The following is a 57,041-nucleotide window of genomic DNA, read 5'->3' as shown; positions in this document are numbered from 1 at the left end:
GGCGGCTCAACTGCTGCTGCGCTCCTGCGAGTTGCCCGGCCGTACGCGCCGTCGCACGCGCGGTCGTGCGGCCGAAGGTTACCTGGGCTGCAGCAGGTCCCAGCGGTTGCCGTAGAGGTCCTCGAAGACCGCGACCGATCCGTACGGCTCGTGCCGCGGCTCCTCCAGGAACCGGACGCCCGCCGCGGTCATCCTGGCGTGGTCGGCCGCGAAGTCCGCGGTGTGCAGGAAGAAGCCGACCCGGCCGCCGGTCTGGGTGCCCACGCTCGCGCGCTGGGCCTCGTCGCCGGCGCGGGCAAGCAGCAGCGCGGTGCCGTGGCCCGAGCCGCGTGGCCGGACCACGACCCAGCGGCTGCCGTCCCCGCGGTCGGTGTCCTCGGCCACTTCGAAGCCGAGCGCGTCGGTGTAGAAGGCGATGGCCTCGTCGTAGTCACGGACGACGAGGGTGACCAGGGCGATGTACGACATGAGCCATAGGTTATACGTATGACGGTGACGGGTTCAACGCAATGGAAGAATGCCCGCCATGCACGCGCCGCCCCCGCCCCCGCAGTACCCACCGCACGTCCTGTACCGCGCCCGCGCCCTCGCAGCCTCCGGCCGCCGCGTCGTCCTGGGCATCGCCGGAGCCCCGGGTGCCGGCAAGTCGACCCTCGCCGCCCACATCGTCGACGCCCTCGGCGGCCTCGCCGTCCTCGTCCCCATGGACGGCTTCCACTTCGCGCAGGCCGAGCTCGAACGCCTCGGCCGGGCCCGCCGCAAGGGTGCGCCCGACACCTTCGACGCCGCCGGGTACGCCGCCCTGCTCGCGCGGCTGCGCGCACCCGTCCCGGCCATCACGGTCTACGCCCCCGCCTTCGACCGCGCCCTGGAGGAGCCGGTGGCCGGAAGCATCGCGGTCGGGCCCGACGTCCCCCTTGTCGTCACCGAGGGCAACTACCTGCTCCATGACGAGGGCCCCTGGGCCGAGGTCCGCCCCCTCCTCGACGAGGTCTGGTACCTGGAGCTCGACGACGCCGTCCGCGTCAGCCGGCTCGTAGACCGGCATGTGCGGTTCGGCAAGCAGCGGGCGTTCGCCGAACGCTGGGTCCACGACTCCGACGAGCCCAACGCCCGGCTGGTCGCCCGCGGCCGCAACCGCGCCGACTTCGTGGTCACGCAGTCGCCGTAGCCGCCGCGGCGCGCGCCGCCAGCGCGCGTGGGCGACATCGGAGGACGGGGCCCTCGCCGTGCCGCTCACCGAGCCCCGGCTCGTCCACCGGACCGGGTTGTTGCACACGGGCGTGCTGCGGGGCTCCGCCGAGGGGTTGGCCGAGCGCGTGCGGAGCAGTCTCTAGTGGTGCAGGTCGCGGTCTGTACGCTCGGGGTTCTGGCATGCCGACGGAAGGCGGGTTGACGTGGGGCTGTTCCGGCGAGGGCCGAAGCGCGACGGACGCGATGCACCCCGGGACCCCGAGTTCTCCTTCTTCTCGGCCGAGGAAGGCACCCACTTCCGCGCCCAGGTGCGCGAAGCCTTCGCCGAACAGCGCCTGGAGGTGACCGTCTACGCGGACGTCGTGTCCGACAGTTCGGGCCGCCAGTTCGGGCTCGCCAATCTCGCCGCCGTACTCCACAACGACGAGCGCGGTCCCCGCGCCTGGCCCGAAGTGGTCCGCCAGCACGTCGGGATGGTCCTGCGCACCATGGACGCACCCTCGGCGCTGGACACCCTGCCGACCGAGCAGATTCGCGCGCAGCTCTACCCCCGCGTCGTCGGCCGCGACGGCTTCAACCCAGAGAACTTCGGCTACGCCCGCCCCCTCGCCCCCGGCCTGTACGAGATCATCGCGCTCGACCTCCCCGAGAGCGTCATGATGCTCACCGACGAGGCCCTGGAACCCCTCGGCGACCTCCAGTACCTGCGGGACCAGGCGCTGTACAACCTCCGGGGACTGCCCGTCGAAGGCCACGAGACCGTCGAGGACGCCGACGGCATGCGCTTCGAGGTGGTCCTCGGCGACTCCTTCTACACCGCGAGCCGGGTCCTGGCGCTGGACAGCGTCGTACGGCAGGTCACCGGGGAGCAGCTGTCCGCCGACGGCGCGCTGGTCGCCATGCCCTTCCGGCACCAGCTGGCCTTCCACGCCATCCACGACACCGGCATGATCCCCGCGCTCAACGCCATGGCCTCCTTCGCGGCCTCCGGCTACGCCGACACCCCCGGCGCCATCAGCCCCTACGTCTACTGGTGGCGCGACGGCACGCTCACCCAGCTCAGCGACCGTGACGAGGACGGCGAGGGCCTGCGGATCGTGGTCGGCGAGGAATTCCAGGAGCTGCTGGAACGGCTGGTGGCCAAGGGCGAGGAATGAGCTCGCGGGCCCCATGTCCGGCGGGCAGGATGGCCCCATGCCGACCACACCCGCGCCCTTCACCGCTGACGACTACCGGGCCAGGATGGCCCGCGCCGCCGAGTCCGCCGCCCTCGCCGGGCTCGCGGGGCTCCTCGTCGCCCCCGGCCCCGACCTGGTCCACCTCACCGGCTACCGGCCCGCGGAAACCGAACGGCTCACCCTCCTCGTCCTCGCGGCCGGCCAGGACCCCGTCCTCGTCGTCCCGACCCTGGAGGCCCCGGACGCCGCAGAGGCCCCGGGCGCGTCCGCGCTCACCCTGCGGGACTGGACCGACGGCAAGGACCCCTACGCCGTCACGGCGCCGCTCCTCGACGTGGCTGGGCGGTTCGGCGTCAGCGACAACGCCTGGGCGATGCATCTGCTCGGCCTGCAGAACGCGCTGCCGGAGACCTCGTACGTATCGCTGACCGAGGCGCTGCCCATGCTGCGGGCGGTGAAGGACGCGCACGAGCTGGAACGGCTGGCGGCCGCGGGCGCGGCGGCGGACGCGACGTACCAGGAGATCCTGAAGGTCCGCTTCTCGGGGCGCAGGGAACTGGACGTCGCGGCCGACCTCGCCGCGCTGCTCAAGCATTTCGGCCACTCCCAGGTGGACTTCACGGTCGTCGGCTCCGGCCCGAACGGCGCGAATCCCCACCACGAGGCGGGGATGCGGACCATCGAGCAGGGCGACATGGTCGTCCTCGACTTCGGCGGCCTCAAGCACGGCTACGGCTCGGACACCTCCCGCACGGTCCACGTCGGCGAGCCGTCCCCCGCCGAGCAGCACATCCACGACGTGGTGCAGGAGGCCCAGCGGGCCGGGGTCGACGCGGTGAAGCCGGGCGTGGCCTGCCAGGAGATCGACCGGGCGGCACGCGAGATCATCGAGGAGGCGGGGTACGGGGACCTGTTCATCCACCGCACGGGCCACGGGATCGGCGTCACGACGCACGAGCCGCCGTACATGATCGAGGGGGAGGGGCGGGAGCTGGTGCCGGGGATGTGCTTCTCGGTGGAGCCGGGGATTTATCTGCCGGGGCGGTTCGGGGTGCGGATCGAGGACATCGTGACGGTCACCGGGGACGGTGGGCGCCGGCTCAATGTGACGTCGCGCGAGATGGCGATCGTGGAGTAGGGGGCGGGTGCGCCTGTGGCGGGCTTGTTCCCCACCGCGCCCTCCCGAACTGGGGCTCCGCCCCAGACCCCGCTCCTCAAACTCCCCCAGACTTCGTCCGGGGGGACCCCCAAGGGGCTGAATTTCAGCCCGTCCGGCGTTTGAGGACATGCGGCCGAAGGTCGCATACGGGGGTCCAGGGGGCGGAGCCCCGAGTTCGCGCCGCGAAGCGGGCGCAGGGGCCTGGGGGCTTGCCCACAGTTACGGGATGGGGGTACCTCCCACGGCCGCCAGGCCGTAGGGGGAGGGCGGGGAGGGGAAACCTCAGCCCTCCGCCAGGACCACGCACGACTCCGGCGGGAGACGCAACACCCCGTCCGCCCCCGGCGGTTCGCCCCGGTCCCAGGACGCCAGCACCCGCCCCCCGGCCCCCAGCGGAATACCCGCCGCCTCCTTCGCGAGGTTGATCGCCACCAGCGTGTCACCCCGGCGGTAGGCCAGCCAGCGGGCCGATTCGTCGTACGCCACGTTCACCGCCTCCAGGTCCGGATCGGTCAGGTCGGGCTGGGTGCGGCGCAGGGCGATGAGTTCGCGGTGCCAGGCCAGCAGACGGGCGTGCGGCTCGCGGGAGCGTTCGGTGCGGTCCAGGCAGGAGCGGGCCCGGGTCGCGGGGTCCTGCGGGTCGGGGATCTGGTCCGCCGCCCAGCCGTGCGTCGCGAACTCCCGCCGCCGGCCGTTGCGTACCGCCTCGGCGAGTTCCGGGTCGGTGTGGTCGGTGAAGAACTGCCAGGGCGTACGGGCGCCCCACTCCTCGCCCATGAACAGCAACGGGACGAAGGGCCCGGTCAGCACCAGCGCGGCCGCGCAGGCCAGCAGCCCGGGGGAGAGGGTGGCGGAGAGCCGGTCGCCCTGTGCCCGGTTGCCGATCTGGTCGTGGGTCTGGGCGTAGCCGAGGAAGCGGTGCGCGGGGGTGATGGTCACATCGAGCGGGCGGCCGTGCGTACGCCCGCGGAAGCTCGAATACGTTCCGTCGTGGAAGAAGGCGTGCGTGAGGGTCTTGGCGACGGCCGCGAGCGGTGCTGCCGCGAAGTCGGCGTAGTAGCCCTGGGATTCGCCGGTCAGCGTGGTGTGCAGGGCGTGGTGGTGGTCGTCGTTCCACTGCGCGTGCAGGCCCAGACCGCCGGCCTCGCGCGGTGTCGTCGTGCGCGGGTCGCCGAGGTCCGACTCGGCGATCAGGAACAGGGGCCGTCCGAGGTCGCCGGCCAGTGCGTCGACGGCCGCGGACAGCTCCTCCAGGAAGGTGAGCGCGCGGGTGTCGGCGAGGGCGTGCACCGCGTCGAGGCGCAGCCCGTCGAGGCGGTGGTCGCGCAGCCAGGCCAGCGCGCTGCCCAGCAGATACGCGCGCACTTCGTCGGAGCCCGGGGCGTCGAGGTTGACGGCGGCGCCCCAGGGCGTGTGGTGGGTGTCGGTGAAGTACGGGCCGAAGGCGGGCAGGTGGTTCCCGGACGGGCCGAGGTGGTTGTGGACCACGTCCAGGACCACCCCGAGGCCATGACCGTGCGCCGTGTCGACAAAGCGTTTGAGCGCCGCGGGCCCGCCGTACGGCTCGTGGACCGCCCACAGCGACACGCCCTCGTACCCCCAGCCGTGCACCCCGGGGAAGGGGCACAGCGGCATCAGCTCGACATGGGTGATCCCCAACTCGGCCAGTTCGCCGAGGTGTTCGGCCGCCGCGTCGAGCGTGCCCTCGCGGGTGTACGTGCCGATGTGGAGCTCGTACAGCACCGCACCGCCGAGCCCCCGCCCCACCCACGCGTGCCGCCACTCGTAGGCGTCCTGGTCGACGATCGCGCTCGTCCCGTCGGGTCCCTCCGGCTGGCGGCGCGAGCGCGGATCGGGCAGCACGTGCCCGCCGTCCAGCGCGAAGCCGTACCGCGCGCCGTCGCCCGCGTCCGCCTCCGTGATCCACCAGCCCGGTCGCCCTTCGGCGCGCTCCATGGGGCGCTCGGCGCCCTCCAGCCACAGCGAGACCCGGTCCTCGGCCTGCGGTGCCCACACCTCGAACAGCACTGGCGTCCCCTCAATCGTCGATGCCCGTCGTCGATGCCGATCCCATCCTGGCAAGATCGGGGTCTAGAAGCGGTGTCCTTGGGGCCATTAAGGTCACGGCCATGTCGACGCCGCTGCCGCCGCTGCCCGCCTTCCCGCCCGGCTTCCTCTGGGGCGCGTCCGCCTCCGCCTTCCAGACCGAGGGAGCCGCCGACACCGACGGCAAGGGGCCGTCCGGCTGGGACGCCTTCGCCGCCCAGGGCCGTATCAAGGACGGAGCCGACGCCTCGCGCGCCACCGGCTTCCACGCCCGCTACCGCGAGGACGTCGCCCTGCTCGCCGGGCTCGGCGCGGACGCCTTCCGCTTCTCCGTCAGCTGGCCGCGTGTCGTCCCCGGCGGCAGCGGCCCGGTCAACACCGCGGGGCTCGACTTCTACGACCGGCTCGTCGACGAGCTGTGCGCCCATGGCATCACGCCCGCGCCCACCCTCTACCACTGGGACACCCCGCTGCCGCTGGACGAGGCGGGCGGCTGGCTGAACCGGGACACGGCGGCGCGTTTCGCCGAGTACGCCTCGGCCGTCGCCGAGCGGCTCGCCGACCGCGTACCGATGTGGATCACCATCAACGAACCGGCCGAGGTCACCCTGCTGGGCTACGCACTGGGCGAGCACGCGCCCGGCAAGCAGCTGCTCTTCGACGCGCTGCCCGCCGCCCACCATCAGCTGCTCGCCCACGGCCTCGCCGTCCAGGCCCTGCGCGCGGCGGGCGCCGCGAACATCGGGATCGCCGTCTCCCACTCACCCGTGCGGGCCGCCGGGACGAGCGAGGAGGACCGGTTCGGCGCCGAGCTGTACGACACGATCACCAACTGGATGTTCGCCGACCCGATTCTCACCGGCCGCTACCCGGACGAGAACTTCGCCGCCCTGATGCCGGGACCGGTCGCCGACGACCTGGACGTCATCTCCGCCCCGCTCGACTGGTACGGCGTGAACTACTACCAGCCGATGCTCGTCGGCGCGCCGTCGAACGACGCACTCGGCGACTTCGCCGGCGTCGGCCTGCCCGCCGAACTGCCTTTCGGGGTGCGGGAGATCGAGAGCGAACAGCGCACCGACTTCGGCTGGGCGGTCGTGCCCGACGGGCTGCGAGAGCAGCTCGTCCTGCTGAAGAACCGGTTCGGCGACCGGCTGCCGCCGGTGTACATAACCGAGAACGGCTGCTCGTACGACGGGCTCGACGACGGCCGCCGAATCGACTTCCTCGACGGCCATCTGCGCTCGCTGCACCAGGCGATCGACGCGGGTGTCGACGTACGCGGCTACTTCACCTGGTCGCTCACCGACAACATCGAGTGGGTCGAGGGCGCGGCACAGCGCTTCGGCCTCGTCCACATCGACTACGAGACCCTGGAGCGCACGCCGAAGGCCTCGTACGCCTGGTACCGGGACGCCATCGCCGCCCAGAAGTCGGGCCACTGAACCTCACGGCACTGAACCTCATGGCTCTGAACCTCACGGCACCGAGCGGATCTTCCACACCAGCACGCCACCGAGGGCCGTCACCACGGCGGCGGTCAGATACAGCCCTGCGTACCCGCCCGCGTACGTCACGAGAGGTGCGGCCAGCGCCGGGCCGAGAACCTGTGGGGCCGAGTTGGCGATATTGATGACACCCAGATCCTTGGCACGGTCGCCGGCCTGCGGCAGCACCTGGGTGATCAGCGCCTGGTCGACCGCGATGTACATCCCGAAGCCGAGCCCCAGCAGCGCGGCCGCGCCCATCGCCATCGGCCACGTGTGCCAGAACGTCAGCAGCAGCGAGGCCACCGCCATCACCGCCGAACTGGCCGCCACCAGCGCCTTGCGCCGCCCCAGCCGGTCCGAGACCACCCCACCGGCCACCGCAGTCACCACCACGCCCGCCGTGTACAGCAGCGTCAGGATCAGCACACCCTCGTCCGGATCCGGGTAGTGCACCGCGTCCTTGAGGAAATACAGCAGAAAGAGCGTGCCCAGCGCATTGCCGAGCATGACCAGGAAGCGGGTGAGCCAGGCCCAGCCGAAGTCCGGATACGCCCGCGGACTCACCCAGAAGTCCTTCAGCCGCACCGGCTCCCGTGCGGACACCGGTACGTGAGGGTCCGGCATGAACAGGACGAACGGCAGCGCGCAGAGCACCGTCAGCACGGCCAGCAGCAGATAGCCCGTCGCGATCCCCGTCACCACCATGGTCACCAGAAGCGCGCCGACCACCAGACCCAGCGTCATCGGTATCCCGAGGAATCCGGAGACCGCGGCCCGCTGACGCACCGGCACCTGGTCGGGCACGACGGCGTTCGTCCCGGCGAGCATGGTGTTCAGGCCGAGCTGGGCCAGACACCAGCCGAGCGCGACCCCGACGACGGTCGTCTGCGCGGCGGTGACGGTCAGTCCCACGGCGCCCAGTACCGCCCCGCCGAGGATCCATGGCCGGCGGCGGCCGAAGCGCCCCCTTGTACGGTCCGAGAGCGCGCCCGCCAGCGGATTGGCCACGACGGCGACCAGCGCCCCGACACCCGTCGCCCAGCCCAGCGCGGCCTCCTTGCCCGACGGGGACAGCTCGTCCATCTGCTCGGCGAGCAGCACCTGTATCGGCGTGAGAAAGGCCATGAACAGGCCCAGGTTGGCCAGCACAAGAGCCGATATCCAGCCGCCGCCGACCCGGACCCGTGGCTCGGAGTGCAGCTCTTGCGTCGTCATGGGCGGCTCGCCATCAGCTCGGGGGTGTCCGGAGCTTACGGACACCCCCGAGCCCGATCAATGCTGGGAGTTGGGCAGGAAGTGGATGCGCTCCTGCACGACGGGATGTCCGGCCTTCGCGAAGTTCGCCGCCATGGGGAAGTTGCCCTGATCGGTGGCGCCCGCGATGAACTCAGCGCCCCGCTCGGCCAGGAAGTGCGTGCACTCCACCAGCAGGTCGTACGCGTAGCCGTGGCCGCGCTGCTCCGGCACGACCCCGATGAAGCCGACGCACGGTCCCGACGGGTTGTGCGCCGGGATGTGCACACCGACCAGCTCACCCTGCGGCGTGTAGGCCAGCTGCCACCACTCGCGCGGCGACGGGCACCAGTGGAAGAAGTCCAGTTCCTCCTGTGCCGCCCGGTCCACGCCCGATGCGGCGGTGGCGCGCAGTGCGTGCGCGTCGAGCGTCACGGAGTGGACGAGGCGCAGTACGTCGAGAAAGACGGCGTCGTCGGGTTCCGTCCGGAACTCCAGCCGCCCCGGCCGCTCCGGCAGCGCGCACTCGGGCGTCCAGCGGTACTGGTAGCGCTCCACCAGGACCTTCATCCCGGCCGCCTCCGCGGCCCGGATCCTGGCCTCACCGGCCGCCAGGGTCGCCGGGTCCTCGCGCCAGCCGGCGGGCAGGATCAGTTCGAACTCGACCTGGAACGGAGAGGTGCGCAGCAGGTCGGCGCCCGCTTCCTCCTCGCCCTCGGCGAAGTCGAACCAGTTGATGTTGACGGGGGTTTCGTCATCGGGGCCGCCCCACCAGGCGGCTCGCGCGACGACCTTGCCGTCGCGCAGTGCGACCCGCTTCCAGTCCGGCCGGTGCGTGGCCCGGGCCAGTGCGCGGCCCACACCGAGAGGGTCGGGCAGGGTGTCGAAGAGATGCGCGTCGCTCTCGCTGAGCGCGCGAATGACCAGATCGGTCATGAGAGTTGTCCTCCGGGAAGAGTTGTGCGGTGTGCGCTCCCGGTCAGACTGCGAACGCGCGGTGGACGGGGCGGGAGCGCGGGAATCGAGTGGTCTGCACTGCTCTCGCCTCCTTCCGTCGGTCCGTGGCGTCGCGATCACGCTAGAGGGCCTCGCGGGGATCCGTCCAGCGCTTTTGTTTCGGCGGCCTTTGTTTCAACTGCGCTCCAGAAACGCGGCCGAAGCGGCGGAGGAAGTGCTTCCGTGCAGGTCAGCAGCTGCTCGGGCGCGGATGGGAAGGACGGTTCTTCTGGACACTTGTAGCCCTTCGGCCCGACAATCTCGTATGTGACGTCGTCCTTCGAGTTCCACACGTATCCCGCTCGGCCCTCCGATGCCGAGCGCGACCGTGTCCTCGGTGTGCTCAGAGAGGGCGCGGCCCAGGGCAAGCTGTCGCACGACACCTTCATCCGGCGTATGGAACTCGCCCTGGCCGCCCGTCGGCCCGACGAACTGCGGGCGCTCACCGCCGACCTCAACACCGAGAGCCGCTGGTCGCGGCGGCTGTACAGCGCGGTCGGCCGCGTCTCCGCCTTCTCCGTACGGCTGCGCAGGGCCTGGCAGGCCGAGAAGCTGCCGCCGCTGCTGCTGCCCGAACCGGGGCCGTACCCCCTGCGGATCGGCCGTGACCCGGGCAACGGCCTGCGGCTGAGCCATGACACGGTCTCGCGCCTGCACGCCGAGTTGAGCCGGCAGGGCAGCCTGTGGATCCTGCGTGACCTCGGCTCGACCAACGGCACCACCGTGAACGGACGGCGGGTGACCGGCTCGGTCGTCGTGCACGACGGGGACATGGTGGGCTTCGGCCGGATGAGTTTCCGCCTCACCGCGCGCTGACGTCTTCGTCACCCGTACGGGCGCACGCGGACTGCGCGCAGGACGACACGGTGGTCGCCTGATACAGACGCGCGCGAGCAGGCGCGGCTGCGACAGGGGAACGAGACGACATGAACAACGCGGTACCGCGCGGCACGGCGCGAAGCCCTGCGCCTGCGGGAGGCGGTCCGGTGGGTGCCGCGACGTCCGAGGCGGGGCCCCGGAGCGACCACGTACCCCTCCTCCTCATCCACGCGAGCGAGCAGGACCCGTACCACCACTACCGGCTCCTGCGCGACGCGTATCCCCTCGTCCACGACCACTCCATCGGTGCCTGGCTGCTGAGCCGCCACGCCGATGTCGCCGCCGCGCTCACCGACCCCCGGTTCACCCACGGCCACCGGCCCGGTGACCCGCCGTGCGAGGCCCACCGCGGAAGCCTGCCGCAGGCCGTGCGGGATGTCGTCGAGCGGACCGCGTACGTCCTGGCCCGGCGCATCGCGCGGCGGCAACAGGCCGACCTTGTCGAGGAGTTCTGCCGCTGGCTGCCCACCGGCACCGTCGGCGTGCGGGGCCGGGGCGCGCGCGGGCTCGTCGTCGCGGGGGTATGTGTCGCACAGCTGTCCCTGCGTGAGAGGGCCCTCGCCTCCTTCCTCGCCAACGTCCTGGACCACCCCGACCAGCTCGCCACCCTGCGCGAGCATCCCGAGCTCATCGGGCGCGCCTGGGCCGAGTCGCTGCGGCGCGATCCGCCCGTCCTCGTCGTGCTGCGCCGGGCCTCCGCCGAGGTCGTGGTGAGCGGCGGCACGATTCCGGCGGGCGCGGACGTCGCCTGTCTCATCGGGGCCGCCGGGCGCGACCCCGAGCGGTTCCGGGACCCGGACCGGTTCGATGTGCTGCGGCAGGACCCCGGTCAACTGACCTTCGGGCCCGGCGACTGCCCCGCCGTACAGCTCGCGGCCCTGGAGGCGCAGTACGGACTGCGCGCGCTGCTCGACGCCATGCCGGGCCTCCGCCGTGCGGACGGACTGCGGCCTGCCGCGACCGGGCTGCTCACCCGTGCCCCGGGGACTCTTCTCGTGCGGCCCTGCGGCTGAGCAGCGCCACCGGACGCTCGGCGAACAGCTTCGCCAGCGGCACGGACCCGCCCGTGAACTCCCGTTCCGGAGCGAGCAGATCCTCCCAGCGCCCCTGCGGAAGAGTGAGCTCCGTCTCCGCCCAGCCACCCGCCTCCGCCAGGCGCAGCGAAAGACGGGTGACGGCCGTGACCACCTCGCCGGTGCGGCAGAAGGCCACACAGTGCTCCGCCGCGGGTCCGATCGCGCTCAGCGGTGCGTACGTCCCCGACTCGCCGAAGACCTCGGGCTTCTCCCGCCGCAGCCGCAGCGCCGCCTTCGTCACCGCCGTCTTCTCGTCCGCCGGGCCCGCACGGAACGGCTGACGGTTGTCCGGGTCCACCAGCGCCAGATACTCGTGCTCCGTGCCCTGATACAGGTCCGGCACCCCCGGCATCGTGAGCTGGAGCAGCGCCGCGCCGAGCGCGTTGGCCCGGACATAGGGATCCAGCCCCCTGGCGAAGAGCGCGACCGAGTACATCGGCGGCCCGGCCGGACCGGCGTCGACGAAGGCGGCGACAGCCTGCTCGTACGCCGGGTCCTGCTCCGTCCAGCTCGTGTGCAGCGCGGCCTCCCGTACGGCCTTCAGCAGCGCGGTCTGCAGCCTCTCCTCGTACGGGAACCCGAAGCCGACCGCCGTCTGCCAGGCCACCCACGCCAGATGGGGATCGGGCGCCCGTCCGCCCTCCAGACGGCCCGCCTGCTCGGTGATCCGCGCGAGGAACTCCGCCCATGTGGCGGGGCACTCGGACAGCACGGCGATCCTGGCCCGTACATCCGCGCTGCGCTTGGTGTCGTGCGTGGTCAGGACAGTCCCGGTGGCCGGCCAGTCGCGCGCGAGCCGTTCGCAGTAGGCGTGGAACCGCTCCGGGCTCACCGCCGGGCTCCCCGGGTCCCCGCCCACCTCGTTCGCCGAGATCAGCGGCACATAGCGATAGAAAGCCGTGTCCTCGACGGATTTGGCGCGCAGCGCGGACGAGGTCTGTGCGAAGCGGGCACGGAACGCGTCATGGTCGGACCCCTCGCCGAGCCGGCCGAGCGCGAGGTCACGCACGACGTCGACGGCCCCGGCCTCCTCGGCCACAGGGAAGGCGGCCTTCGCCCCCTCAGCCGCCTCCTCGGTCAGCACATCCTCGCCGCCGATGCGGTACGGGCGGTAGACGGGCACGCGCACCAGCAGCTCGCGCAGTGCCGCCCGCAGCGCCCACGGGGCGTGGTCGCGCAGCGCGGGCTCCGCCGCGCACACTCGCCCGGCCAGACTGGTCAGCGCCGCGGTCTCGGCGGCCAGCTCGTGCGTGACCACCTTGTACGCGGCGCGGCGCACGGTGGCCTCCCAGTGGCCGCCGCGGTCACCGGCGGGAGCGGCGAACTCCCGGTACTGGCCCACCAGTTCGGCCTCTCCCGCCGGATCGGTGAACAGGCCGTCGATTCGCCGCAGCGCGTCGTACCCCGTCGTCCCCGCCACCGGCCAGTCGGCCGGCAGCCGCTCGTCACCGGTGAGGATCTTCTCGACGACCGTCCAGCACGCCCGGCCCGCCGCCTCGTCCAGCCGCCGCAGATAGGCCTCGGGATCGGCGAGCCCGTCCGGGTGGTCGATCCGCAGACCGTCGACGACCCCGTCCCGTACCAGCTCGAGGATCTTGGCGTGGGTGGCGTCGAAGACCTCCGGGTCCTCCACCCGCACCCCGATCAGCTCCGAAATGGTGAAGAAGCGCCGGTAGTTGAGCTCGGTACGGGCCAGCCGCCACCAGCCGAGCCGGTACCACTGCGCGTCGAGCAGCTCGGGCAGCGGCAGCTTCGCGGTGGACTCGCGCAGCGGGAAGCGCTGCTCCCCGTAATGCAGGACGCCGCCCTTGACACGCATCGCACCCAGCTCCTCCCCGATCCGGCCCGCGAGCACCGGCAGCAGCACCTTCCCGCCGCCCGCCTCCCAGTCGATGTCGAACCAGGGGGCGTACGGCGACAGGGGGCCCTCGCGCAGCACCTCCCACAGGGCGCGGTTGTGTCCCGGCACGGCGGCCATATGGTTCGGCACGATGTCCAGGACGAGCCCGAGCCCGTGCGCCCGTGCCGTACGCGACAGCTCGCGCAGCCCCGCCTCGCCGCCGAGCTCCTGGCGCACCCGTGTGGGGTCGACGACGTCATAGCCGTGCGTGGACCCGGGCACCGCCTCCAGCACGGGCGACAGATGCAGATGCGAGACGCCGAGCTCGGCGAGATAGGGCACGGCTCGGGCGGCCGCCGAGAACGGGAACTCCGGCTGGAGCTGAAGCCGGTAGGTGGCGATGGGCGTCATGCGAACATACGTACCCACGAGGGCTTCTCTGTCACCCGCTCATGCGTCCGCGTCGGCCGTTCGGGCTACGCCCGCCGGAGAGCGTGCCCAGGGCCTGTCCGGCCGATCTTGCCGGGCTCGCTTGCCCTGGCACGCTCCCCCACAGCCTTCGGCGTGGGAGGGGCCCCCACCCCCGTAGCCCTTCGGGCACGGGAGGTGCCCCCACGCTGCGTTGTCGTCAGTCGCCTACGCTCCGCGTGGGCTCTCCCCCTGCCTTCGGCGGGGGGACCCCCATCCTCCGGCCTGCGATGCTCCCCCGTAGCCCTTCGGGCACGGGAGCATCGCCAGACCCGCTCCCTGATCCGGCCTGATCGACCGGACAGGCCCTGGGTCCTGTCCTGGTCACGCCGGGCGCCGCAGCACCGTGAGGCTCCGCCCCACCAGCCGCACCCGCTCGCCCGCCGCCACCTTCGGGCCCTCGCCCGGCGGGACGCCCTCCTTGCGTCCCGTGTCCACGACGACCTGCCACTGGCGTCCGTGGTTCACCGGCACCGCGAAATCCAGGTCGTCCCCGCTCGCGTTGAACATCAGCAGGAAGGAGTCGTCGCCGATGCGCTCGCCCCGCGGGCCCGGCTCCGAGATCGCGTGGCCGTTCAGGAACACCGACAGCGCCTTCGCGTGCGCCGCCTGCCAGTCCCGCTGGACCATCTCCTCGCCCTCCGGGGTGAACCACGCGATGTCGGTCAGCTCGTCGTGCGTCCCCTCCACCGGCCGCCCGTGGAAGAACCGCCGCCGCCGGAAGACCGGATGGTCGCGCCGCAGCCACACCATGGCCCGGGTGAAGGCGAGCAGCGTGTCCTCCTTGTCCTCGCCCGGCTCCGGCCAGCGCACCCAGGACACCTCGTTGTCCTGGCAGTAGGCGTTGTTGTTGCCGCCCTGCGTACGCGCGAACTCGTCGCCGTGGCTGAGCATCGGCACACCCTGCGACAGCATCAGCGTCGCGATGAAGTTGCGCATCTGCCGCTCGCGCAGCTCCAGCACCTCGGGGTCGTCGCTCTCGCCCTCGACCCCGCAGTTCCAGGACCGGTTGTGGCTCTCGCCGTCGCGGTTGCCCTCGCCGTTGGCCTCGTTGTGCTTGTCGTTGTACGAGACCAGATCGTGCAGCGTGAAACCGTCGTGGCAGGTGGTGAAATTGATCGAGGCCAGAGGCCGCCGGCCGTCGTCCTGGTAGAGATCGGACGAGCCGGTCAGCCGCGAAGCGAACTCCGCGAGCGTCCGCGGCTCGCCCCGCCACAGGTCCCGTACGGTGTCGCGGTACTTGCCGTTCCATTCGGTCCACAGCGGCGGGAAGTTCCCCACCTGGTAGCCGCCCTCACCCACGTCCCACGGCTCGGCGATCAGTTTCACCTGGCTGACCACCGGGTCCTGCTGCACCAGGTCGAAGAACGACGACAGCCGGTCCACCTCGTGGAACTGCCGCGCCAGCGTGGCCGCGAGGTCGAAGCGGAAGCCGTCGACATGCATCTCGGTCACCCAGTACCGCAGCGAGTCCATGATCAGCTGCAGGACATGGGGGCTGCGCATCAGCAGGGAGTTCCCGGTGCCCGTCGTGTCCGTGTAGTAGCGCGGATCCTCGGAGAGCCGGTAGTACGAGGCGTTGTCGAGGCCCCGGAAGGAGAGGGTCGGGCCCAGATGGTTGCCCTCCGCGGTGTGGTTGTAGACCACGTCGAGGATGACCTCGATGCCCGCCTGGTGCAGCGCCCGTACCGCCTGCTTGAACTCCAGCACCTGCTGGCCGCGGTCGCCCCAGGAGGCGTACGCGTTGTGCGGCGCGAAGAACCCGATGGTGTTGTAGCCCCAGTAGTTGTTCAGGTTCGCGTCCACCAGCCGGTGGTCGTTGACGAACTGGTGCACCGGCATCAATTCGAGCGTCGTGACGCCCAGTTCGGTCAGATGCGAGACGACCGACGGATGCCCGAGCCCGGCGTAGGTGCCGCGCAGCTCCGGCGGCAGCTCCGGGTGCAGCATCGTCATGCCCTTCACATGGGCCTCGTAGATCACCGTCCGGTGGTAGTCGGTACGAGGCGGCCGGTCGTCGCCCCAGTCGAAGTACGGATTGACCACGACCGATGTCATCGTGTGCGGCGCCGAGTCCAGGTCGTTGCGCGAGTCCGGCTTGCCGAAGTGGTAGCCGTAGACCGACTCGCCCCAGTCAATCGCTCCGCTTATCGCACGTGCGTACGGATCGAGGAGCAGCTTCGCGGAGTTGCAGCGCTGCCCGGTCTCGGGCGTGTACGGGCCGTGCACGCGAAATCCGTACCGCTGACCCGGCATCACGCCCGGCAGATAGGCATGCCGTACGAAAGCGTCGGCCTCGCGCAGTTCCACCGCGGTCTCCGAGCCGTCGTCGTGCAGCAGACACAGCTCGATGCGCCGTGCGGCTTCGGAGTACACCGCGAAGTTGGTGCCGGCGCCGTCGTACGTGGCACCGAGGGGATACGCCTGTCCCGGCCAGACCTGCATAGATAGACTCTTCCACTTCTGATCCGGGTGCTGGGGGGCACTTGGCCCAGATCCTCCCCGAAAGTATTGCCCGTAAGAGGCCCCCGCAGCGGTGGACGACGCGGTCAACATCGGGTTCCGTCTGTCGCCCCAGGAAGCAACCGCTATGAATCAGCTCACTCCGGCAGATCTCGCCTGGCGGAAACGGCCGGACTTGACAAGGGAGTTGGGAAAGTACAGTGCCGATCCGGCTGCACCGCGTACCACGGGCGGAGTAGTCTTCCTTGATCGTTGAAGGGCCAGAGAAGGCGGTAGTTGGGTGAGCTCGGGAGGGCTGGAGCTTCCCCCCGGTGACGCAGGTCACGAGGGGGAACCCGCCGACGTCCCGCCAGGAGCGGTCTCCCTTGCCAGACCTATGGAGATCGGGGCGGAACTGGACTGGGGCGCGGACGCCTGGAGCGAGGTCCGTACGCGCGCCCAGCGCGCCGGGCGCGCCTACATCTGGCTGAACCTCGTGGAACAGCGGCTGCGGGCGGTCGTGGCCGCGGTGCTGCGCCCGATCTACGAGCCGGTGCACGGCGACGAATGGGTGGTGGCCGCGGCGGGTCCCGCAGGGCAGGAGTGGGTGCAGCGCGCCGTCGCGGTCCGGGAGGTCTCGCGCCGCAAGGGCTATCTGCTGGACCCCGCGGACGACAATGTCCTGTCCTTTCTCACGCTCCCTCAGCTGCGGGAGCTGATGGTCCAGCACTGGCCCTGCTTCGAGCCGTACTTCGACGACCGGCGCGATGTGGAGCTGGCGCTGGACGAGCTGGAGGTGGCGCGCAACGTCGTCTCCCGCAACAGGGCGCTGAACGAAGCGGTCCTCGCCCAGGCGGAGCGCGCCTCCGCCCGCCTCCTGGAGATACTCGGCAGTGGCGCCGGTGTCCCCTCCGCCGACCGGCTCCCCGTCGACGCGGTCGAGGAGCTCGTCGGCGACCGCTACGCGGACGTGGTCTCCGTCCACCCGGACCGGGTGCGCCTGCAGCGCCAGATCCCGGCCGAAGACCTCTTCGGCGGGGCGCGTCGCCTCGACGCGATCGGCATAGGCCTGAACCTCCTCGTCCAGAACTTCTCCGGCCGTCGGCTGGTCCGGCTGGCCGAGTCGGGCTGCCGGGTGCGGCTGCTGTTCCTGAATCCCGCGAGCAGCGCGGTCAAACGACGAGAGCGCGAACTCGGCCTCAAGAAGGGTGAGTTGAGCCGTACGGTCGAGATGAACATCCTCCATATGCGCCGGGTGCGCTCCCGGCTGCGCGACCCGGGTGCCTTCGAGATCCAGGTCTTCGACGAGACCCCGCGCTTCACGGCCTACCTCGTCGACGGCGACGGTCCGGACGGCCTGGCGGTCGTTCAGTCATATCTGCGCAAGGCGCGGGGCATGGAGGCGCCGGTCCTGGTACTGCGGGGCGGCGGACGGGCGGTCGTCCGCGCCGGTCAGGACAGTGAGAACGGTCTGTTCCAGACATATCGCGAGGAGTTCGAGTCCGTGTGGGCGGACTCGCGGCCGGTTTCCTGAGTTGTCAGTGGCGCGTGGGAGGGTGAATACCCGATGGGGGAAGCCCATGGGGGATGCCTACGGGGAAGCCCATGGGGAAGCCCACGGGGGAAGCACCACCGCACCACTGAGGAGGGGGCCACGATGGCTTGGCACGGGGAACCGCTGGTCGGCTTCGACCTGGAGACAACAGGGACGGAGCCGCAGGAGGCGCGGATCGTGACGGCGGCGGTCGTCGAGGTCCGGGCGGGGGAGCCGGTACGGCAGCGGGGCTGGCTGGCGGACCCGGGGATCCGCATCCCGGCGCAGGCGTCGGCGATCCACGGCATCAGCAGCGAGCACGCGACGGCCGAGGGGCGCCCGGCGCGGGACGTCGCGGACGAGGTCGCTCAGATGCTGACGGGGTACTGGACGCAAGGGGTGCCGGTCGTCGCGTACAACGCGGCATTCGATCTGACGCTGCTGACGGCCGAGTTGCGGCGCCACGGCCTGCCTTCGCTGAGCGCCCGGCTGGACGGCCGCCCGATCGGCCCCGTGATCGACCCGTACACCATCGACCGTGCGGTCGACCGTTATCGCAAGGGCAAGCGCACGCTGGAGGCGGTCTGCGTCGAGTACGGCGTGCGGCTGGACGCGGCCCACGACGCCACGGCGGACGCGCTGGCGGCGGTCCGGGTGGCCTGCGCGATAGCGATCCGCCATGCTGCGGTGGCAGCACTGACACCGGCTCAGCTGCATGAGCGTCAGATCCAGTGGTACGCGCAATGGGCGACGGAATTCCAGCGCTTCCTGCGGGGGAAGGGCGAGCCGGACGCGGTGGTGGACGGCGCGTGGCCGCTGCGGGAGCCGGCGCGGGTGGTGGGCTGAGCCGGGGTCCTCAATCGCCGGACGGGCTGGATGTGCGGCCGGGCCGCATATCCAGCCTCGTGGGGGTCCCCCGGACGAAGTCTGGGGAGCATGATGCGGGACTAGAGCCCGACCTGACGAGCCGGCAGCCGGGGCCTCGGCCGCCGCTGGGCACCTAGGTCCTGTCGTTTGGATCTTGCCGGGTTCGCGTGCCCTGGCACGCTCCCCCACAGCCTTCGGCGTGGGAGGGGCCCCCACCCCCGTAGCCCTTCGGGCACGGGAGGTGCCCCCATGCTGCGTTGCGTCAGTCGCCGACGCTCCGCGTCGGCTCTCCCCCTGCCTTCGGCGGGGGGACCCCCATCCTCCGGCCTGCGATCGCACGCACCAGACCCCGCTCAGTGTCAGGCTGCGATGCCGAGTTCGGCGACCGTGATTGAGCGCGGAAGTCGTTGGAGACCGGGGCCTCGTCGATCAGGTGCGTGATCCGCGGATCGGCTCTGCGCCCCGCGCTGTATCCCTGGCCGAGGGTGGCGTAAGGGCCGTCGCGGTCCTCACGCGCGGCTTCCGGTGCCGTGGCTCGTGGTACGTTGCGCGATCCTCGGCTCCCACCCGATCCCCGTCTTCTCGATCACCGCGGGGACCAGCCCCTGAGGCTCGGGATTGACCCGCGCGGTGAAGTCCACCAGCTCGATGCGGTGCGGAACCAGCTCCAGCAGGTCGAAGTCGCCGCGGGTCGGCCTGTCCGGGAAGAACCGGATGCCGGGTTCGTCGTCCCACAGTTCGAGCCACCTCGCCTGGTCATCGACCAGCCGCCCGTAGAGCGTGACGTACGAGAACGCGGCGCGGTCCTCGATCGCGTAGCCGACCTCGGGAGCGCCCGCGATACCGGCGACCTCGCGTGAGCGCCGGCTGGTGCCGAAGCACACCGTCGCGTCGTCGTCGACGACGAGGTGCTGCATCAGGCGCACGTGCGGGCGCCCCGCGTGGTCGGCGCTGGCGAGAAAGCCGTGGGGGTTTCTCCTGGCCGTGCCCACCGCGAGCGCGAGCAGATCGGTGGGCTGCTGAATTTCAGGCTGCTGCGATTTGGTCATCGAAGCGGTCCTCTCCATTGCCGACGTTGCCGACGTTGCCGACGTTGCCGACGTTGCCGGCGTTTCCGTCTTATTCGTTCAGTGCGGTGTGCATGCGGGTGGTGTACGCGCGGCTGCCCCTATGCCTCAGAAGCCGGCGGTACGGCGGAAGAGTCTGAGGTCAGTGCACCGGCAGCTCTCAGACTGCCGACCATGCTCATGCCGCTCAGTACGGGCCTGCTGGCGAACTCGGTGAGGACACGCCGGTCGACTCCACACAGTGCGAGAGCAGCCGCGATCACCGGCATCATCGCGCGATCGCCACCGTCAGAGATCTTCACTCCGACCGCCCGGCCATCGGGCAGTGCCGCTACCTGGATCCCTTCGAATCCGTCCTTGGCCAACAGGCCTGGGACGGCTCTCATCAGCCGCGCCACATCCCGCCAGCTCCCGGAAGCCATCTCCGGATGGTTGCGTATGGCGTTGGAGACCGCCGCCTCTTCAGTTCCCGGGTCCGCAGAGGCAATCTGGGACACCGCTCGAGTGAGGCCTAGCAGCGAAACAGAGAAGAGCGGTGCTCCACACTCGTCGACCGTCACCCGCGCGTTGCGCTCGCCCGTCAGATCCTCCACTGCCTCGGCGATCGACTGCTGCAGTGGATGCCGGGAATCGAGGTAATCGTCGAGCGGCCAGCCCCTGGCCTGGGCCGTCACCAACATGGCTGCATGCGTGCCGGATCCGTTCTGCGCGAGCCGGGACAAGCCGCGACCACAACGGACCCACGCCTCGCGCACCGCGGGATCGCAAGGCCAGTCAGGCGCATTGCGCAGGTCGGCTTCGGCCAGCCCCGCAACAGCCAACATGCCCTGGACGCCGACGAGATGGCGCTCCTCGCCCGAGTGACTTGCCACCGCCAACGCCAGCAATTCGCCGTCCAGCGACAGCCCGGCGCGCAGCATGCCCACGACCTGGACCGGATTGAGCGCGGAGCCTGGATAGAACGCCGCCTCGGTGTCGCCGGCCTGGAAAGCTATGCCACCGTCGGCGGACAGCACGACGACCGAGCCGTAATGCACGCCCTCGACGATGTCCCCGCGCACCACATGGGCGAGCGGGACATGGCGGGGCTCACGAATGACAGCTGCCTTTCGCGGCCTGCGTTCAGGGGGGCTGGTGTCCTCTACGGGCTGAGTCACCGTCAGCCCTCGATCTCGCTGTCCGCGTCGGCCTTGTTCATCCGGCCGGTGAAACGGGGCGCGGAACCTAAGTGGTCCGCGGATTGCTCACTCACGTCTCGTCTTCGCATTCTGTTGAGGTCTCGTGCGGTCGGGCCGCACGATGCGGGCGGGTTGTCTCCACACGGGTCGAAGGTGTGGGTCATAGCACCGCCGCACCGCGCCGGCCCTGTCTGGTCCCGGACAGGTGCGTAGGGTTTCGTAGCCACGCGACCACTGTGCCGTCACTCGTCTCATTGCTCCAGTGGATGTTTTCGAGTAACAATCGTTAGAGAAAGCGACGATTCTTTGGCTGGCTTCATGTTCGATCTCCACCGACTCCGCCTTCTGCGGGAGCTCAAGCACCGGGGCACGCTCGCTGCGGTCGCCTCCGCGTTGTCATACAGCCCTTCCTCGGTCTCGCAGCAGCTCTCGTTGCTGGAGTCGGAGGTCGGGGTCCCGCTCCTTGAGCCAGTGGGCCGACGGGTGCGTCTGACCCCTCAGGCTGAGATCCTGGTCGCTCACACCGAAGCCGTGCTGGAGCGGCTGGAACAAGCCGAAGTCGACATTGCCGGCTCACTGCGCGAGTTGACCGGCACCCTGCGCATAGCGTCTTTTCAAACTGCTGCGCTGACTCTCGTCCCGACGGCACTGACGCTGCTGCGCGATGCCCACCCTCGCCTGCGCATACAGGTCACCCAGATGGAGCGTGAAGGCGCGCTGTCGGCCCTGCTCGTCCGCGATGTCGACCTGGTCATCGACGTCGAATACCCGGGTGATCCCAGCCCGCGCCCCGCCGAGCTCGAGCAGGAGGTGCTCGGCCAAGAAGCTCTGCACGTAGTCGTCCCGGGCGTAACCAAGGCAACCACGCCACAGGAGATGCTGCGCATACTGGCCGATCGCCCATGGGTCATGGAACCTGAGGGAACGGCCGCCCGCAGCTGGGCGATGACCGTGTGTCGTGGCGCCGGATTCGAACCCGACGTGCGCTACGAGTCGGCCGACCTTCTTCTCCATCTGCGGCTCGCGGAACAGGGGCATGCCGCCGCACTGCTCCCAGACCTCGTATGGCTGGGCCGGCGGCCGACCATCCCCTTGCGGCAGGATCCCTTCGGTCCGCGGATGCGCACACTTGTTACCGCCGTACGCCGCGGCAGCAGCCAACACCCCGCCATCCAGGCCGGACGACGAGCGCTCCTCAGGGCGGTTGACAAACATTTCAGCCGCGCGGCAGACGACACTCCGCCATCGTTCCCAGGGGCCGAAGATCCCGCCGCTGTCGAGAACTGATATGCGCCGAGCGGTGTTTGAGGGTGAGTGCGTCGGCGGTCGACCGCACGGGCTCTGCCGTCGTGGTCACGGATCGCCCTCGATTGCGCCGAAGCCCCTCGATCATGGAGGTGTCGCGGCGGCGGGCATGTCAGGGGCGGCGATCTCGCGGATCTGACGGGCCTCGCCCGGGGCCCGCACCGGCGTGGAACTGTCGCACAAGCCCGCCCTGGCGGGATCTCCCCGACGAACTCGGCTCGTTCCGGACTGCTTGCAATCATCGGTTTTTCTAATGATCGACGATCGAAAACGTTCGCTGGAACAATGACAGAGGCTTCGGCACAGTGGGCACGTGCTTCGAAGCCTGGGATGCCGCTCTCTTTCCGTGGCTCGGTCCGCTGCCGCCGTGTTCGCGTTCTTGAGAGATCGCCGCTCCGTCTCTGTGCCCAAATCAGCAGTCTTCGATGCCCCGGACGGCGGTGAGGCACGCACGTCCGGGCTCGCCGTGCCCAGCCGGGGTCTGACAGGCGCTCTCGAGGAGCAGCTCGCTACCTGCTTTCGTCGGTCCGCCACGGCACGCACCATGTCTCTCCCGGCCGCGGTGACGAGTGCCGAAAGCAGCAGGACAAAGGGAACAAGCAATGTACACACAGACGACGTGGCGCATTTATCCGGACCCGTCGGCCCGCCCACACGTTCCAGCCTTGGTGTCGGTGGATGAAACCCCAAGTTCGGTATTGGCTATGAGGCTGGACAAGGCCGGTCTCAGGCTCGGCGCCGCTGTGCGTTGGGGAAGCGAATCAGCCTGCGCCTCCATGCTGGAACGAAGACCGGCGATGATCCTGCTCGACGCGCACTCGACGGAGGCTGACGGGCTGGTCGGACTCGTCCGGGCGGCGTCCCTTATCGCCCCCGTTGCCATCTTGCGGCACGAAGGGCGGGATGCCCTCGCCGCGTTCTCTGCCGGGGCAGTCAATGTTCTCGACCGGCAGGCACCGGCTGCTGAACTCGCCTGGCGCATCCGTGCCAACCTGAGACGCTGCCCGCCAGTACCGTCGCCCCCTGCGTACCCCCAGCGCACCGCAAGCCAGAGACTGCTGTTTCACGTGATGGCTCAGGCCCAAGGGCCTGTCTGCTGTCACTATCTGAGACTGCTCCTGGGAACTCCCAGCCTTCCCCTGACACTGCGGGCACTCAGGGCCCGCATCCAACGGCTGTTGCCCCACTTCGCTGACCACGGACTGGCACTTGTCGTGGATGGACAGTGGGGACGGGTGACCTACCAGACCCGCAGCGCAGACGCTCCGGCCACGGGCGAACGCCCTTAGGAGGTTGGGGCGATGGGCGGCGGGGGCGGCGGGCATGGTGGCGGGGGCGCCGACGGAGGACGGCTGGGCTGCCGGGGCCGGAGCCGTGATGGGGCCGGGGGCGGCGGAGTTGGTGGCGGGGGCGGAGGCGGCTCGGTCGCCGGCAGCAGTGGCCCACCCGCGCGCAACCGGGCAATGGTCAGCTCGTTACGGCGGCGTGCTTGCGGGGCGTCGTCGCGCTCGTAGTCGACCCGGACTCCGGCGAGGCCGAGGTTATGGACGGCGAGCAGCCGGTAGCCGAGCGCGTGGGCGATCTCTTCGATCCGGCGCCGCTTCGAGGCTGTGGCATTGCCGGGCAGCAGTTCGACGCGGCCACGGCCGTCGAAGCGCGCACGTATCTCGTCGTCCTTCACCTGACTCCACTCTCGGGAAAGATCGGCAGCCACCCGGCCGCTCCGGTCAGGCGTCACCACCGGAGCGTCCTCATCAGTCGGGCTGCGACCAGACACTACCGGGGCCGGGTCGGCCCCTGAGGTGCACTCGAACCGTTCACGCCCGCGACGGCTGAGTCAGGCACCGCCCCGCGCTTGCCGCGGCCGGCCGCATGCGCCGCACTCAGCGACGCGCCCCGCCCTTTGCGCCACTCGGCCACGCCGCGGAATGCCGTACACGGCAACGAATGGCCAGTGGGCGCCAACGCGATGACCGGCTTGCCCGTCAGGCGGCGTTCGGGGCTTTGAAAGTAGGTCTGGCGCGGAGTGCGGCCTCCGGTCAGGGGCGGCGGGCCGCAAGGACGCAGAACTCGTTCCCCTCTGGGTCGGCAAGTGTGACCCAGCTCTCGTCGCCGGTTTGGCCGACGTCGGCGTGTCGAGCACCTAGGCCGAGCAGGCGACGGACCTCTTCGTCTTGCTCCCTGTCGGCGGGGTTGACGTCGATGTGGAGCCTGTTCTTGACGGTCTTGCCCTCGGGCACCTGCGCGAATGTCAACGTCGGTGGCACTGGGCCAATTTGGTTCTTGCCTTCAGGCGTCACAGGAGGGCCGATTGTGACAATTACGTCGTCTTCGTCTTGCACCTCGTAGTCAAGGACCGAGCACCAGAACCGGGCGAGACCGTTGGGATCGGCACAGTCGATCGCAAGCTCGGTGAACTTGCTGGTCATGTCAGGACCTTCCAGTCACATAGCGGGTCCGCCGAAGGCCACACGCTCATCGCAGTGTTCGACGGCGAGGTGAGCCGCGCGTGGTGTGCGTGCGTCGAGGGCCTGGTGGGGTCGCAGAGCATTGTAGGTGTGGCAGAACAGGTTGACTTCGACGACGAAAGCGTTGCCGTCGCCGATGCGGGTGCTTCACCGATCACGTGGTCGTCGGCGTCGACGACGTCCATCACGCCGCGGTCGGCACGGAGGTCGTAGAGCGTCAGCTGGTCCCGTACGGCTTCGTCACCCGCGTAAGCCACGAACAGCATGTCCGGAACCTCAAAACGCGTACCAGCGGACGCCTTCCGCTCCCTCCCGCAGCGACGCCACCCGCCTCGCGAACTCCTCCCGCGCCCTCGGGTTCGTCGGCGCGTGCTGCGCCACCCACGCGCAGCTCGCCGTTTCCCGCGCGCCCCGCAGCACCCCGCATCCGTCCCACTCGCGCACATCCCACCCGTACGCCCTCGTGAACGACTCGTACGCCTTTGGCGCCAGCCCGTACCGGTCGAGTGCCAATGCCATGACCACCAGGTCGTGTTCGCGCAGGTCCTGCGCGAAGGTCTCGAGGTCCACCACGACCGGCCCGTCCGGGCCCACGTGGACATTGCGGGGGAGCGCGTCGCCGTGGATCGGGCCGGGCTGCAGGTGGGGCGTCAGCTCGGACGCCGCCTCCGCGAAACCGTCGCGGCGTTCGCGCAGATACGCCGCGTCCGCCGGGTCGATCGCGTCCCCCGCCAGCCGTAGCCACCGCTCGACACCGCCCAGCACATCCCGCCGCGGAAGCGAGAAGGCGGGCGACGGCAGGGCGTGAATCAGCCGCAGCAGCCCTGCCAGGTCCGCCGGCTCCGCCTCCCGTACCGGGTCCGGCAGCCGGTGCCAGACCGTGACCGGATGACCTTCCACCAGGCGCGGCTTCGGCTCTGCCGGGCGGACGGCGGGGATGCCGGACTCCTCCAGCCAGGCGCCGACGGCCAGTTCACGTTCCGCACGTGCCAGCAGCTCCGCGTCGCGGCCGATCTTGACGACCACCTCGCCCGCCCCGAACACCGCGTTCTCGCCGAGCGCCAGCAGCGTGGCGTCGGCGGGCAGTCCGGCGGCCGCCAGTACGGCGCGTGCCCGTGTCTCGTTCATGGCGACAAAGTTTCACATCCTCGCAGCTTGGGTTGACGAACCGACGGACCGTCAGCACGATGACAGCGCCTAGGTCCTGTCCGGTCGATCAGGCCGGATCAGGGAGCGGGTCTGGCGATGGGGGCACCTCCCGTGCCCGAAGGGCTACGGGGGAGCATCGCAAGGCGGAGGAAGGAGCCCACGCGGAGCGTAGGCGACTGACGACAACGCAGCGAGGTGCCGTGCCAGGGCACGCGAGCCCGGCAAGATCGGCCGGACAGGCCCTAGGGGGGTGGCGAATCCGTGACATTGGCGAGCACTGCGCCGCGGTCCAAGAGGCAGTCCGGAAGGTGGTCGCCCGGAAAGCCGCGGCCGGGAAAGCAACTCGACCACGGTGCTTGGTTCCTCGTACTGCCTGCCCTCATCCCGATCCTCGTGCTGAGCGTCGGCCCTCTCCTCTACGGCATCTCGCTCGCCTTCACCGACTCCCAGGCCGGCCGCACCGAGCCCACCGAGTGGGTCGGCACGCTCAACTTCCAGGACCTGATCCACGACACACTCTTCTGGGACTCGTTCAGGATCGGCCTGCTCTGGGCGGCCGGCGTCACCGTCCCCCAGTTCGCGCTCGCCCTCGGCCTCGCCCTCCTGCTCAACCAGAACCTCCGCTTCCGCTGGCTGGCCCGCGCACTCGCGATCATTCCCTGGGCCATGCCCGAAGTCGTCGTCGGCATCATGTGGCGGCTCGTCTACAACCCCGACGCCGGAATTCTGAACGAGACGATCCGCGATCTCGGCCTCGGCGACGGGCGGGACTGGCTCACCGGACTGGCCACCGCCCTGCCTGCCGTGATCGTCGTCGGGATCTGGGCGGGCATGCCGCAGACCACCGTCGCGCTCCTCGCGGGCCTGCAGAACACCCCGTTCGAACTCCACGAGGCCGCCGCCCTCGACGGCGCGGGCGCCTGGCGCCGGTTCCGCACGGTCACCTGGCCCGCCCTAAGGCCCGTCGCCCTCGCCATCACCGCGCTCAATTTCATCTGGAACTTCAACTCGTTCGCCCTGGTCTATGTGCTCACCAACGGCGGACCCGGCGGACGCACCCGCCTGCCCATGCTCTTCGCCTACGAAGAAGCCTTCCGCTACGGCCAGTTCGGCTACGCCGCGGCCATGGGCTGCGTCATGGTGGCGGTGATCTCGGTGTTGCTCGCCCTGTATCTCGTAGGACGGCTCAAGGGAGGCGATGAGCAGTGACGGCGCTGCGCACGAGCAGATCGGGCCGCACCGGCCAGTACCTCGCGCTCCTGTGCTACCTCGTCTTCCTCGCGTTCCCCTTCCTGTGGCTGATCTCCACCGCATTCAAACCGCCACGCGAACTCGGTTCCCTGCACCCCACCTGGATCCCCGAAGACCCCACCCTCGACAACTTCCGCCAGGCCTTCGACGAACAGCCCCTGCTCCGGGCCGCGGGCAACAGCCTCGTCGCGGCCATCGCCGCCGCGCTCATCGCCGTCGTGATCGCGACACCCATGGCGTATGTCATGGCCCGCAACCGCACCAAGCTCTCGACCGCCGCCACCGGCTGGGTCGTGGTCAGCCAGGCGTTCCCGTTCGTCCTGGTGATCATTCCGCTGTTCCTGATCCTCAAGAACCTGCATCTGATCAACACCCTTTTCGGTCTGATCACGGTGTACGTGGTGTGGTCGCTGCCGTTCGCGCTCTGGATGCTGGTCGGCTACGTACGGGCCGTGCCGCGCGAGCTGGAGGAGGCCGCGGCCGTCGACGGCGCGGGCAGGGCACGCACGCTCGTCTCGGTCACCGCGCCGCTGCTCGCGCCCGGCATCGTCGCGACCGCGCTGTTCGCGTTCATCACCGCGTGGAACGAGTTCTTCTTCGCGCTCGTCCTGCTCAAGACCCCGGAGAAACAGACCTTGCCGGTTGTCCTCACCCACTTCCTCGGCGCGGAGGGGGTCGCCGACCTCGGGCCGCTCGCCGCGGCCGCGTTCCTCGCGACGATCCCCTCGCTGGTCATCTTCGCCATCATCCAGAAGCGGATCACGGGCGGGATGCTCGCAGGGGCGGTGAAGTCCTGATGCGCGTACGGATGCTGACGGCGGCGGCCGCCGCGCTCACTGTTGTGCTGAGCGGATGCTCGGGCGGCGGAGCCGGTAACACCGACGGGAGGATCACGCTGCGCTTCCAGTCGCTGGCCTGGCAGAAGGAGTCCGTCGACGCCAACAAGGAGCTGGTGAAGGAGTGGAACGCGAGCCATCCCGGCATCCAGGTCCAGTACGTCCAGGGCAGCTGGGACAGCGTCCATGACCAGCTGCTGACCTCCTTCGAAGGCGGCGAGGCGCCGGACGTCATCCATGACGCGTCCGACGACCTCGCCGACTTCGCGTACGGCGGCTGTCTCGCCGATCTCAGCGAGCTGCTGCCCCAGCGCCTCAGGTCCGACATCCCGCACCGCAGTTGGGAGACGACGACCTTCGGCAAGGGGATCTACGGCGTCCCCTTCCTCCAGGAGCCACGCGTCCTGATCGCCAACAAGAAGATCCTCGACGCGTCCGGGGTCCGTCTCCCGACGGATCAGCGGCCCTGGAGCTGGGAGGAGTTCCGGGAGGTCACCAAGACGTTGACGGCCAAGATGGGGAAGGGGAAGTACGGCATCGCCTGGCCGCTCAAGGAACCGGTGTCCGTCACCCTCAACCTGGGGCTTTCGGCAGGCGGGCGGCTGTTCCACCGTGGGGACGACGGCAAGGTCACCGTCGAATTCACGGACGGCGACGCGGTGGTGCCCGGCACCATCGACGCCCAGGTCAACACCGACAAGAGCGCATCGCGCACCACGCTGGGCTCAGGCGGCTCGGACACGCTGCCCGGATTCTTCGGCGGCAAGTACGCCATGGTCCCGCTGGGCTTCTCGTACCGGCAGCAGATCGTGCAGCAGGCACCCAAGGGCTTCGAGTGGACGGTGCTGCCCGCGCCCGCCGGACCCGAGGGCCCGGCCCAGGGAGTGAGCCCGCAGACGCTCTCGGTCGCCGAGGACAGTCCGTACAAGAAGGAGGCGGCGCAGTTCATCGACTTCATGCTGCGGCCGCGGAACATGGTGCGTCTGGCGAAGGGCGACTGGATGCTGCCGACCGGCACCGAGGCGCTCGCCGACCCGGCGCTGCACACCGCGAAGGACGGCTGGGCGACGGGCGCGGCGCTCGCGCGTGATCTGCGGTCGGCGCCCGCGCAGTCGGTGCGTGGCTATCCGGAGTGGAAGGACAAGGTGGCGACGCCTGCGCTGCAGGAGTACTACAGCGGCGCGATCGGCACCGGCGAGCTGAGGAGACGGCTGGTCAGGGACGGAAATCTGGTGCTGGCCCGCTACCAGCGGTAGGCGGGGCGCGGCGCCTGCGGCGGGGCTGTTCCCCACCCCGCCCCTTCCCGAACTGGGGCTCCGCCCCAGACCCCGCGCCTCAAACTCCCCCAGACTTCGTCCGGGGGGACCCCACGAGGCTGGATGTGCGGCTCGGCCGCACATTCAGCCCGTCCGGCGATTGAGGACACGCCCGAAGGGGCGTATGGGGGCCGGAGGCGGAGCCCCCAACTGGGGTCTGGGGGCTTGCCCCCAGTTCAGGGAAGGGGCGGGGTGGGGGAAGAGCCTCAGACCCGCACCGGCGTCCGGCGGCCGTCGTCATCGTGGCCCGGGACCGCCTGGCTCGGCACAAGCACCGGCTCGTCGTGGGTCAGGTCCGGAAGCCACCGCAGCCACTTCGGGAAGTACCAGTTGCGCTCGCCCAGCAGCGCCATGATCGCCGGAAGCAGCACCCCCCGGATGACCGTCGCGTCGATCAGCACCGCCGCCGCGAGGCCGACGCCCATCTGCTTCATCGACTGCATCGACAGCGTGCCGAAGATCGCGAACACCGCGACCATGATGACCGCCGCGCTCGTGACCACGCCCGCCGTCGTCACCACGCCGTGCGTGATCGCCTCCCGTGTCCCGCGCCCCGCCAGCTTCGCCTCGCGGATCCGCGACACCACGAACACGTGGTAGTCCATCGAGAGTCCGAACAGGATGACGAAGAGGAACAGCGGCAGCCACGTGATGATGGCGCCCACGCCCTCCGCGCCGACCAGCGACGCTCCCCAGCCATGCTGGAAGACCGCGGTGAGGATGCCGTACGCCGCGCCCACCGACAGCAGGTTGAGCACGATCGAGGTGATCGCGATCGTCAGCGACCGGAACGACAGCAGCATCAGGATGAAGGCGAACACCACCACAAAGGCGAAGACGGGTGTCACGGCCCCGGAGAGCTGGTCGTTGAAGTCCTTCGACCCCGCGACCTGACCGGTGATCGGCGCCTGGAGCCCGTCGATCTTGCCGAGTGTCGCCGGACGAACCTCCTTGCGCAGGATGTCCAGGCTCTTCTCCGCCTTGTCCTGGTCGGAGCCGCCCACCAGCGGTACGTATACAAATGCGATGCCCTGCGCGTCGTGCCGGACCACTTCGATGGGCCCCCGGGACGCGCCCGAACTCACGGCCTGCTTACGGAAGTCGTCGATTCCCTGCTTCACCGGCCCCGCGTTGATGTCGTCCGCCTTGACGACGACCACCGCCGGGTCCGCACCGCCCGGGAACGCCTCATTGACCCGCCCGTAGGTCGCCACGATCGGCACCGAGTCGCCGAACTCCTGGTCCAGCGTGAGGTTCTGCGTCTTCATGCCGAGAGCGGGCAGTGCGATGGCTACCAGCGCTCCCGCGGCCACCACCAGCGACACCAAGGGACGCTTCAGAACGCTGCCGAGGACCCGGGTCCACACGCGGCTGCCGCTGTCGGTGCCGTTCTCGCCGCGCTTCCTGCGGTTCAGGAAGGGGATGCGCCCCTTCTCCACCCGCTCGCCGAGCAGCGAAAGCAGCGCCGGCAGCACCGTTACCGAGCCGACCATCGCCACGGCCACCACGATCAGCGAGGCCAGGCCCATCGACTCGAACGTGCCGATGCCGGTGAAGAGCATGCCGGCCATCGCCACGCACACCGTCACACCGGAGACGATGACGGCTCGGCCACTGGTCGCCGCGGCGATCTGCATCGCGGTGTGCGCGTCGTGTCCCGCGGCCCGCTCCTCGCGCTCGCGCCGCAGATAGAACAGGCAGTAGTCGACGCCGACCGCCAGACCCACCAGCAGCATCACGGAGCTCGCGCTGTCGCTCATCGGCTGGAAGTGGCTGACGACGCCCATCAGCCCCGTCGTCGCCATGATCGCGGTGATGGCCAGACCTACCGGCAGCAGTGCGGCCACCAGGGCGCCGAAGGCGATCAGCAGAATGCCGAGCGCGACCGGTACCGCCGAGAGCTCCGCCTGCTGGAAGTCGTCGCCGAACGCGTCGTCGAAGGTCTTTCGCATACTGGCGCCGCCGATCTCCTCGATCCGCAGCTCCTTGTGCTTGTCCTGGACCGTGGCAACAGCCTTGAGTACCGGCTCGATCCGGTCACCCGCCGTCTCGGGGTCCCCGCGCACATCGAACTGGACGAGCGCGCTGCGTCCGTCCTTCGAGATGCTCTTGGTGTCGTACGGAGATGTCACCGCGGTGACGGCACCCGTGTCGCCGACCGCCTTGACCACCTCGTCGACGGCCTTGCGGAATCCCGCGTCGGTGGCTTTCACCGAGCCGTTGCGCGCTTGGACGAGCACCGTCTCGCCGGCCGGTTCCTCGACACCCGCCTTCGCTGTGATCTTCGCGGCCTGGGTGGTTTCACCCTTCAGCTGTTCGTCGTCCTTGAGCTTGACGGTCCCCACAGCCGAACCGGCCACCATGGCGAGCAGGACGAAAAGCACCCAGATCCCCACGGCGGCCCAGCGGTGCTGAGCGCTCCAGCCGCCTGCCCGCGCGGCGACTCCGCGCGGACCCCCTCCTGCGTTTCCCATGACAGCCCTGCCCCCTCAAGCGTGACGTCGGCGCGGCGCCGTCGTCTCCGCTTCGAAACTAAGGGCAGAATCAAGCCTTCTCCTCCTGCTCGTCGGTGACCCCGCACGGTGGTCTCTCCTCCTTTCGGAGTGCTCGGGTCCCCGACAAGGAGGATGGAAGCCCCTTACATGTAATGGGGTTGGGGGCAAAGTCCGACTTGTACGGCGCTGGCCGATTCCTTATTACGAAACCTTGTTGACTAAGTCACAGCTGTATGAAGGTCTTGATCTGAGCCCGTCAATCGGTCAGGGTTTCGAGTCGGCCCCCGGAATTTTTTCGTCCGCGGGCCGATCCCCCCACAAAAACTGAATTGACGAGGAGTTCCCTCTTCATGGCAACTCACAAGCGCGCGAGCAGGATCAAGCTCACCGCGGCCATAACTGCCGTGGCTGCCGCAGCCGGAGTGACCGTACTCGGCACGTCCTTCGCGGGAGCCGCGACTCCCGCCGAGGGCACCGTCTTCGGCGCGAACGCCGAAGGCGCCGTCGCCGGCAGCTACATCGTGATGCTGGACAAGAAGGCCGACAAGCAGGACCTGGCCAAGGAGTACGGCGGCGAGCTGCAGCGCAACTACAGCTCCGCCATCAACGGCTTCTCCGCCAGCGGCCTTTCGGAGACCGAGGCCAAGCGCCTCGCCGCCGACCCGGCCGTCGCCAAGGTCGTCCAGAACAAGAAGTTCTCGATCAACGCGACTCAGGACAACCCGCCGTCCTGGGGCCTGGACCGCATCGACCAGGCCGACACCGCCGGCGACAAGAAGTACACCTACCCGGACAGCGCCGGCGAAGGTGTGACGGCGTACGTCATCGACACCGGAGTCCGCATCACGCACAAGGACTTCGGCGGCCGCGCCGCGCACGGCTTCGACGCCGTCGACAACGACGACTCCGCCGACGACGGCAACGGCCACGGCACCCATGTCGCCGGCACCATCGCCGGCGCCACTTACGGTGTCGCCAAGAAGGCGAAGGTCGTCGCCGTCCGTGTCCTCGACAACAATGGCTCCGGTACGACGGAGCAGGTCGTCGCGGGTATCGACTGGGTCACCAAGAACCACAAGGGCCCGTCCGTCGCCAACATGAGCCTCGGCGGCGGTGCCGACGAGGCGCTCGACGAGGCCGTCCGCAAGGCGATCGCCTCCGGCGTCACCTTCGCGGTCGCGGCGGGCAACGAGTCCGCGGACGCGAGCCAGGGCTCCCCGGCGCGCGTCAAGGAGGCCATCACCGTCGCCTCCTCCACCAAGGAGGACGCGCAGTCGGAGTTCTCCAACTTCGGTGAGATCGTGGACATCTACGCCCCGGGCTCGGACATCACCTCGGCGTGGAACGACAGCGACGAGGGCACCAAGACCATCTCCGGCACCTCCATGGCGACCCCGCACGTCGTCGGCGCCGCGGCGGTCTACCTCGGCGCCCACCAGGACGCGACCCCGGAGCAGGTGGCCAAGGCGCTGACCGACGGTGCCACGGCCGACAAGATCACCAACCCCAGCGCGGGCACGCCCAACAAGCTGCTGAAGGTCGTCGAGTAACCGACGGACAGCGACGCTGAGCCGGCGGTCGCCGTGCCCTCCCCCACGGGGCGCGGCGGCCGCCTTATGGTGTGCCCATGACCACGAGGTATGCGGCACTCCTGCGCGGGATCAATGTGGGCGGGCACAAGAAGGTCCCGATGGCCGAACTCCGTGAACTGCTCACGGAACTGGGCCACGGAAACGTCGCCACGTATCTGCAGAGCGGCAACGCATTCTTCAGCAGCGCGTCGGACGACGAGCAGGCGCTTGCCACGGCGCTGGAGCGTGCCATCCACCAGCGCTTCGGCTTCGGCGTCGACTGCCTGGTGCGCAGCGGCCCCTATCTACAGGCCGTGGCCGACGACTGCCCCTTCCCGGCCGATGAGCTGGAGGGCAAGCAACTGCACGTCACCTACTTCTCGGAGCCCGTCGGACCCGAGCGGCTCGCGTCGATCGACACTGCGGCGTTCTTGCCGGAGGAGTTCCGGCTCGGGGACCGGGTGCTGTATCTGTACGCGCCGAACGGCCTCGGCCGCTCCAAGCTGGCCGAAGCGCTCGGGAAACCCCGCCTGTTCAAGGGCATCGTCGCCACCAGCCGTAACTGGAACACCGTCGTCAAACTGGCGGAGCTGACCCGTGAGTGACCCCACGGAGGCGGTGAACGCCGCCATGGAGGCGGAGTTCCGCCTGCATCTGACCTTCGACACGGAGACGGGAGCGCATCGCGCCCACCGCAGCTCGCTGTGGCGGCTGACCGGCGAGGGCCGGCTGCTCTACTTCCACCAGGGCACGCGGTGCGGCGGCGACGGAGCGCCGTCCGGCCTGCCCCGGTGACCCAGGTTCATGGAACCGGGCCGAGGGCTAGGGTCGACGAAATGGCCCAGCGAATCAGGCACTGAGTGGCCCGGAGTCCGGGGCCATTCTCTGCCTACGCTGAGGCCATGAACGCCACGAGCACCGAGGCAACCAAGACCGTCGTAGACTTCTGGTTCGACCCCGCCTGCCCCTTCGCCTGGATCACCTCCCGGTGGATCCTCGAGGTCGAGAAGGAACGGGACATCGAGCTGAGCTTCCGGCCGATGAGTCTGTATCTCCACAACGATGGCAATGAACTGCCCCAGTGGTACCGCGAGTTGGTCGACAAGTCCATCGGCCCGGTACGGGTCGCGGTGGCCGCGGCCGAGCAGCACGGTGCCGGAATACTGCGCGCGCTCTACACCGCCTACGGCACCCGTATCCACGAGCAGGACAACAAGGACTTCGACAAGGTCGTCGCCGAGTCGCTGGCCGAGCTCGGCCTGCCGGCGACACTCGCCGACGCCGCGTACGACGAGACGTACGACGATGCCGTACGCCGCAGCCATGACGCGGGCAGGGACCCCGCCGTCGAGGCCTATGTCGGCACGCCCACCATCCATGTCGACGGCACGGTCTGGTTCGGGCCGGTTCTCAACTCCATCCCGCGCGGCGAGCAGGCGGCCCGGCTCTTCGACAGCTTCCGGGTGATCGCCGGGTACCCGGACTTCTTCGAGCTGAAGCGCACCCGCACCGGGAGCCTGAACTTCGGCTGACGGCGGTGTCGCGTTCCTTCAAGACCGGCCGGAAGCGGCGGGCATAGCTTCACGGGCATGAACAGCATCCACACGCACCTCACCACCTGTGCCGCCGAAGCCGCCCGCGTCGCCGGCCTGGTCACCGCCGAGCAGCTGTCGGCCCCGTCCGTCTGCGAGGACTGGGAGGTCCGGGAGCTCGTCAACCACCTCGTTCTGTACACCTCCCACGGCCTGGAGCACCGCGCTCTGCGCAAGCAGCTCCCCGAGGAACTCACCAAGCGCGACTTCACGGCGACCGACGACTGGGCCGAGCGGTACGCGGCCCAGCTGGACCGTGCTCTCGCCGCCTGGTCCGATCCGGCGGCCTGGGAAGGCGATGTGGACCTCGGCTTCATGACGATGCCCGCCTCCGAGATCGCCTCGCTCCTCGTCAAGGAGCTCGCGGTCCACGGCTGGGACCTGGCCCGCTCCATCGGCCAGGATTTCGAAATCGCCCACGAGGCGGGCCAGTTCGTGCTCAGGGTGGTCGAGGAGCACGCCGAGGTCTACCGCCAGTACGACGGCTTCGCCGAGCCGGTCCCGGTCGCGGACGACTTTTCCGCCTTCGAGCGGGCGCTGGCGACGAGCGGGCGCGACCCGCGGGCCTGAAGGTCGCCCCGGCCGCCAATGCCCCACCACTGTCGCGCCCGCCGTCACGCCGGGCGGGCGCGGCGGCGTGTGCAGTCCCTCACACCGCGGAGGCCGCATGGTGCCTTTTGCCCGTTATGAGAAGGAAATGACTTCAGCGGGTCGACGGTCCGTTTCGTGCGGTGACGGCCCCTTTGAACTGACGCTTCCTCGGTTCGAAGGCCCTTGATAGACACGACGGGTTCGGCCACCGACCCGGCGAGAGAAGCACCGCATGATCCACGACCAGACTCCGGATCACCATGAGTTCGAGATCGACCTGACCGTCGACGAGGCCAGGCGCCGCGCCGCGGTGCTCGAGGCCATCGGAGACGACTGGGACCCGGTGGCCGTGCTGGAGGGTGAGCAGGAGGCGTACCGCCTGCTGTACTCGAACCTGGACCCGCAGCAGCAGGAGACCTACGACCGGCTCGTGTCGGCCGGCGTCCTTCCGGGACGGGAGGGCGAGGGCCATGCTGCCGCTTGATCCGACGGCCGATGCCGGGCGCCGGGCATGGGTGCCGTGCCCGGGATGCGCCGACCACCGGGACTGCGCCGTCTGCCTGGCGGGGCGCACCTGCAGCGACCACTGGCGCTATCTGCTGTCCAACAAGGGCAGCCTGCTGCATCTGCAGTGCTCAAACTGCGCCCATCTGTGGGCTCATGAGACCGGATTCGGCGCCGGATCACGCGGGGCGTGCCCGTCGTAGCGCTCCAGGACGGACCCGTAGGTCGGGGTGATCACCCCGTAAAGGCGAGCGAGGCGCGGGCAGGCGCCCGTGCCTCCTCGTAGCGCTCCAGCAGCAGCTCCGCCAGCTCCGGGGCCGGACCCAGGACATCAGCCAGCACGTCCGCCTCCCGCGCACCCGCGGCGATGCGGTCCGGGAGGCGGCCCGGGGCGATGACATACGGCGCCACCGCCACGCGCTCGCAGCCCTCGTCGCGCAGCGCCCGCACCGCGTCCTCGGTGCGGGGAAGAGATGCGGAGGCGAACGCAGGCCGCACGGCGCACCAACCGGTGTGCCGCAGCTCCCGCGCTACATCTGCGATCACTGCGATCGCCTCCGGGTCTGTGGAGCCCGCCGAGGCCAGTACCAGGCCCGTCGAGCGCTTGTGGGACGCGTCGAGCCCGGCCTCGTACAGCCGCCGTTCGAGGGCGGACAGCAGCAGAGGGGACGGGCCGAGGACATCGGCCTGGTGGATGCTCAGGCGTGATGGGGCCTTGCGCAGTACGGCGGGGATGTCGGCCTTCGCGTGGAAGGCGCGGGTCAGCAGCAGCGGCAGCGCCACCACATCCCGTACACCCTCGGCCGCAAGACGCTCCAGCACCCTCGGTACGGACGGCGCGTTGAAGTCCAGGAAGCCCGTCTCCACGCGCAGCCCCGGCCGCAGCGACCGGGCACGCTCCACCAGGGCATGCACGGTCGCGGCGTGCCGCGGATCGCGGCTGCCGTGGGCGATGACGAGGAGGACGGGACCGGGCATGAGGTGGCTCAGTTCTTGACGAGGAGGCCGCGGCTGCGCAGCACCCACCGCTCCAGCGGGCTGAAGATCAGCAGGTCGATGGCGATACCGACGATCAGGATGAGCAGGATGGCGAGGAAGACGCCCGGCATGTCGGAGTTGTTGCGGCCGTTCTCGAGCAACTGCCCTAGTCCCAGGCCCAGATCGGGGGAGGAGGCGATGATCTCCGCCGCCATCAGCGAGCGCCAGGAGAAGGCCCAGCCCTGCTTCAGGCCCGCGAGATAGCCGGGAAGTGCCGCAGGCATCACGATGTGCCAGGTGCCCTTGAGCCCGGTCGCGCCAAGGGTGCGGCCGGCCCGCAGATAGAGCGGCGACACCTGGTCGACGCCCGACACCAGGCCGTTGGCGATCGAGGGCACGGCGCCCAGCAGGATCACCGCGTACATCATCGAGTTGTTCAGCCCGAGCCAGATGACGGCCGGCGGCACCCAGGCCACGGACGGCAGCGACTGCAGACCCGACAGGATCGGACCGATCGCGGCCCGGACGAACTTCACCCGGGCGACCAGCAGCCCCAGCGGCGTACCGATGGCGAGCGCCAGCAGGAAGCCGAGCAGACCGCGCGAGACGCTGGTCCAGACGACCTCGAGCAGCGTGCCCTGGAGCCACATGTCGGACACGCTGTCCCACACCGCGGACGGCGCGGGCAGGCTTCCCTCCTCGGTGACCTTGGTGGCCACCAGGACCTGCCAGACGACGAGGACCAGAGCGACGGCGGTCAGCGGCGGCAGGATCTTCTTGACCAGCACCTCGCGCACGGGCGTACGGCGCACCTGCACCGCGTCGAGTGCGTCGAGTCCGGCTTCGAGTCCGGCCAGATCGTCGGTCTTGCCGACGGCCTTGGTCTCAGTGCTGGCCATGACGGCGGATCTCCCCACGCAGTTCTTCGGTGATCTCGACGGACAGTTCCGCCACGGCGGCGTCCTCGATCCGGCGCGGCTGCTCGATGTCCACGGTCCACTCGCGGGCGATCCGGCCCGGGCGCGAGGACAGCAGCACCACACGCTGGGCCAGCCGCACCGCCTCACGGACGTTGTGCGTGACGAAGAGGACCGAGACGTTCGTCTCGCGCCAGATCCGGGTCAGCTCGTCGTGCAGAACGTCCCGGGTGATGGCGTCCAGCGCGGCGAACGGCTCGTCCATCAGCAGCAGTTGGCTGTCCTGAGCCAGGGCCCGGGCCATGGCGACGCGCTGCCGCATACCGCCGGACAGCTCGTGCACCCGCTTGCCGTACGCGCCCTGGAGCCGTACGAGTTCCAGCAGCCGCTGTGCCTCGGCGCGCCGCTCGGTCTTGGGGACACCGCGAAGCCGCAGCGCCAGTTCGATGTTCTTGCCCGCGGTCAGCCACGGGAACAGGGCATGCTCCTGGAACATCAGGGCGGGCCGCCCGCCGGGGGTCGCGATGGACCCCGCGGTCGGACGGTCGAGCCCTGCCACCAGATTGAGCAGCGTCGACTTTCCGCACCCGGAGGCTCCCAGGAGGGTGACGAACTCGCCGGGAGCGACATCGAGGGTGATGTCGTCCAGGACGAGCTGCTGCCCGGACGGTCCGGCGAAGGACTTCGAGACATGCTCGAGACGGGCGGCGTGCTCGACCGTCACGCGGTCCTCGGCCTTGGCGATCGCTGTGGCCATGGTCGTCACCTCCTGGGAACTCGGTCGGATGCGGGGTTGCCTGCGGGCTTACTTGACGCCGAGCGAGGCGTCGGCGACCTCGGGCTTGCCCTCGGCCTTGAGGATCTTGTTGAGCAGTGTCAGGTCGTAGATGCCGGCCAGGTCGGGCTCCTTCAGCAGGCCCGCCTTCACCGCGTGGTCCGCCTCGGTCCGGAGCGTGGCGGCCAGCGGGTCGTCGGTGAACTGGATCGACTTCCACGCCGGGTCGATCACCTCGGGCGCGAGCGCCTTGCCGGTGAGCTCCTTGAGCTTGGCGTTCGCGGACGCCTTCGCCTTGTCCGGGTTGGCGCTGATCCACGCGTTGGTCTTCACCGAACCGCGCAGCACCGCCTCGACGACGTCCGGGTGATCCTTGAGGAACTTCTGCGACACGATGATGTTCGTGATCACGAACTTCTTGTCGGGCCACAGCGTCGACTCGTCGAGCAGCACCTTGGCACCCTCGCTGACCAGCTTGGACGCCGTCGGCTCCGGCACCCAGGCGCCGTCGATGGAACCGGACTTGTAGGCGTCGGGGGCCACCTTGTTCTCCGTACGGACGACTGAGACGTCACCCTTGCCGCTCTGGGCGTCGACCTTCCAGCCCTTCTCGGCGATCCAGTTCAGGAACGCGACGTCCTGGGTGTTGCCGAGCTGAGGCGTGGCGATCTTCTTGCCCTTGACGTCGTCCAGGGTCTTGATCTTGTCCGGGTTGACGACGAGCTTCACACCGCCGGAGGCCGAGCCGCCGATGATGCGCAGGTTCTTGCCCTTGGACTTGGTGTAGCCGTTGATGGACGGCGAGGGGCCGATGAAGCCGATGTCGATGGAACCCGCGTTCAGCGCCTCGATCTCGGAGGGACCGGCGTTGAAGGTGGTCGAGGCGAGCCTGGTGCCGCCCAGCTCCTTCTGGATCAGACCCTCCTGGTCGCCGACCAGCGCCGTGGCGTGCGTGAGGTTCTGGAAGTAGCCGACCTTGACGGTGTCGGCGGAGAGCTTCTCGCCCTTGGCGGCGGGAGCGACCTTGTCGTCCTTCTTCGCCTCGGAACCGTAGCCGCAGGCGGTGAGGGCCACAGCGAGCAGCGGCAGAGCGGCGGCGGCCGCGATGCTGCGGCGCAGGGTCGTACGGGTGGCAGGCACGGGAGGGTTTCCTCTCGGAGGCCCGGTTCTTACGTCACATCGGACGCGGCCGGGGTGTCGGCGGGTCTTCGGCGGTGCGGGGTGCGGGGGGTGCGGGCGCGCAGGCAGTGCGCGTACGTCATCGCGCACATCGCGCCACCCCGCCCGTGCCCGCGCCGAGGGTGCCGCTGCCGACGCGGCCGCCCTCCTTCGCGAACGTGCCGTAGAAGTCGGTTGTCATCAGAAGTCCCAGCCCTCGTCGTCGGCCACGTGCACGGCCTCGGCGGTGGTGGCGAAGGAGTCGCCCGCCATGCCGGCCGCCAGCGTGGTGCCGTCCGCGGGGTCGATCAGCAGGAACGAGCCGGTGCGGCGGGAGTCGGCGTACGAGTCGAGCGCGAGCGGCTCGGCCGTACGGACCTTGACGAGGCCGATGTCATTGGCGACCAGATGCCCGGGGTTCGGGTGCTGGGACAGGTCGTCGAGGGTCAGCCGGGAGGGGATCTCCTTGACGATCGCCTTGACCGTGCGGGTGGTGTGCTTGAGCAGCACCCGCTGGCCGACGGTGAGCGGCTGGTCCGCGACATGGCAGACCGTCGCCTCGACGTCCTGGGTGGTCGCGGGCGCGTCCCCGCTCGGCACGATCAGGTCGCCGCGCGAGATGTCGATGTCGTCCTCCAGCAGGAGGGTGACGGACTGCGGAGTCCAGGCGATGTCCACCGACTCGCCGAGCAGATCGATCCCGGCGATCTTCGACGTACGGCCCGCGGGCAGCACCGTGACCTGCTCGCCGACGCGGAACGTACCGGCCGCGATCTGGCCCGCGTAGCCCCGGTAGTCGGGGTGCTCGGCGGTCTGCGGACGGATCACGTACTGCACGGGCAGCCGGGCGTGGCAGCCGGTCAGATCGTGGCTGACCGGGACCGTCTCCAGGTGCTCCAGGACGGTCGGTCCGCCGTACCAGTCCATGTTGGCGCTGGGCTCCACGACGTTGTCGCCCGCGAGCGCCGAGATCGGGATCGCGGTGATCTCGGGAACGCCCAGGGACGCGGCGTACGCGGTGAACTCCTCGGCGATCGCGGCGAAGACGGGCTCGGCGTAGTCGACGAGGTCCATCTTGTTGACGGCGAGGACGACATGCGGGACGCGCAGCAGGGCGGCGACGGCGGCATGGCGGCGGGTCTGCTCGACCACGCCGTTGCGGGCATCGACCAGCACCACGGCCAGCTCGGCCGTGGACGCGCCGGTGACCATGTTCCGGGTGTACTGCACATGGCCCGGGGTGTCGGCGAGGATGAACCGCCTGCGCGCGGTGGCGAAGTAGCGGTAGGCGACGTCGATGGTGATGCCCTGCTCACGCTCGGCCCGCAGACCGTCCGTGAGCAGCGCCAGGTCCGGTGCCTCCTGGCCGCGCGAGCGGGAGGCGTGCTCGACGGCCTCCAGCTGGTCGGTCAGCACCGACTTGGAGTCGTGCAGCAGCCGCCCGACGAGGGTGGACTTGCCGTCGTCGACGGAGCCGGCGGTGGCGAAACGCAGCAGGGTGGTGGCCGAGATCCCGGCGAGCTGATCGGTCGTGGTGGTGCTCATGGCTAGAAGTACCCTTCGCGCTTGCGGTCTTCCATCGCGGCCTCGGACATCTTGTCGTCGGCGCGGGTGGCGCCCCGCTCGGTGAGCCGGGATGCGGCGATCTCGGCGATCACGGCGTCGAGCGTGGTGGCGTCGGAGTCGACGGCGCCGGTGCAGGACATGTCGCCGACGGTGCGGTAGCGGATCAGCCGCGTCTCGACGGTCTCCGACTCCTTGGGGCCGCCCCACTCGCCGGCGGTCAGCCACATGCCGTGACGGGCGAAGACCTCACGCTCGTGCGCGAAGTAGATCTCGGGCAGCTCGATCTTCTCGCGCTCGATGTACTGCCAGACGTCCAGCTCGGTCCAGTTGCTCAGCGGGAACACCCTGACGTGCTCGCCGGGCGCGTGGCGGCCGTTGTAGAGCTGCCACAGCTCGGGCCGCTGGCGGCGCGGGTCCCACTGCGAGAACTCGTCGCGCAGGGAGAACACCCGCTCCTTGGCGCGCGCCTTCTCCTCGTCCCGGCGGCCGCCGCCGAACACCGCGTCGAAACGGTGCTGCTGAATCGCCTCGGTCAGCGGCACCGTCTGCAGCGGGTTGCGCGTCCCGTCGGGACGCTCGCGCAACTTCCCGGCGTCGATGTACTCCTGTACGGACGCCACGTGCAGCCGGAGACTGTGCTGGGCCACCGCGCGGTCGCGGTACTCCAGCACCTCGGGGAAGTTGTGTCCGGTGTCGACGTGCAGCAGCGAGAAGGGAATCGCCGCCGGGGCGAAGGCCTTCAGCGCCAGATGCAGCATGACGATGGAGTCCTTGCCGCCGGAGAAGAGAATCACAGGCCGCTCGAACTCTCCCGCCACCTCGCGGAAGATGTGCACCGCCTCGGACTCCAGCGCGTCCAGGTGCGACAGTGCGTACGGGCTGTCGGTGCCGTCGTGAACAGTGGCGGCCGTCGTCATGCCAGACCCCTCTCGGTGAGCAGCGCGTGAAGCGCCGCCGCGGACTCCTGCACGGTCTGCTGGTGCGACTCGATCCGCAGATCAGGGCTCTGCGGCTCCTCGTACGGGTCGTCGACGCCGGTCAGACCGCTGATCTCGCCGGCGGCCTGCTTGGCGTAGAGACCCTTCACATCGCGTACGGAGCAGACCTCGACCGGAGTCGCGACATGCACCTCGACGTACTCGGTGCCCTCTGCGGCGTGGCGCTTTCGGACGGCCTCGCGGCTGTCCTCGTACGGGGCGATCACCGGCACCAGCGCCTTGACGCCGTTGGACGCCAGCAGTTCGGCGACGAAGCCGATCCGCTGGACGTTGGTGTGCCGGTCCTCGCGGCTGAAGCCGAGGCCCGCCGAGAGGAACTCGCGGATCTCGTCGCCGTCGAGCACCTCGGTCCGGTGGCCCTCGGCGCGCAGCCGCTCCGCCAGCTCGTAGGCGATGGTGGTCTTGCCCGCACTCGGCAGCCCGGTGAGCCAGATGGTGGCCCCAGTCACGTGCTTGTCTCCCAGAATCGTCATCAGTGCAGCCCGCATTCGGTCTTGCCGCGCCCGGCCCAGCGGCCGGCCCGGGCGTCCTCGCCCTCCAGCACCCGACGGGTGCAGGGTGCGCAGCCCACCGAGGCGTAACCGTCCATCAGCAGCGGGTTGGTGAGGACGCCGTGCTCGGCGACGTAGGCGTCCACGTCGTCCTGCGTCCAGCGGGCGATCGGCGAGATCTTGACCTTCTGCCGCTTCTCGTCCCAGCCGACGACCGGGGTGTTCGCCCGGGTCGGGGACTCGTCGCGGCGCAGGCCCGTCGCCCACGCCTCGTAGCCGGTCAGTCCCTCTTCGAGGGGCTTGACCTTGCGCAGGGCGCAGCACAGGTCGGGGTCGCGGTCGTGCAGCTTCGGGCCGTACTCGGCGTCCTGCTCGGCCACCGACTGACGGGGCGTGAGCGTGATGACGTTGACGTCCATCACGGCCTCGACCGCGTCGCGGGTCCCGATGGTCTCGGGGAAGTGGTAGCCGGTGTCGAGGAAGACGACATCGACGCCGGGGAGGGCACGGGAGGCGAGATGGGCGACCACCGCGTCCTCCATCGAGGAGGTGACGCAGAAGCGCGGGCCGAAGGTCTCGGCCGCCCACTTCAGGATCTCCAGGGCGGAGGCCTCTTCGAGGTCCCGCCCGGCCTGCTCGGCGAGCTCCCGCAGATCCGTTGCCTGAGTCGTCGTCATATCTCCTGCCCTCCACCGTCGTTGCGCTGAACTCCGCGGGCCAGCAGCCCGAGGAACTTCAACTGGAAGGCTCGATTGCAGGCTCCGCATTCCCACGCGCCGTGGCCCTGCTCGTTCGGACGCAGGTCCTCGTCGCCGCAGTACGGGCAGTAGAACGGTGCCGCTCGCTCGCTCACGACAGCGCCTCCTCGGACGCGCGCGCCGCCCAGGTGGCGAAGCGCTCGCCGTCCTCGCGCTCCGCCTGGAAGCGCTTGAGCACCCGCTCGACGTAGTCGGGCAGCTCGGCCGATGTGACCTTCAGGCCACGGACCTTGCGGCCGAACCCGGCCTCCAGGCCGAGCGCGCCGCCCAGGTGGACCTGGAAGCCCTCGACCTGGTTGCCCTCGTCGTCAAGGACCAGCTGGCCCTTGAGGCCGATGTCCGCGACCTGGATACGGGCGCAGGCGTTGGGGCAGCCGTTGATGTTGATGGTGATCGGCTGGTCGAACTCGGGGATGCGGCGCTCGAGTTCGTCGATCAGCGAGGCGCCGCGCGCCTTCGTCTCGACGATCGCCAGCTTGCAGAACTCGATACCGGTGCAGGCCATCGTGCCCCGCCGGAACGGCGAGGGGTTGACCCGCAGGTCCAGCGCCTCCAGACCGGACACGAGCGACTCGACCTGCGCCTCCTCGACATCGAGCACGATCATCTTCTGCTCGACGGTGGTACGCAGCCGGCCCGAGCCGTGATCGGCGGCCAGTTCGGCGATCTTGGTGAGGGTGGCGCCGTCCACCCGTCCGACACGCGGCGCGAACCCGACGTAGAAACGTCCGTCCTGCTGCCGGTGCACGCCGACGTGGTCGCGCCACTGCTGCACGGGCTGTTCGGGGGCGGGCCCGTCCACCAGCTCGCGCTTCAGGTACTCGTCCTCAAGGACCTGGCGGAACTTCTCGGCGCCCCAGTCGGCGACCAGGAACTTCAGCCGGGCGCGGGTGCGCAGCCGGCGGTAGCCGTAGTCGCGGAAGATGGAGATGACACCCTCGTAGACATCGGGCACCTCGTCGAGGGGGACCCAGGCGCCCAGCCGGACACCGATCTTGGGGTTGGTGGAGAGACCGCCGCCGACCCACAGGTCGAAGCCGGGGCCGTGCTCCGGGTGGTTCACGCCGACGAAGGCGATGTCGTTGATCTCGTGCGCGACGTCCAGCAGCGGCGATCCGGAGATCGCCGACTTGAACTTGCGCGGCAGGTTGGAGAAGGCGGGGTTGCCCACGATCCGGCGGTAGATCTCGTCGACGGCCGGGGTGCCGTCGATGATCTCGTCCTCGGCGATACCGGCGACCGGTGAGCCGAGCACGACGCGGGGAGTGTCACCGCAGGCCTCGGTGGTCGACAGGCCGACCTCTTCGAGACGGCGCCAGATCTCCGGGACGTCCTCGATGCGGATCCAGTGGTACTGGACGTTCTGCCGGTCGGTGAGGTCGGCCGTGCCGCGCGCGAACTCCTGCGAGATCTCGCCGAGGACCCGCAGCTGATCGGTGGTCAGCCGCCCGCCGTCGATCCGGACGCGCAGCATGAAGTACTTGTCGTCCAGCTCCTCCGGCTCCAGGATCGCGGTCTTGCCGCCGTCGATCCCGGGCTTGCGCTGGGTGTAGAGCCCCCACCAGCGCATCCGTCCGCGCAGGTCGGCGCCGTCGATCGAGTCGAAGCCGCGGTGGGCGTAGATCGTCTCAATGCGTGTCCGCACGTTGAGACCGTCGTCGTCCTTCTTGGTCTGCTCGTTGGCGTTCAGCGGCGTCATGTGGCCAACAGCCCACTGGCCCTCGCCGCGGTGGCGTCCGGCCTTGCGGCGGGGCGTGGCGGTGGCGGGCGTTTCGGGGGTGGCGGCCATGGCGGTATGTCCTTCGAGACTGCAGGAGGGCGGCTCTGAGCTGCACACTCGCGCGGAGGCGCGACGGTGCGCAGGGGATGAGAAGAATGCGGGAGACTCGGCTGTGCTGTTCTTTCAGCAGGCCGGACAGATGGCGCTGGACATGCGGCCGAGGTCGACGTGCCGCCGACTCACCAAGGCAATTCCAGTTCCAGACATGACGGAAGCGTGTCATGGCGGTCCAAGGGCAGTCCACCATTATCCAGAATGTGGACAACACAGTCCCGCATCGCGAGACGATGTGGCGCCCGTCACTCAGCCGTGCGCACCGGGCCAGGGGCCGGGCGCGGCCGTCTCGGTCTCCTGCTCGACCTTCGTGTCGAACAGAGTGAAGCCCCGCCGCAGATAGTTGTCCATCGCATGCGGGCCGTCCTTGGAGCAGGTGTGCAGCCAGACCCGCTTCGTCGGCGGGAGACCCGGTGTGCGCTCCGCCAGGTCCCAGGCCCTCGCGACCGCGTAACTGAGCAGATGGCCGCCTGTCCGGCGTCCGCGGAAGGCCGGGATCAGGCCGAAGTAGACGATCTCGACGGAGCCCCCGTCCTGCGCCTCCAGCTCCACATAACCGGCAGGGGTGCCTTTCTCGTACGCCACCCAGGTCTCGGTGCCCGGCCGCGCGAGCAGATCCTCCCACTGCGCGTACGTCATGCCGAGCCGGTCGTTCCAGTGGATGTCACCGCCGACGGCCGTATACAGGAAGCGGCTGAACTCGGGCGAGGGCACCTCGGCGCAGACGATCCGCAGATCTCCTTCGGGTGCGGGGGACGGGCGAAGATCCGCGGGCGAGGTCTGTTCCAGGGACCACGTGGTCACAGTGATGCTCATGTGCGCCAGAAAATCACGCCGCCGTGAACTGGCCAAAGCGGTGCCGGAGCGTGCTCGGGCGGTCACTGCTCCGCGCGGCGCGCCCGGCGCACCGCCGGGGCCGTGGAGTGCGGCAGCAGGTCGGCCGGCTCCGGCGGCCCGACGAGCTCCACCTCGACGTCCTCGGTGAAGCGGTACGGGCGGTGCGCCAGCACTTGCGCCAGATGCCGCCGCAGCCGCGACATCTCGGCCCGTACCGTCACCGTCCGCGTCGGGTCCTCGAAGATGTCCTGCGCCAGCTGCGCCGCGCTGCGCCCGTCGCGATACAGCGCCAGGACATACAGCAGCTCGGCATGGCGCGGGCTGAGCTCCTTGGCCCAGCTGCCCGCCTCGCCCGAGACGGTCACAAAAGGCCGCCGTGGCAGGCTGAGATCGAGAACCACCCGGGTCGGCGCAGCCGTGGACCGCTCTTCCGCCCGCACCAGCCAGCCGCCGGGCAGCGGTTCGACCGAGCACATGCCCAGCGAGGGCAGCCAGACGCGGCTGCCGAGGGACTTCGGCAGCGGGAGCCGGCCGGGCGGCTGCATCCCCGTGACCGCGGCGGGCCAGCCGTTCACATCGACGGCCAGTGCTCGGCCCGCCATCCGCGCGAGCAGCGGCGACGCCACCGTACGCAGCCGGTCCAGGGTCGCGAAGTGCGCGTTGCGCAGCTCAGCCTCCGCGAGCCGGGTCACCGTGGTGACCAGCTTGAGGGTCGCCGGATGCATCGTGGACAGCGGTCCGCTGACGTCGACCACCCCGATCAGCCTGCCGTCGCGCGGATCGGTGACCGGAGCGCCCGCACACGTCCAGGTGTCGTGGGTCGAGACGAAGTGCTCGGCGGAGTGCACCTGGACGGGCCGCCGGGAGACCAGGGGAGTGCCGACACCATTGGTGCCGACGAGGCTCTCGTTCCAGTCGGCGCCCAGGACGAAGCCGTGCGCGTCGCCCCTGCGCAGCACCGACGACTTGCCCTCGCGCCACAGCACCCGCCCCTCCGGGTCCGCGACGACCATGATGTGCTGCGCCGCCTCCGCGATCGAGACGAGCCCGTCCCGCAGGACGGGCAGCACCTCCCGCAGCGGGGATGCCTGCCGACGGCGTTCGATCTCCGCCAGCGACAGCAGCCCGGCCCTGCGGTCCCGGTCGGGATCCACGCCGCGGCGCAGCATCCGCTGCCACGACTCCTCGATGTCGGCCCGTGGGGCGACCCGGGAGCGGCGCCCGCTGAGCGCGGCGTCCCGTACCCCCTTCAGCAGCCGGGTGGCTTCCCCGGTGTCCATGGCGGAGAGCCTGGCCAGATCGAGCGGTGTGTTGTGCACTGGGTCCTCCTGGCGACGCCAGCGTCCGAGCGTGGGGGATGGCCTGGCTCAATCCTGCCCCTCGCGGGCGGCGCGACGTGGCGATACGGCGCACAAGGCTGCAACCCTTTGCAACCCTCGCGAACGGGCTTGCGCTTGTACGAAGGTGACGGTGCACCGGTTCGCCGGTGGTCGTGCACCGCACAGCGGGCGTACGACGGAGCGCGGGGTGGTGCCGTGTCGGCGCAGCACCACCCCGACGGCTCCGGCTGTCACACCACGGCTCGCGCCCGCTCCACGACCGACGCCAGATCGAGCGTGTGCGGCAGCGTGCCGAAGGCAGTGCCCCAGTCCCCGCCCAGCCGTGAGGCGCAGAACGCGTCCGCCACCTCCGGCGGCGCCCAGCGCACCAGCAGCGACCCCTGAAGCACCAGTGCCATCCGCTCCACCAGCCTGCGCGCCCGTGCCTCGATGCCGTCCAGATCGGCCAGTTCACTCAGCAGATCCTTGATCGCCGCATCGAGCCGGTGATCGGCGCCCCGTGCCTTTCCGACCTCCTGCAGGAAGGCGTTCAGCGCCTGCGGCTCCCTCTGAATCGCGCGCAGCACGTCCAGCGCCTGTACGTTGCCCGAGCCCTCCCAGATCGAGTTGAGCGGCGACTCGCGCAGCAGCCGCGGCAGCCCCGACTCCTCGACATAGCCGTTGCCGCCCAGACACTCCAGGGCCTCGGCCACAGTCGGTGTACAGCGCTTGGTCACCCAGTACTTGGCGGCGGGCACGGCGAGCCGCAGGAAGGCCCGCTCTTCCTCCGTATCGGCGTCGTACGCTGCGGCGAGGCGCAGCGCCAGCGTCGTGGCCGCCTCCGACTCCAGCGCCAGATCGGCCAGTACGTTGCGCATCAGCGGCTTGTCGATCAACAGCCCGCCGAACGCGCTGCGATAGGCGCTGTGGTGGATCGCCTGCGCCACCGACTGCCGCATCAGCGCGGCCGATCCGACGACACAGTCCAGCCGGGTCGCCGCCACCATCTCGATGATGGTGCGCACCCCCCGGCCCTCCTCGCCGACCCGCCGCGCCCAGGTTCCCTCGAACTCGACCTCGCTCGACGCATTGGACTTGTTGCCCAGCTTGTCCTTGAGCCGCTGGATCCGGAACACGTTCCGGGTCCCGTCCTGAAGGACCCGCGGCACCAGGAAGCAGGTCAGACCACCGGATGCCTGGGCGAGTACCAGAAAACCGTCACACATCGGAGCGGAGCAGAACCACTTGTGACCGGTGAGCAGGTACTCCCCGTCGCCTGCGATCGGCTCGGCCCGGGTCGTATTTGCCCTGACGTCGCTGCCGCCCTGCTTCTCCGTCATCCCCATCCCGAACAGGGACCCCGCCTTCAGCGAGGCAGGCCTCAGCCCTTGCTCGTACACCTCGGAAGTCAGCCGCGGCTCCCATTGAGCGGCCAGCTCCGGGTCCGTCCGCAGCGCGGGCACCGAGGCGTGTGTCATCGACACCGGGCAGCCGTGCCCGGCCTCGGCCTGCGTCCACACCAGGAACCCGGCCGCCCGGCGCACATGCCCGGCCGGCCGGCCCCAGGCGTTGGTCAGCCCGGACGAGACGGCCTTGCCGAGCAGGCGGTGCCAGGCCGGATGGAACTCCACCTCGTCGATCCGGTTCCCGTACCGGTCGTGCGTCCGCAGTTCTGGCGGATTCTCATTGGCCTGCACCCCCCATTCCTGTGCCTGGACGGAGCCTGCGGTGCGCCCGAGGAGCGAAAGGTCCTCCCGTACACCGTCGAGGAGTTCGGGAGCGACATGCCGCTCCACGCCCTCCGTGAGGGCCTGGTCGGACGCGTAGACGTCGTACCCCACCAGGGGCGGAGCCTGGTTGGTCACTGTGTGGGTGCTGGGTGCCATGCCGCTACGGTAAGGAGGTGCAGGCAGCAAACGAAACACCCGAGCGGCCATCGGGCCGACTCCACCGGGCCCGGGTCCTCTACCGCAACGTCTCGAAGCGGAAGATGGCATGGCTGCTGCTGAAAGACACGGTCAATTCATGCATCGAGTACCGCATCCTCGGGCTCGCCGCTGAGGCGGCGTTCTTCACGCTGCTGTCGCTGCCGCCGCTGCTGCTCGGCATGATCGGTCTGCTCGGCTACGTCGACGACTGGACCAACACCACGACCGTCGCCTCGATCGAGGAGAACATCCTGGACGCCGTGGGCACGGTGCTGTCCCAGCGTGGCGTCAACGAGATCGCCAAGCCCCTGCTGGAGGACGTCACCCACGGCGGCCGGCCGGACATCATCTCCATCGGCTTCGCCATCGCCCTGTGGTCGGGATCGCGGGCGGTCAACGTCTTCATCGACACGATCACCGTGATGTACGGCCTCGACGGCCAGCGCGGCATCGTCGCCACCCGGATGCTCGCGTTCCTGCTCTACATCGTCGCCCTGCTGATCGGCGCGGTGGTGCTCCCCCTGGCGGTCGTCGGCCCCGACCGGGTGGTGGAGATCGTCCCGTGGGGCACGGAAGTCGTCAGCGTCCTGTACTGGCCGTTGGTCACCCTGCTCTCGGTCGCCTTCCTGACCACGCTCTACCATGTGTCCGTCCCCGTCCGCTCCCCGTGGATCGAGGACGTCCCGGGCGCGCTGGTGGCGCTCGGGATGTGGGTGCTCGGCAGCTTCCTGCTGCGTATCTACCTCACCAGCACGGTCGAGGGCCCCACGATCTACGGCTCGCTCGCCGCCCCCATCGCCGTCCTGCTCTGGATCGGCCTCACCGCCTTCGCGGTCCTGGTGGGCGCGGCGGTCAACGCCGCGATCGACCGCGTCTGGCCGTCGGTGGCCACGGCGGCGGCCCGCGCGGCCAACGAGCGGCTGCGCGCTGCCAACGCGGTAGAGCTCGTGGCACGGGCGAAGGCGGCGCATGTCCTCGATGACGACGGCCAGGAGGACGAGGACGAGGACGGGGACGAGGGAGGCGGCGGGGACATGCCCTCGGAGTTCCCCGAACGGTGGTCGCGCTTCCTGCCGCCCGACGACGTGAGGTCCCGGCTGCACACGGGACGGGACAACGGGCGGGACAGCCGCGACAAGGACCGGGACGGCCGCGACAAGGAGAACAAGGACTAGCGGGGCCGGGCGGGAGGCCGGGCCGTAGCCTCGACGGTGTGTACGAGGAATGGCCGTCCAAGCTCGACGGCGCCGTCGTCTGGAGCCGGACGCCGTCGACGGGTGCCGTCTGTCCCGTACTCCCCGACGGCTGCATGGACCTGCTGTGGGCCGGCGGCCGACTCCTCGTGGCCGGACCCGACACCCATGGGTACGTCCCCGAGGTGCGGGGCATTCGGTACGCCGGCGTGCGGTTCGCGCCAGGGACCGCGCCCGCGTTTCTCGGTGTACCGGCGCACGAGCTGCGGGACCTGCGGGTCGAGCTCGCTGATCTGTGGGGCGGGGCCGAGGCCCGTCGCCTCGCCGAGCGCATCGGCGGGGCCCCGGACCCGGCCGCGGAGCTGGAGGCCGTGGCGCAGGGGCGGGCGGCGGCCGCCGTGCCGCCGGACCCGTTGCTGAGCGAGGTGGTACGCCACCTGGACGCGGGCGGCACCGTCGCCGGCGCGGCGGACGCGGTCGGCCTGGGCGCGCGGCAGCTGCACCGCCGTTCCCTGAACGCCTTCGGGTACGGGCCCAAGACACTGGCCCGGGTGCTGCGGCTGCAGCGGGCGCTGGCACTCGTACGCAAGGGCGTGCCCTATGCCGAGGCGGCCCTGCGGGCGGGCTGTGCCGACCAGGCGCATCTCGCCCGGGAGATGCGGGATCTGGCCGGGATCACCCTGGGCACTTACGAGGCGCTGGCGGCCGAAGAGATCGCCTGAGCGGATCGTCGGGGCCGCCGCCGGAGCGTGCGTCAACCGGCCCTGATGTCCTGGCGGTTCGAGCGGGTGGTCAGGTCGTCTCGGCCCGGATCGCCGTTTCGAGCACGTCGAGCACGGTGTCGCGAAGCAGCTGCACCTTGTAGCGGGTCTGCGGCAGGGGTGAGCAACGTGTTGTGGCCGCGGTCGCGGCGGTGAACAGGTTCTCGGGGGTCGGCTCGCGCCCGAGCAGGGCATCCTCGACCTCCGGCAGCCGCAGCGGGGTGTGGGCGATGCCGCCCGCGGCGACGGCGACTGTGGTGACGATGCCGTCGGAGACTCTCACGCGTGCCACCGCTTCGACGAGTGGCCATTCCGCCTTGGCGCGGCTGATGGCCCGGTTGTACGCGGCACGTTCGCCGGGGAGGGGAGCCGGCAGCGTGACGGCGGTGAGGATCTGCTGCGGGGGGAGCAGATGGTCTCGGGTGGGGTCGGAACCGTCACCGTACAGGTCCGCCACGGGGAGGGTTCCCAGTTCGTGAACGTCGACCTGGGCGTCATAGCTGAGCAGGGCGATCGCGATCGACGAGGGGTGCGGTGCGATGCAGGGGCCTTGGTCGATCACTGCGGCGTGCAGGTGGACCCCGGTGCGCGCCGGACAGCCGTCGCCGCCGTCGCGGTAGCAACTGAAGTGCGGATTGCGGTAGTACCAGCAGCGGTTGTGCTGGAGCAGATTGCCGCCCAGGGTGCCTGAGTTACGGATCTGTGGTGTGGCCAGGGCGCCCGCGGTCATTGTCAGGGCCGGGTAGTCCGCCTGCAGCCCGGAGTCCTCGGCGAGTTCGGCCACACCGGTCAACGCGCCTATCCGCGTGGTCCCTTCGGCCTCGCGCGTGATGCCCCGCAGGGCGGGAAGCAGGGGAATCTGGACAGACGCGCCGCGCGTGACTCCGCCACGCCGGCGGGCGACGGTGTCGGTGCCACCGGCGCGCAGTTCTCCGCCGTTGTCGACAACGACGGCCGCGGCCTGGTCGAGGGTGAGGGGCTGGTTCACGGGCGCAGTCCTTCCAGGAGGCGGTCCGGGCGGATCGGCAGGTGGGTGGGGCGCCACCCGGTGGCAGCGTGGACGGCGTTGCCGATGGCTGCCGCTACCGGCATCGTCGAGACCTCTCCCAGACCGACCCCGCCGCCGTCGGCGTGCTCGAAACCCGCCTCGTGGAAGTGGATGTCGATCTCGGGGATGTCGCCGATGCCGGGGATGCGGTAGTCCTCGAGGTTGTCGCTCAGCACGACACCGGTCAGCGGGTCGGTGATGCGCTCCTCGTACAGGGCGTACCCGATGCCTTGGATGACGCCGCCCTGGCACTGACTGCGGGCCAGAGTCGGCGAGTAGATGCGGCCGGCGGCGATCCCGCCCCACACGCGCGTGACCCGTGTCCGGCCGAGGCGGGTGTCGACCTCGACCTCGGTGACATGGACAGCGCCGGTGAATCCCCGGCCGACGACCAGGTGGTCGAGTTCCACGGGCGTGACATAGCCGCGGCGGTCCCGTGGACGACTGCCGACCACCCGAAGGCCCTCGGCGTCGGCGAGACGCTGCTCCAGTGATCCGCCCGTGCCGCGCGACCCGGCCTTGTCGGCCAGCGCGGAACGCAGGCGAACAGCCGCGTCACGGGCGGCCGGGGCGATGGAGGCTGTGGTGCGGCTGCCGCCCGATGCGGGCCCGTGGACGGTCCCGGTCCGGCCGATGTCCACGCGGACCCGCCCCGGCGACAGGCCCAGTTCGGCGACGATCACGTCGGCGATGACGGACCGGGAGCCCTGGCCCATGTCCTGGGTGGTCGTCCGCGCGACCACGATGCCGTCCTCGACGGTGAGCTCGATCTGCGTGCCCCGGTCGAGGAAGTACATCCAGTTGGCGGCGGCGACGCCCACTCCGCGCCGGAAGCGACCGGTCTGGGAACCGGCGGCGGGCCGCCCGGTCCACATCGGAAGAGCCGCTGCCAGGTCGTACAGGGCCCGCCGCTTGGAGTTGCCGTCCCAGCGGTGGCGCAGCGCGAGGGGATCCTCCCCGATGCGGTGGGCCATTTCGTCGACGGTCTGCTCCAGGACCCAGGCCAGCGGCGGTCCGCCCGGCCCGCGGAACGGGGTGGCGGGAGGCCGGTGGGTGACGATGTCGTAGTCCCGGAGCCGCCGTGGGGCGTGCCCGTACATGAACCGGGCCAGCGCGGCTACTCCCGAGCCGACGGAGGTGCCACCGTCTCCGTGCACATCGAGGGTCAGCGCGGCCAGCTTCCCGTCGCCGTCGGTGAGCATGGCGATGTCGGCCCGGGCGCCGGGCCGGTAACCGCCGTCCGTGAGTTCCTCGGCCCGGCTCAGGACGACCCGCACGGGGGCGGCATGCCGCCGGGCCAGTTCCGCCGCCGCGACGATCTCGCTGGTCAGGGTGAGCTTCGAACCGAAGCCGCCTCCGACGTGCTCCGCGGAGAGATGTACCTGCTCGGGCTTCAGACCGAATCGCTCGGCGGCCCGCTCGGCGACTACGCCGACGGCCTGGGTGGAGACCCAGAGATGAAGCTCGCCGCGCCTGTCCCACGAAGCCAGGCACGCGTGCGGCTCCCATGGGGTGTGCACCTGTGGTTCGGCGGTGAACGTGGCCTCGACCAGCCGGTCCTCGCCCTGCTCGCGGGCTTGCTCGATCCTCTTCACCGCGAGACCGCCGCGCCAGTTCATCGGCACCGGGCCCCGTACGTTCCCGTTCCACCTGGCGGGAATCGAAAGCGCCTCGGACGACTTGGGAGCCTGCTTCCGCTCCTGCTTGGTGGGATAGACCACGGGACTGTCCGGGCGCTCGGCGCGGTGCAGGTCCACGACAGCCGGCAGTACCTCGTAGGCCACCTGGATCCGCTCGGCGGCGGCCTGGGCCGCGGGGAGGCTCTCGGCGGCGACGGCGGCGATCGGCTGGCCGACGTACCGGACAGTACGGTCGGCGGGCAGGAGGTCGACCACCCGGTCGCCGCCCGTCACCGACGTGACCCGGGCGTGCGCGTGCCGGGAGCGGACGATGACCCCCTCGAGGAGGCCGTCCATGTGGACATCCGTCGTGTACAGCGCTGTGCCGTTGATCTTCGCCATCGCCTCCACGCGGGGCGGCGGAGCGTCATCGGTGTCGTGGGCGCCTGTACACGCCGCGGCGACGGCGGCGTAGATCCCCTCGTACGCGCCACAGCGACACAGGTGTCCCGCCAGCGCGGAGGCGATCTCGGCCCGCGACGGGGCGGTGTCGCCGTGCTCGGCCCGCCATTGGTCCACGAAGCTCGTTGCCTCCATGACGAACCCGGGCGTGCAGTAGCCGCACTGCAGGGCGTCATGGGCGGCGAACGCCCGCTGCACAGGGTGCTTGCCCTGCAGACCTTCCACCGTGGTGACGGATGCGCCCTCCAGGGCCGACGCCGGGGTCAGGCACGCCACCGTGGGGACACCGTCGACAAGCACGGTGCACGCCCCGCACACGCCCGCACCGCAGACCAGCTTCGTCCCCGTCAGACCCAGCGTCTCGCGCAGGAGCTGGACCGCGGTGGCGTCCGGTTCACCCCCGACCTGACGGGCGGATCCATTGACCGTGACATCCATGGGCACATTCCTCGGAAGGCTTGGAAGAGCGGAGAAGCGGGCTCTTCGGCCTTCGGCTCGGGCCCGCGGCCCCGATCAGCACCTTCCGCAAGTAAACCGTCGCGACCGCGCGGCCGCTCGTCGGCGGAACCGCGCAGCGTCGCGCTCGCCGCGCCAGCCCCGACGGGCTGTCAGCTGAACAGCGACACGGCGCAGCCGTCGGGGTCGAGGACGAGTGCGTAACGCTGGCCCCATTCGGCGTCCCAGGGCTTGAGGTGCCCCCGGTAGCCGGCCGCGGTCAGCTCGGCGTAGACCGAGTCCACCTCGGCGGGACTGTCGCAGTGGAAGGCGAGCCCGAGGCGTTCGCTGGCCGTGGGCCGGGTCCAGCCGGGGTCGAAGGAGCGGATGACCTCCTCGGTGTCCCACAGCACGCGCAGTCCGCCGGGCAGTGTCGCCTCGACGTGAGGTGCGCAGTCGGCGTCGGCGGGGATGTCCAGGCCGAGCCGGCGGTAGAAGGCGAGAGAGGCGGCCATGTCGGAGACGACGAGGCCGATCGCATCGAGTCGTGGAGTCATGACCTCACCGTAGGCAGGCCCTGGCCTGCGGTCTTGAACGAATCGGACGTCGTCGGGCACATGGAACTCTTCTCGGGGCGTCACAGATTCGTAAGAGGGACCGGGGTCTGGATCGCCGGCCGCACAGAGCACACTTGCGATATGCACAACATTCTCGTCGTCGACGACGATCCGACCGTCGCCGAAGTCGTCACCGGCTATCTGCAGCGCGCGGGCTTCACCGTGGACCGGGCCGCCGACGGGCGGCAGGCGCTGCGGATCGCGGCCGACCGGATGCCCGATCTGGTCGTCCTCGATCTGATGCTGCCGGGGATGGACGGCCTGGAGGTGTGCCGCAGGCTCAGGGCAGGTGCCTCCGCCACCGTACCGGTGATCATGCTGACCGCCCGCGGCGACGAGGACGACCGGATCCTCGGCCTCGAAATCGGGGCCGACGACTATGTGACCAAGCCGTTCAGCCCGCGCGAGCTGGTGCTGAGGGTCGAGTCCGTACTACGGCGCAGAGGCGCCGCGGGCGAACGGCGGACCGGCCCCGAGCTGGCCGCCGCGGGCATCGTGCTGGACCCGGCGGCCCGGCGAGCCACCAAGGAAGGGCGTGAACTGGGCCTGACCCTGCGGGAGTTCGACTTGCTCCTGCATCTGATGCGGCACCCCGGTGAGGCGATCGGCCGGGAGCGGCTGATGCAGGACGTGTGGGGCTGGGAGTTCGGCGACCTGTCCACCGTCACCGTCCATGTACGGCGGCTGCGCGGCAAGATCGAGGACGATCCGGCAAAGCCCCGGCTGATCCAGACGGTGTGGGGCGTGGGCTACCGCTTCGACGTGCCGCGGGAAGACGTGCCGGGGGAAGGCGGTTCGCGCGAAGTCATGCCGCAGGACCGCGGCGCGCTGCCGCGAGAAGGGGCCTGACCACCATGAGCGACATGATTCTCATCGCCCTGTTCGCCTTCCTCGGGGCCGCCGCCAGCGGTCTGGCCGGGGCGCTGGTCCTGCGTCTGCTGCGCCACCGGTCCGTCGCCGTCTCGCTCACCGTCGTCGCCGCCGTCGCGGTCACCGCCATGCTCGCCGGGACGCTCGCCGTCGCCCAGGCGATGTTCCTGTCCGCGCACGACTTCACCGTCGTCACCACGGTCGTCGCCATGGCGGCGGTCGTCTCGCTCGCGACCGCACTGCTGCTCGGCCGCTGGGTCGTCGCGCGCAGCCGCGAACTCGCCCTGGCGGCACGCTCGTTCGGCGACGGCGGCTCCTTCTCCGCCCCCGACGGCGCCTCCACCGCCGAACTGTCCGCGCTCAGCCGCGAACTGGCCGCCACCAGCGATCGGCTCGCGGCGTCCCGCGAGCGCGAACGCGCCCTGGAGACCTCCCGCCGCGAACTCGTCGCCTGGATCTCGCACGATCTGCGCACCCCGCTCGCCGGACTGCGCGCCATGTCCGAGGCCCTGGAGGACGGGATGGTCGCCGACCCGGCCCGCTACCACCGCCAGATGCGCACGGAGGTCGACCGCCTCAACTCCATGGTCGGCGACCTGTTCGAGCTCTCGCGCATCCATGCGGGCACGCTGGCCCTGACACCCACCCGGATGTCGGTGTACGACCTGGTGGGGGAGGCACTGGCCGGTGCCGACCCGCTGGCCCGCGAGCACGGCGTACGCCTCGTCGGGGACATGGTCGAGCAGGTCCCG

51 protein-coding genes and 2 pseudogenes (1 of these 53 only partly in view) are annotated in these 57,041 nt (G+C 70.2%); 23 read left to right on the top strand and 30 right to left on the bottom strand.

Features of this window, described 5'->3' with window-relative positions; translation table 11 throughout:
- Window positions 1–78 precede the first annotated feature (78 nt).
- Window positions 79–468 (bottom strand): VOC family protein, encoded by a 390-nt coding sequence (locus OG905_RS10165; RefSeq protein ID WP_328667406.1) that lies wholly within the window; start codon window positions 466–468, stop codon window positions 79–81.
- A 58-nt stretch (window positions 469–526) separates the two neighbouring features.
- Here OG905_RS10165 and OG905_RS10160 point away from each other — a divergent pair, with 58 nt between their 5' ends.
- The 3 genes from OG905_RS10160 to OG905_RS10150 all read left to right on the top strand — a co-directional run bounded on the left by OG905_RS10160 (window position 527) and on the right by OG905_RS10150 (window position 3,510).
- Window positions 527–1,171, top strand: coding sequence for a nucleoside/nucleotide kinase family protein (locus OG905_RS10160; RefSeq protein ID WP_328667405.1), 645 nt, complete (start codon window positions 527–529; stop codon window positions 1,169–1,171).
- A gap of 226 nt (window positions 1,172–1,397) precedes the next feature.
- A complete protein-coding gene (locus tag OG905_RS10155; RefSeq protein ID WP_328667404.1) occupies window positions 1,398–2,351 on the top strand; it encodes a hypothetical protein in 954 nt (317 codons plus the stop codon).
- Between the two features lie 37 nt (window positions 2,352–2,388).
- Window positions 2,389–3,510 carry an aminopeptidase P family protein gene (locus tag OG905_RS10150; protein WP_328667403.1) on the top strand — a complete coding sequence of 374 codons (1,122 nt, stop codon included), beginning with the start codon at window positions 2,389–2,391 and terminating at the stop codon, window positions 3,508–3,510.
- A 303-nt stretch (window positions 3,511–3,813) separates the two neighbouring features.
- Here the strand turns inward: OG905_RS10150 and treZ are convergent, their stop codons facing one another.
- The gene (treZ, locus tag OG905_RS10145) at window positions 3,814–5,559 is read right to left on the bottom strand and encodes a malto-oligosyltrehalose trehalohydrolase (protein ID WP_328667402.1); all 1,746 of its coding nucleotides are present in this window, start codon (window positions 5,557–5,559) and stop codon (window positions 3,814–3,816) included.
- 101 nt (window positions 5,560–5,660) lie between these two features.
- Between treZ and OG905_RS10140 the strand changes: the two genes are divergently transcribed.
- Window positions 5,661–7,022: a GH1 family beta-glucosidase gene (locus tag OG905_RS10140; protein ID WP_328667401.1), complete on the top strand. Its 1,362-nt coding sequence runs from the start codon at window positions 5,661–5,663 to the stop codon at window positions 7,020–7,022.
- A 33-nt stretch (window positions 7,023–7,055) separates the two neighbouring features.
- Here the strand turns inward: OG905_RS10140 and OG905_RS10135 are convergent, their stop codons facing one another.
- Window positions 7,056–8,282, bottom strand: coding sequence for an MFS transporter (locus OG905_RS10135; RefSeq protein ID WP_328667400.1), 1,227 nt, complete (start codon window positions 8,280–8,282; stop codon window positions 7,056–7,058).
- Between the two features lie 57 nt (window positions 8,283–8,339).
- Window positions 8,340–9,236: a GNAT family N-acetyltransferase gene (locus OG905_RS10130; protein WP_328667399.1), complete on the bottom strand. Its 897-nt coding sequence runs from the start codon at window positions 9,234–9,236 to the stop codon at window positions 8,340–8,342.
- 327 nt (window positions 9,237–9,563) lie between these two features.
- Between OG905_RS10130 and OG905_RS10125 the strand changes: the two genes are divergently transcribed.
- Together OG905_RS10125 and OG905_RS10120 are read left to right on the top strand one after the other, a co-directional pair.
- Window positions 9,564–10,112, top strand: coding sequence for a DUF1707 and FHA domain-containing protein (locus OG905_RS10125; RefSeq protein ID WP_324984453.1), 549 nt, complete (start codon window positions 9,564–9,566; stop codon window positions 10,110–10,112).
- A gap of 110 nt (window positions 10,113–10,222) precedes the next feature.
- Window positions 10,223–11,188, top strand: a complete 966-nt coding sequence (locus OG905_RS10120) for a cytochrome P450 (protein ID WP_328667398.1) — start codon at window positions 10,223–10,225, stop codon at window positions 11,186–11,188.
- Here OG905_RS10120 and treY read toward each other — a convergent pair.
- Window positions 11,145–13,502, bottom strand: coding sequence for a malto-oligosyltrehalose synthase (gene treY, locus OG905_RS10115; protein ID WP_328667397.1), 2,358 nt, complete (start codon window positions 13,500–13,502; stop codon window positions 11,145–11,147). The genes OG905_RS10120 and treY overlap by 44 nt on opposite strands.
- Before the next feature lie 381 nt (window positions 13,503–13,883).
- Entirely contained in the window at window positions 13,884–16,004 is a 2,121-nt protein-coding gene (glgX, locus tag OG905_RS10110; RefSeq protein ID WP_328667396.1) for a glycogen debranching protein GlgX, read from the bottom strand.
- A gap of 298 nt (window positions 16,005–16,302) precedes the next feature.
- Here glgX and OG905_RS10105 point away from each other — a divergent pair, with 298 nt between their 5' ends.
- Both OG905_RS10105 and OG905_RS10100 read left to right on the top strand, forming a co-directional pair.
- Entirely contained in the window at window positions 16,303–17,535 is a 1,233-nt protein-coding gene (locus OG905_RS10105; protein WP_328667395.1) for an SAV2148 family HEPN domain-containing protein, read from the top strand.
- A gap of 123 nt (window positions 17,536–17,658) precedes the next feature.
- Window positions 17,659–18,381, top strand: coding sequence for a 3'-5' exonuclease (locus OG905_RS10100; RefSeq protein WP_328667394.1), 723 nt, complete (start codon window positions 17,659–17,661; stop codon window positions 18,379–18,381).
- Between the two features lie 530 nt (window positions 18,382–18,911).
- Here the strand turns inward: OG905_RS10100 and OG905_RS10095 are convergent.
- Together OG905_RS10095 and OG905_RS10090 are read right to left on the bottom strand one after the other, a co-directional pair.
- On the bottom strand, window positions 18,912–19,451 hold the full coding sequence (locus OG905_RS10095; RefSeq protein ID WP_328667393.1) for a pyridoxamine 5'-phosphate oxidase family protein: 540 nt from the start codon (window positions 19,449–19,451) through the stop codon (window positions 18,912–18,914).
- Window positions 19,452–19,570: 119 nt separating this feature from the next.
- Window positions 19,571–20,626 (bottom strand): asparaginase, encoded by a 1,056-nt coding sequence (locus OG905_RS10090; RefSeq protein ID WP_443043919.1) that lies wholly within the window; start codon window positions 20,624–20,626, stop codon window positions 19,571–19,573.
- Window positions 20,627–20,965: 339 nt separating this feature from the next.
- Between OG905_RS10090 and OG905_RS10085 the strand changes: the two genes are divergently transcribed.
- On the top strand, window positions 20,966–21,934 hold the full coding sequence (locus OG905_RS10085) for a LysR substrate-binding domain-containing protein (protein WP_328667392.1): 969 nt from the start codon (window positions 20,966–20,968) through the stop codon (window positions 21,932–21,934).
- 1,303 nt (window positions 21,935–23,237) lie between these two features.
- On the opposite strand, the gene OG905_RS10080 is transcribed toward OG905_RS10085, so the two are convergent.
- From OG905_RS10080 to OG905_RS10065, 4 genes are all read right to left on the bottom strand, one after another.
- On the bottom strand, window positions 23,238–23,690 hold the full coding sequence (locus OG905_RS10080) for a hypothetical protein (RefSeq protein ID WP_328667391.1): 453 nt from the start codon (window positions 23,688–23,690) through the stop codon (window positions 23,238–23,240).
- A gap of 301 nt (window positions 23,691–23,991) precedes the next feature.
- Window positions 23,992–24,381: a VOC family protein gene (locus OG905_RS10075; protein WP_328667390.1), complete on the bottom strand. Its 390-nt coding sequence runs from the start codon at window positions 24,379–24,381 to the stop codon at window positions 23,992–23,994.
- A complete protein-coding gene (locus OG905_RS10070; RefSeq protein ID WP_328667389.1) occupies window positions 24,378–24,686 on the bottom strand; it encodes a hypothetical protein in 309 nt (102 codons plus the stop codon). Before OG905_RS10070 ends, OG905_RS10075 begins: the two co-directional genes overlap by 4 nt.
- Before the next feature lie 10 nt (window positions 24,687–24,696).
- The gene (locus OG905_RS10065; RefSeq protein ID WP_328667388.1) at window positions 24,697–25,548 is read right to left on the bottom strand and encodes a phosphotransferase enzyme family protein; all 852 of its coding nucleotides are present in this window, start codon (window positions 25,546–25,548) and stop codon (window positions 24,697–24,699) included.
- Window positions 25,549–25,830: 282 nt separating this feature from the next.
- On the opposite strand from OG905_RS10065, the gene OG905_RS10060 reads away from it, so the two are divergent.
- From OG905_RS10060 to OG905_RS10050, 3 genes are read left to right on the top strand one after another with little or no spacing between them, the layout of a single operon-like run.
- Entirely contained in the window at window positions 25,831–26,778 is a 948-nt protein-coding gene (locus OG905_RS10060) for a carbohydrate ABC transporter permease (protein WP_443043918.1), read from the top strand.
- Window positions 26,775–27,617, top strand: a complete 843-nt coding sequence (locus OG905_RS10055) for a carbohydrate ABC transporter permease (protein ID WP_328667387.1) — start codon at window positions 26,775–26,777, stop codon at window positions 27,615–27,617. The genes OG905_RS10060 and OG905_RS10055 overlap by 4 nt, the downstream gene beginning before the upstream one ends.
- Window positions 27,617–28,912 carry an ABC transporter substrate-binding protein gene (locus tag OG905_RS10050; RefSeq protein WP_328667386.1) on the top strand — a complete coding sequence of 432 codons (1,296 nt, stop codon included), beginning with the start codon at window positions 27,617–27,619 and terminating at the stop codon, window positions 28,910–28,912. The genes OG905_RS10055 and OG905_RS10050 overlap by 1 nt, the downstream gene beginning before the upstream one ends.
- A 266-nt stretch (window positions 28,913–29,178) precedes the next feature.
- Here the strand turns inward: OG905_RS10050 and OG905_RS10045 are convergent, their stop codons facing one another.
- Entirely contained in the window at window positions 29,179–31,446 is a 2,268-nt protein-coding gene (locus tag OG905_RS10045) for an MMPL family transporter (RefSeq protein ID WP_328667385.1), read from the bottom strand.
- Between the two features lie 371 nt (window positions 31,447–31,817).
- On the opposite strand from OG905_RS10045, the gene OG905_RS10040 reads away from it, so the two are divergent.
- From OG905_RS10040 to OG905_RS10010, 7 genes and pseudogenes are all read left to right on the top strand, one after another.
- Window positions 31,818–33,017 (top strand): S8 family peptidase, encoded by a 1,200-nt coding sequence (locus OG905_RS10040; RefSeq protein WP_328667384.1) that lies wholly within the window; start codon window positions 31,818–31,820, stop codon window positions 33,015–33,017.
- Window positions 33,018–33,094: 77 nt separating this feature from the next.
- The gene (locus OG905_RS10035) at window positions 33,095–33,643 is read left to right on the top strand and encodes a DUF1697 domain-containing protein (RefSeq protein WP_328667383.1); all 549 of its coding nucleotides are present in this window, start codon (window positions 33,095–33,097) and stop codon (window positions 33,641–33,643) included.
- Window positions 33,644–33,686: 43 nt separating this feature from the next.
- Window positions 33,687–33,833 (top strand): annotated as a pseudogene (locus tag OG905_RS10030) (DUF4440 domain-containing protein); the annotation flags it as partial.
- Between the two features lie 107 nt (window positions 33,834–33,940).
- Complete coding sequence (locus OG905_RS10025) at window positions 33,941–34,570, top strand: mycothiol-dependent nitroreductase Rv2466c family protein (protein ID WP_328667382.1); 630 nt, start codon at window positions 33,941–33,943, stop codon at window positions 34,568–34,570.
- A 57-nt stretch (window positions 34,571–34,627) separates the two neighbouring features.
- Window positions 34,628–35,200 (top strand): TIGR03086 family metal-binding protein, encoded by a 573-nt coding sequence (locus OG905_RS10020; protein ID WP_328667381.1) that lies wholly within the window; start codon window positions 34,628–34,630, stop codon window positions 35,198–35,200.
- Between the two features lie 253 nt (window positions 35,201–35,453).
- Window positions 35,454–35,705: a DUF6400 family protein gene (locus tag OG905_RS10015; RefSeq protein WP_328667380.1), complete on the top strand. Its 252-nt coding sequence runs from the start codon at window positions 35,454–35,456 to the stop codon at window positions 35,703–35,705.
- Window positions 35,692–35,928 carry a hypothetical protein gene (locus OG905_RS10010; RefSeq protein WP_328667379.1) on the top strand — a complete coding sequence of 79 codons (237 nt, stop codon included), beginning with the start codon at window positions 35,692–35,694 and terminating at the stop codon, window positions 35,926–35,928. The genes OG905_RS10015 and OG905_RS10010 overlap by 14 nt, the downstream gene beginning before the upstream one ends.
- Window positions 35,929–35,959: 31 nt before the next feature.
- Here the strand turns inward: OG905_RS10010 and OG905_RS10005 are convergent, their stop codons facing one another.
- The 14 genes from OG905_RS10005 to OG905_RS09940 form a co-directional block, all read right to left on the bottom strand.
- Entirely contained in the window at window positions 35,960–36,703 is a 744-nt protein-coding gene (locus tag OG905_RS10005; RefSeq protein ID WP_328667378.1) for a sirohydrochlorin chelatase, read from the bottom strand.
- Between the two features lie 8 nt (window positions 36,704–36,711).
- The gene (locus OG905_RS10000) at window positions 36,712–37,602 is read right to left on the bottom strand and encodes an ABC transporter permease (protein ID WP_328667377.1); all 891 of its coding nucleotides are present in this window, start codon (window positions 37,600–37,602) and stop codon (window positions 36,712–36,714) included.
- The gene (locus OG905_RS09995) at window positions 37,589–38,377 is read right to left on the bottom strand and encodes an ABC transporter ATP-binding protein (protein ID WP_328667376.1); all 789 of its coding nucleotides are present in this window, start codon (window positions 38,375–38,377) and stop codon (window positions 37,589–37,591) included. Before OG905_RS09995 ends, OG905_RS10000 begins: the two co-directional genes overlap by 14 nt.
- 48 nt (window positions 38,378–38,425) lie before the next feature.
- A complete protein-coding gene (locus OG905_RS09990) occupies window positions 38,426–39,535 on the bottom strand; it encodes an aliphatic sulfonate ABC transporter substrate-binding protein (protein ID WP_328667375.1) in 1,110 nt (369 codons plus the stop codon).
- Between the two features lie 219 nt (window positions 39,536–39,754).
- A complete protein-coding gene (locus OG905_RS09985) occupies window positions 39,755–41,098 on the bottom strand; it encodes a sulfate adenylyltransferase subunit 1 (protein ID WP_328667374.1) in 1,344 nt (447 codons plus the stop codon).
- 2 nt (window positions 41,099–41,100) lie between these two features.
- On the bottom strand, window positions 41,101–42,036 hold the full coding sequence (gene cysD, locus OG905_RS09980; protein WP_328667373.1) for a sulfate adenylyltransferase subunit CysD: 936 nt from the start codon (window positions 42,034–42,036) through the stop codon (window positions 41,101–41,103).
- The gene (gene cysC, locus OG905_RS09975; protein ID WP_328667372.1) at window positions 42,033–42,605 is read right to left on the bottom strand and encodes an adenylyl-sulfate kinase; all 573 of its coding nucleotides are present in this window, start codon (window positions 42,603–42,605) and stop codon (window positions 42,033–42,035) included. The genes cysD and cysC overlap by 4 nt, the downstream gene beginning before the upstream one ends.
- On the bottom strand, window positions 42,590–43,285 hold the full coding sequence (locus OG905_RS09970) for a phosphoadenylyl-sulfate reductase (protein ID WP_328667371.1): 696 nt from the start codon (window positions 43,283–43,285) through the stop codon (window positions 42,590–42,592). The genes cysC and OG905_RS09970 overlap by 16 nt, the downstream gene beginning before the upstream one ends.
- Window positions 43,282–43,461 (bottom strand): hypothetical protein, encoded by a 180-nt coding sequence (locus tag OG905_RS09965; RefSeq protein WP_328667370.1) that lies wholly within the window; start codon window positions 43,459–43,461, stop codon window positions 43,282–43,284. The genes OG905_RS09970 and OG905_RS09965 overlap by 4 nt, the downstream gene beginning before the upstream one ends.
- Window positions 43,458–45,155 carry a nitrite/sulfite reductase gene (locus OG905_RS09960; protein ID WP_328667369.1) on the bottom strand — a complete coding sequence of 566 codons (1,698 nt, stop codon included), beginning with the start codon at window positions 45,153–45,155 and terminating at the stop codon, window positions 43,458–43,460. Before OG905_RS09960 ends, OG905_RS09965 begins: the two co-directional genes overlap by 4 nt.
- A 114-nt stretch (window positions 45,156–45,269) precedes the next feature.
- Window positions 45,270–45,353 carry a putative leader peptide gene (locus tag OG905_RS09955; protein ID WP_313904670.1) on the bottom strand — a complete coding sequence of 28 codons (84 nt, stop codon included), beginning with the start codon at window positions 45,351–45,353 and terminating at the stop codon, window positions 45,270–45,272.
- A gap of 96 nt (window positions 45,354–45,449) precedes the next feature.
- Entirely contained in the window at window positions 45,450–46,016 is a 567-nt protein-coding gene (locus OG905_RS09950; protein WP_328667368.1) for a GNAT family N-acetyltransferase, read from the bottom strand.
- A gap of 62 nt (window positions 46,017–46,078) precedes the next feature.
- Window positions 46,079–47,356 carry a GAF domain-containing protein gene (locus OG905_RS09945; protein WP_328667367.1) on the bottom strand — a complete coding sequence of 426 codons (1,278 nt, stop codon included), beginning with the start codon at window positions 47,354–47,356 and terminating at the stop codon, window positions 46,079–46,081.
- A gap of 251 nt (window positions 47,357–47,607) precedes the next feature.
- On the bottom strand, window positions 47,608–49,242 hold the full coding sequence (locus tag OG905_RS09940; protein ID WP_328667366.1) for an acyl-CoA dehydrogenase family protein: 1,635 nt from the start codon (window positions 49,240–49,242) through the stop codon (window positions 47,608–47,610).
- A gap of 17 nt (window positions 49,243–49,259) precedes the next feature.
- Between OG905_RS09940 and OG905_RS09935 the strand changes: the two genes are divergently transcribed.
- Together OG905_RS09935 and OG905_RS09930 are read left to right on the top strand one after the other, a co-directional pair.
- Window positions 49,260–50,459 (top strand): YihY/virulence factor BrkB family protein, encoded by a 1,200-nt coding sequence (locus tag OG905_RS09935; protein ID WP_328667365.1) that lies wholly within the window; start codon window positions 49,260–49,262, stop codon window positions 50,457–50,459.
- A gap of 38 nt (window positions 50,460–50,497) precedes the next feature.
- Window positions 50,498–51,199: a helix-turn-helix domain-containing protein gene (locus OG905_RS09930; RefSeq protein ID WP_328667364.1), complete on the top strand. Its 702-nt coding sequence runs from the start codon at window positions 50,498–50,500 to the stop codon at window positions 51,197–51,199.
- A 70-nt stretch (window positions 51,200–51,269) separates the two neighbouring features.
- Here OG905_RS09930 and OG905_RS09925 read toward each other — a convergent pair whose 3' ends face one another.
- The 3 genes and pseudogenes from OG905_RS09925 to OG905_RS09915 all read right to left on the bottom strand — a co-directional run bounded on the left by OG905_RS09925 (window position 51,270) and on the right by OG905_RS09915 (window position 55,421).
- Complete coding sequence (locus OG905_RS09925; protein ID WP_328667363.1) at window positions 51,270–52,226, bottom strand: FAD binding domain-containing protein; 957 nt, start codon at window positions 52,224–52,226, stop codon at window positions 51,270–51,272.
- Entirely contained in the window at window positions 52,223–54,805 is a 2,583-nt protein-coding gene (locus OG905_RS09920; RefSeq protein ID WP_328667362.1) for a molybdopterin-dependent oxidoreductase, read from the bottom strand. Before OG905_RS09920 ends, OG905_RS09925 begins: the two co-directional genes overlap by 4 nt.
- Before the next feature lie 170 nt (window positions 54,806–54,975).
- Window positions 54,976–55,421 (bottom strand): annotated as a pseudogene (locus OG905_RS09915) (VOC family protein).
- A gap of 79 nt (window positions 55,422–55,500) precedes the next feature.
- Here OG905_RS09915 and OG905_RS09910 point away from each other — a divergent pair.
- Both OG905_RS09910 and OG905_RS09905 read left to right on the top strand, forming a co-directional pair.
- Complete coding sequence (locus tag OG905_RS09910; protein ID WP_328667361.1) at window positions 55,501–56,268, top strand: response regulator transcription factor; 768 nt, start codon at window positions 55,501–55,503, stop codon at window positions 56,266–56,268.
- A gap of 5 nt (window positions 56,269–56,273) precedes the next feature.
- Window positions 56,274–57,041 carry the 5' portion of a sensor histidine kinase gene (locus OG905_RS09905; RefSeq protein WP_328667360.1) on the top strand. 342 nt of this gene lie beyond the right edge of the window, so the window shows 768 of its 1,110 coding nt (coding positions 1–768); its start codon is at window positions 56,274–56,276; the stop codon falls past the right edge of the window.

Source organism: Streptomyces sp. NBC_00322 (genome assembly GCF_036147535.1).
In the GTDB taxonomy this organism is placed as follows: Bacteria; Actinomycetota; Actinomycetes; order Streptomycetales; family Streptomycetaceae; genus Streptomyces.
Note: the sequence above shows the minus strand (reverse complement) of the source record. Positions and strands in the feature narration are given on the sequence as shown.

Coding starts and splice junctions, on each gene's coding strand:
- OG905_RS10165 (WP_328667406.1), bottom strand. CDS start 468: ATGTCGTACATCGCCCTGGTCACCCTCGTCGTCCGTGACTACGACGAG.
- OG905_RS10160 (WP_328667405.1), top strand. CDS start 527: ATGCACGCGCCGCCCCCGCCCCCGCAGTACCCACCGCACGTCCTGTAC.
- OG905_RS10150 (WP_328667403.1), top strand. CDS start 2,389: ATGCCGACCACACCCGCGCCCTTCACCGCTGACGACTACCGGGCCAGG.
- OG905_RS10140 (WP_328667401.1), top strand. CDS start 5,661: ATGTCGACGCCGCTGCCGCCGCTGCCCGCCTTCCCGCCCGGCTTCCTC.
- OG905_RS10135 (WP_328667400.1), bottom strand. CDS start 8,282: ATGACGACGCAAGAGCTGCACTCCGAGCCACGGGTCCGGGTCGGCGGC.
- OG905_RS10130 (WP_328667399.1), bottom strand. CDS start 9,236: ATGACCGATCTGGTCATTCGCGCGCTCAGCGAGAGCGACGCGCATCTC.
- OG905_RS10120 (WP_328667398.1), top strand. CDS start 10,223: ATGAACAACGCGGTACCGCGCGGCACGGCGCGAAGCCCTGCGCCTGCG.
- treY (WP_328667397.1), bottom strand. CDS start 13,502: ATGACGCCCATCGCCACCTACCGGCTTCAGCTCCAGCCGGAGTTCCCG.
- glgX (WP_328667396.1), bottom strand. CDS start 16,004: ATGCAGGTCTGGCCGGGACAGGCGTATCCCCTCGGTGCCACGTACGAC.
- OG905_RS10100 (WP_328667394.1), top strand. CDS start 17,659: ATGGCTTGGCACGGGGAACCGCTGGTCGGCTTCGACCTGGAGACAACA.
- OG905_RS10095 (WP_328667393.1), bottom strand. CDS start 19,451: ATGACCAAATCGCAGCAGCCTGAAATTCAGCAGCCCACCGATCTGCTC.
- OG905_RS10085 (WP_328667392.1), top strand. CDS start 20,966: ATGTTCGATCTCCACCGACTCCGCCTTCTGCGGGAGCTCAAGCACCGG.
- OG905_RS10075 (WP_328667390.1), bottom strand. CDS start 24,381: ATGACCAGCAAGTTCACCGAGCTTGCGATCGACTGTGCCGATCCCAAC.
- OG905_RS10070 (WP_328667389.1), bottom strand. CDS start 24,686: ATGCTGTTCGTGGCTTACGCGGGTGACGAAGCCGTACGGGACCAGCTG.
- OG905_RS10065 (WP_328667388.1), bottom strand. CDS start 25,548: ATGAACGAGACACGGGCACGCGCCGTACTGGCGGCCGCCGGACTGCCC.
- OG905_RS10050 (WP_328667386.1), top strand. CDS start 27,617: ATGCGCGTACGGATGCTGACGGCGGCGGCCGCCGCGCTCACTGTTGTG.
- OG905_RS10045 (WP_328667385.1), bottom strand. CDS start 31,446: ATGGGAAACGCAGGAGGGGGTCCGCGCGGAGTCGCCGCGCGGGCAGGC.
- OG905_RS10040 (WP_328667384.1), top strand. CDS start 31,818: ATGGCAACTCACAAGCGCGCGAGCAGGATCAAGCTCACCGCGGCCATA.
- OG905_RS10035 (WP_328667383.1), top strand. CDS start 33,095: ATGACCACGAGGTATGCGGCACTCCTGCGCGGGATCAATGTGGGCGGG.
- OG905_RS10025 (WP_328667382.1), top strand. CDS start 33,941: ATGAACGCCACGAGCACCGAGGCAACCAAGACCGTCGTAGACTTCTGG.
- OG905_RS10020 (WP_328667381.1), top strand. CDS start 34,628: ATGAACAGCATCCACACGCACCTCACCACCTGTGCCGCCGAAGCCGCC.
- OG905_RS10015 (WP_328667380.1), top strand. CDS start 35,454: ATGATCCACGACCAGACTCCGGATCACCATGAGTTCGAGATCGACCTG.
- OG905_RS10010 (WP_328667379.1), top strand. CDS start 35,692: ATGCTGCCGCTTGATCCGACGGCCGATGCCGGGCGCCGGGCATGGGTG.
- OG905_RS10005 (WP_328667378.1), bottom strand. CDS start 36,703: ATGCCCGGTCCCGTCCTCCTCGTCATCGCCCACGGCAGCCGCGATCCG.
- OG905_RS10000 (WP_328667377.1), bottom strand. CDS start 37,602: ATGGCCAGCACTGAGACCAAGGCCGTCGGCAAGACCGACGATCTGGCC.
- OG905_RS09995 (WP_328667376.1), bottom strand. CDS start 38,377: ATGGCCACAGCGATCGCCAAGGCCGAGGACCGCGTGACGGTCGAGCAC.
- OG905_RS09985 (WP_328667374.1), bottom strand. CDS start 41,098: ATGAGCACCACCACGACCGATCAGCTCGCCGGGATCTCGGCCACCACC.
- cysD (WP_328667373.1), bottom strand. CDS start 42,036: ATGACGACGGCCGCCACTGTTCACGACGGCACCGACAGCCCGTACGCA.
- cysC (WP_328667372.1), bottom strand. CDS start 42,605: ATGCGGGCTGCACTGATGACGATTCTGGGAGACAAGCACGTGACTGGG.
- OG905_RS09970 (WP_328667371.1), bottom strand. CDS start 43,285: ATGACGACGACTCAGGCAACGGATCTGCGGGAGCTCGCCGAGCAGGCC.
- OG905_RS09960 (WP_328667369.1), bottom strand. CDS start 45,155: ATGGCCGCCACCCCCGAAACGCCCGCCACCGCCACGCCCCGCCGCAAG.
- OG905_RS09955 (WP_313904670.1), bottom strand. CDS start 45,353: ATGTCTGGAACTGGAATTGCCTTGGTGAGTCGGCGGCACGTCGACCTC.
- OG905_RS09950 (WP_328667368.1), bottom strand. CDS start 46,016: ATGAGCATCACTGTGACCACGTGGTCCCTGGAACAGACCTCGCCCGCG.
- OG905_RS09940 (WP_328667366.1), bottom strand. CDS start 49,242: ATGGCACCCAGCACCCACACAGTGACCAACCAGGCTCCGCCCCTGGTG.
- OG905_RS09920 (WP_328667362.1), bottom strand. CDS start 54,805: ATGGATGTCACGGTCAATGGATCCGCCCGTCAGGTCGGGGGTGAACCG.
- OG905_RS09910 (WP_328667361.1), top strand. CDS start 55,501: ATGCACAACATTCTCGTCGTCGACGACGATCCGACCGTCGCCGAAGTC.